This window comes from Janthinobacterium sp. SUN073 (assembly GCF_030397665.1).
Taxonomy (GTDB): Bacteria; Pseudomonadota; Gammaproteobacteria; order Burkholderiales; family Burkholderiaceae_D; genus Janthinobacterium.
In genome coordinates this window covers 284,442-329,728 of record NZ_JAPUBT010000007.1, presented here as the reverse complement: position 1 = coordinate 329,728, position 45,287 = coordinate 284,442, and the positions used below count along the sequence as shown (strand labels likewise).

36 protein-coding genes, 3 tRNA genes and 1 riboswitch (1 of these 40 only partly in view) are annotated in these 45,287 nt (G+C 62.3%); of the genes, 13 read left to right on the top strand and 26 right to left on the bottom strand.

What is annotated here, in order from left to right; genetic code table 11:
• The 8 genes from O0882_RS20130 to O0882_RS20095 form a co-directional block, all read right to left on the bottom strand.
• The coding region (locus O0882_RS20130) for a GTP-binding protein (RefSeq protein ID WP_017452634.1) at positions 1 to 120 on the bottom strand (120 nt) is incomplete at its 3' end.
• Between the two features lie 88 nt (positions 121 to 208).
• A tRNA-Thr gene (locus O0882_RS20125) sits at positions 209 to 283 on the bottom strand.
• Between the two features lie 43 nt (positions 284 to 326).
• A tRNA-Gly gene (locus O0882_RS20120) sits at positions 327 to 400 on the bottom strand.
• A gap of 59 nt (positions 401 to 459) precedes the next feature.
• Positions 460 to 544, bottom strand: a tRNA-Tyr gene (locus tag O0882_RS20115).
• A gap of 233 nt (positions 545 to 777) precedes the next feature.
• Positions 778 to 2,424 carry a tetratricopeptide repeat-containing response regulator gene (locus O0882_RS20110; RefSeq protein WP_289950836.1) on the bottom strand — a complete coding sequence of 549 codons (1,647 nt, stop codon included), beginning with the start codon at positions 2,422 to 2,424 and terminating at the stop codon, positions 778 to 780.
• A gap of 122 nt (positions 2,425 to 2,546) precedes the next feature.
• Positions 2,547 to 4,142, bottom strand: coding sequence for a DUF3369 domain-containing protein (locus O0882_RS20105; protein ID WP_289950834.1), 1,596 nt, complete (start codon positions 4,140 to 4,142; stop codon positions 2,547 to 2,549).
• Between the two features lie 63 nt (positions 4,143 to 4,205).
• A complete protein-coding gene (locus O0882_RS20100; RefSeq protein WP_289950832.1) occupies positions 4,206 to 5,282 on the bottom strand; it encodes a J domain-containing protein in 1,077 nt (358 codons plus the stop codon).
• 148 nt (positions 5,283 to 5,430) lie between these two features.
• Entirely contained in the window at positions 5,431 to 6,582 is a 1,152-nt protein-coding gene (locus O0882_RS20095) for an SAM-dependent methyltransferase (protein WP_289950831.1), read from the bottom strand.
• A gap of 74 nt (positions 6,583 to 6,656) precedes the next feature.
• On the opposite strand from O0882_RS20095, the gene O0882_RS20090 reads away from it, so the two are divergent.
• The 4 genes from O0882_RS20090 (at position 6,657) to pepF (ending at position 10,940) form a co-directional block, all read left to right on the top strand.
• Positions 6,657 to 7,445, top strand: coding sequence for an SDR family oxidoreductase (locus O0882_RS20090; RefSeq protein WP_289950830.1), 789 nt, complete (start codon positions 6,657 to 6,659; stop codon positions 7,443 to 7,445).
• A gap of 58 nt (positions 7,446 to 7,503) precedes the next feature.
• Positions 7,504 to 7,902, top strand: a complete 399-nt coding sequence (locus O0882_RS20085) for a dihydroneopterin aldolase (RefSeq protein WP_046682033.1) — start codon at positions 7,504 to 7,506, stop codon at positions 7,900 to 7,902.
• Positions 7,903 to 7,940: 38 nt separating this feature from the next.
• The gene (gene ttcA, locus O0882_RS20080; RefSeq protein ID WP_289950847.1) at positions 7,941 to 8,870 is read left to right on the top strand and encodes a tRNA 2-thiocytidine(32) synthetase TtcA; all 930 of its coding nucleotides are present in this window, start codon (positions 7,941 to 7,943) and stop codon (positions 8,868 to 8,870) included.
• 174 nt (positions 8,871 to 9,044) lie between these two features.
• Entirely contained in the window at positions 9,045 to 10,940 is a 1,896-nt protein-coding gene (gene pepF, locus O0882_RS20075; RefSeq protein WP_289950829.1) for an oligoendopeptidase F, read from the top strand.
• Between the two features lie 24 nt (positions 10,941 to 10,964).
• Here the strand turns inward: pepF and kefC are convergent, their stop codons facing one another.
• The 8 genes from kefC to hppD form a co-directional block, all read right to left on the bottom strand.
• A complete protein-coding gene (kefC, locus tag O0882_RS20070; RefSeq protein WP_289950828.1) occupies positions 10,965 to 12,788 on the bottom strand; it encodes a glutathione-regulated potassium-efflux system protein KefC in 1,824 nt (607 codons plus the stop codon).
• A 62-nt stretch (positions 12,789 to 12,850) separates the two neighbouring features.
• On the bottom strand, positions 12,851 to 13,423 hold the full coding sequence (locus O0882_RS20065) for a dual specificity protein phosphatase family protein (protein ID WP_354670280.1): 573 nt from the start codon (positions 13,421 to 13,423) through the stop codon (positions 12,851 to 12,853).
• 10 nt (positions 13,424 to 13,433) lie between these two features.
• Complete coding sequence (locus O0882_RS20060; protein WP_289950827.1) at positions 13,434 to 14,600, bottom strand: glycosyltransferase; 1,167 nt, start codon at positions 14,598 to 14,600, stop codon at positions 13,434 to 13,436.
• An 85-nt stretch (positions 14,601 to 14,685) separates the two neighbouring features.
• Positions 14,686 to 16,482, bottom strand: coding sequence for a M14 family metallopeptidase (locus tag O0882_RS20055; protein WP_289950826.1), 1,797 nt, complete (start codon positions 16,480 to 16,482; stop codon positions 14,686 to 14,688).
• Between the two features lie 122 nt (positions 16,483 to 16,604).
• On the bottom strand, positions 16,605 to 19,328 hold the full coding sequence (locus tag O0882_RS20050; RefSeq protein ID WP_289950825.1) for a TonB-dependent receptor: 2,724 nt from the start codon (positions 19,326 to 19,328) through the stop codon (positions 16,605 to 16,607).
• Positions 19,329 to 19,491: 163 nt separating this feature from the next.
• Positions 19,492 to 21,015, bottom strand: a complete 1,524-nt coding sequence (locus O0882_RS20045) for a S41 family peptidase (protein WP_289950824.1) — start codon at positions 21,013 to 21,015, stop codon at positions 19,492 to 19,494.
• A 123-nt stretch (positions 21,016 to 21,138) separates the two neighbouring features.
• Positions 21,139 to 24,735 (bottom strand): indolepyruvate ferredoxin oxidoreductase family protein, encoded by a 3,597-nt coding sequence (locus tag O0882_RS20040; RefSeq protein ID WP_289950823.1) that lies wholly within the window; start codon positions 24,733 to 24,735, stop codon positions 21,139 to 21,141.
• A gap of 196 nt (positions 24,736 to 24,931) precedes the next feature.
• On the bottom strand, positions 24,932 to 26,059 hold the full coding sequence (gene hppD, locus O0882_RS20035) for a 4-hydroxyphenylpyruvate dioxygenase (protein ID WP_071079812.1): 1,128 nt from the start codon (positions 26,057 to 26,059) through the stop codon (positions 24,932 to 24,934).
• A gap of 125 nt (positions 26,060 to 26,184) precedes the next feature.
• On the opposite strand from hppD, the gene O0882_RS20030 reads away from it, so the two are divergent.
• On the top strand, positions 26,185 to 26,709 hold the full coding sequence (locus O0882_RS20030; protein WP_070220829.1) for an Lrp/AsnC family transcriptional regulator: 525 nt from the start codon (positions 26,185 to 26,187) through the stop codon (positions 26,707 to 26,709).
• Here the strand turns inward: O0882_RS20030 and O0882_RS20025 are convergent.
• The 4 genes from O0882_RS20025 to O0882_RS20010 all read right to left on the bottom strand — a co-directional run bounded on the left by O0882_RS20025 (position 26,701) and on the right by O0882_RS20010 (position 31,319).
• On the bottom strand, positions 26,701 to 27,405 hold the full coding sequence (locus O0882_RS20025; protein WP_289950820.1) for a GNAT family N-acetyltransferase: 705 nt from the start codon (positions 27,403 to 27,405) through the stop codon (positions 26,701 to 26,703). The genes O0882_RS20030 and O0882_RS20025 overlap by 9 nt on opposite strands.
• An 86-nt stretch (positions 27,406 to 27,491) precedes the next feature.
• Positions 27,492 to 28,589 (bottom strand): multifunctional CCA tRNA nucleotidyl transferase/2'3'-cyclic phosphodiesterase/2'nucleotidase/phosphatase, encoded by a 1,098-nt coding sequence (locus tag O0882_RS20020; protein ID WP_289950818.1) that lies wholly within the window; start codon positions 28,587 to 28,589, stop codon positions 27,492 to 27,494.
• Between the two features lie 12 nt (positions 28,590 to 28,601).
• Positions 28,602 to 29,318, bottom strand: coding sequence for a glutathione S-transferase family protein (locus tag O0882_RS20015; RefSeq protein WP_289950816.1), 717 nt, complete (start codon positions 29,316 to 29,318; stop codon positions 28,602 to 28,604).
• Positions 29,319 to 29,330: 12 nt separating this feature from the next.
• On the bottom strand, positions 29,331 to 31,319 hold the full coding sequence (locus tag O0882_RS20010) for a lytic transglycosylase domain-containing protein (RefSeq protein WP_289950814.1): 1,989 nt from the start codon (positions 31,317 to 31,319) through the stop codon (positions 29,331 to 29,333).
• A gap of 104 nt (positions 31,320 to 31,423) precedes the next feature.
• Between O0882_RS20010 and O0882_RS20005 the strand changes: the two genes are divergently transcribed.
• Complete coding sequence (locus O0882_RS20005; RefSeq protein ID WP_289950812.1) at positions 31,424 to 31,963, top strand: 5-formyltetrahydrofolate cyclo-ligase; 540 nt, start codon at positions 31,424 to 31,426, stop codon at positions 31,961 to 31,963.
• Between the two features lie 10 nt (positions 31,964 to 31,973).
• On the opposite strand, the gene metF is transcribed toward O0882_RS20005, so the two are convergent.
• The 5 genes from metF to metK all read right to left on the bottom strand — a co-directional run bounded on the left by metF (position 31,974) and on the right by metK (position 36,777).
• On the bottom strand, positions 31,974 to 32,804 hold the full coding sequence (gene metF / locus O0882_RS20000; RefSeq protein WP_099760976.1) for a methylenetetrahydrofolate reductase [NAD(P)H]: 831 nt from the start codon (positions 32,802 to 32,804) through the stop codon (positions 31,974 to 31,976).
• Positions 32,791 to 33,147 carry a phage holin family protein gene (locus tag O0882_RS19995; RefSeq protein ID WP_034783534.1) on the bottom strand — a complete coding sequence of 119 codons (357 nt, stop codon included), beginning with the start codon at positions 33,145 to 33,147 and terminating at the stop codon, positions 32,791 to 32,793. The genes metF and O0882_RS19995 overlap by 14 nt, the downstream gene beginning before the upstream one ends.
• 195 nt (positions 33,148 to 33,342) lie before the next feature.
• The gene (ahcY, locus tag O0882_RS19990; protein ID WP_289950809.1) at positions 33,343 to 34,767 is read right to left on the bottom strand and encodes an adenosylhomocysteinase; all 1,425 of its coding nucleotides are present in this window, start codon (positions 34,765 to 34,767) and stop codon (positions 33,343 to 33,345) included.
• A gap of 24 nt (positions 34,768 to 34,791) precedes the next feature.
• Positions 34,792 to 34,859: riboswitch (S-adenosyl-L-homocysteine riboswitch) on the bottom strand.
• Positions 34,860 to 34,946: 87 nt separating this feature from the next.
• Positions 34,947 to 35,468 carry a hypothetical protein gene (locus O0882_RS19985; RefSeq protein WP_289950807.1) on the bottom strand — a complete coding sequence of 174 codons (522 nt, stop codon included), beginning with the start codon at positions 35,466 to 35,468 and terminating at the stop codon, positions 34,947 to 34,949.
• 142 nt (positions 35,469 to 35,610) lie between these two features.
• Entirely contained in the window at positions 35,611 to 36,777 is a 1,167-nt protein-coding gene (metK, locus tag O0882_RS19980; RefSeq protein WP_096233320.1) for a methionine adenosyltransferase, read from the bottom strand.
• 188 nt (positions 36,778 to 36,965) lie between these two features.
• Between metK and O0882_RS19975 the strand changes: the two genes are divergently transcribed.
• From O0882_RS19975 to dapF, 3 genes are read left to right on the top strand one after another with little or no spacing between them, the layout of a single operon-like run.
• Positions 36,966 to 37,835, top strand: coding sequence for a lysophospholipid acyltransferase family protein (locus O0882_RS19975; RefSeq protein ID WP_289950803.1), 870 nt, complete (start codon positions 36,966 to 36,968; stop codon positions 37,833 to 37,835).
• Positions 37,832 to 38,707, top strand: coding sequence for a lipid A biosynthesis acyltransferase (locus tag O0882_RS19970; RefSeq protein WP_289950802.1), 876 nt, complete (start codon positions 37,832 to 37,834; stop codon positions 38,705 to 38,707). The genes O0882_RS19975 and O0882_RS19970 overlap by 4 nt, the downstream gene beginning before the upstream one ends.
• A gap of 11 nt (positions 38,708 to 38,718) precedes the next feature.
• The gene (dapF, locus tag O0882_RS19965) at positions 38,719 to 39,582 is read left to right on the top strand and encodes a diaminopimelate epimerase (protein WP_289950800.1); all 864 of its coding nucleotides are present in this window, start codon (positions 38,719 to 38,721) and stop codon (positions 39,580 to 39,582) included.
• Between the two features lie 11 nt (positions 39,583 to 39,593).
• Here the strand turns inward: dapF and O0882_RS19960 are convergent, their stop codons facing one another.
• Positions 39,594 to 41,096, bottom strand: a complete 1,503-nt coding sequence (locus tag O0882_RS19960) for a hypothetical protein (protein WP_289950799.1) — start codon at positions 41,094 to 41,096, stop codon at positions 39,594 to 39,596.
• 415 nt (positions 41,097 to 41,511) lie between these two features.
• Between O0882_RS19960 and O0882_RS19955 the strand changes: the two genes are divergently transcribed.
• The 4 genes from O0882_RS19955 to O0882_RS19940 form a co-directional block, all read left to right on the top strand.
• On the top strand, positions 41,512 to 42,588 hold the full coding sequence (locus O0882_RS19955) for a porin (protein WP_289950797.1): 1,077 nt from the start codon (positions 41,512 to 41,514) through the stop codon (positions 42,586 to 42,588).
• Between the two features lie 179 nt (positions 42,589 to 42,767).
• Entirely contained in the window at positions 42,768 to 43,445 is a 678-nt protein-coding gene (locus O0882_RS19950) for a DUF484 family protein (RefSeq protein WP_099760984.1), read from the top strand.
• Positions 43,446 to 43,452: 7 nt separating this feature from the next.
• Complete coding sequence (locus O0882_RS19945; protein WP_289950794.1) at positions 43,453 to 44,400, top strand: tyrosine recombinase XerC; 948 nt, start codon at positions 43,453 to 43,455, stop codon at positions 44,398 to 44,400.
• 139 nt (positions 44,401 to 44,539) lie between these two features.
• A protein-coding gene (locus O0882_RS19940) for a GTP-binding protein (protein ID WP_289950792.1) crosses the window boundary here: on the top strand, positions 44,540 to 45,287 show its 5' portion. It continues 365 nt past the right edge of the window; 748 of the gene's 1,113 nt are visible here — the first part of the coding sequence; the start codon lies at positions 44,540 to 44,542; its stop codon lies off the right edge, out of view.

Below are 45,287 nucleotides of genomic sequence, written 5' to 3'. Positions count from 1 at the left end.
GAATTTCTTCGACAGAACCGTTGCGATTGCAGCGGTCAGCGTGGTTTTACCGTGGTCGACGTGGCCGATGGTGCCGACGTTGACGTGCGGCTTGGTCCGTTCGAATTTACCTTTTGCCATTTTGAACTCCTAATGATTTGATTAGATTGCTCAGGCACACGCCCGACGGTCTGGTTTGAATTGCTTCTGTGCTGCCTGCTGCGAATTCTGGTGCCCTTGACGTGGATCGAACACGTGGCCTCTCCCTTACCAAGGGAGTGCTCTACCACTGAGCTACAAGGGCTGTAATTTGTTGCATGCGATGCATCAAGCATCTGAACGGAAACTGGAGCGGGTGAAGGGAATCGAACCCTCGTCGTAAGCTTGGAAGGCTTCTGCTCTACCATTGAGCTACACCCGCGAGGTATCGTTCACTTATCTTCACTTACTTGCTACTACCCAGTTTTCCTTGCAAAAACTTGGTGGAGGGGGCTGGATTCGAACCAGCGTACTCATAGAGAACAGATTTACAGTCTGTCGCCTTTAACCACTCGGCCACCCCTCCGCGGGAACCGCAGAGTATGAAGCATCTACTCACAACTGTCAACCTTATTTACTGATGCCTGACTGCTGCATTTGCGTATAAAGAAGAAGTTGGCTGCTTCGGGGCGTGATTATAAGCTCCCGATTTGAGAATGTGCAAGGGTTGGCGTGAAAAAGTCGACTTTTTTTCGCATTTTTTTATCGCCCCTGGCTGCAAGCCGCATTTTCCCGTCATTCGCCTCGTATTTCTCCCTTTCACCGGGCGTCAGGCGGATGCATCCAGGAGTTGCCAAGGGGCTTATATTTACGCAACAACTGCTGATGCAAGCCCGATAGCACGGGCAATTTGGGGTTGCGTGGGTCCAGGCGGCGCACACCGGCAATAAACGTCAGCGCCTGCTGCCCCATGCGCTCATCCCAACCTTCGTGTTCCAGGCATTTCAGTACCGCCACGGCCGCATTGAAGACCACTTGCGGATTGTCGGGCAAGCGTGTGACGGCTTCGCCCATCAGATCGACGGCGCCGCGGAAATCGCCGTCTCCCGCCTTGGCGGCGCCCGCTGCCACCATATCGGCCACTTCCTGGCGGCTTTGCCGCGCCAGCGCCTTGGCCAGCTCCTCACGCCCCGCCAGTTCGAACACGGCCATGGCGCGCGTCATGGCCGCGCTGTCGGGCGCATTGCGCATGACTTCACGCATCACCTCGGCCGCGCCGTCTTCGCGCCCATGCGCCAGGCAGTGGCGCGCCAGCTCCGTTTTCAGCGTATTCGAGCTGCCCACGCTATGCCGGTTGGCGGCCAGGGCGGCGTCGAGCGATTGCTGCAAGCGTTCCTCGTTGCCCGTATGCGCATGCAGCATGGCGCTGCACAGGGCGCTGCACAGCTCCGCATTCTTTTGCCCTCCCATCGACTTGTCGAGGTCGCGGATCACGGCGCCCACCTGCAGCGGGTCGCCCTTGCGTACCAGGGTCTGCACCAGGCGCACATGGTCTTCCGGGTCACGGAACTCCGAATACTTGGCCTTGCTGACCACCAGCTTCAGGGCTTTTTCCGCCATCTCGATATCGTCGGCCGCCAGGGCCGCCTCGCCCAGCCGGCGCAAGCGGCGCACGGCATGCGGCGACAGGGCCACCGCCTCGCTCAGGGCCGCCTGCGCCAGTTCCGGCTTGCCTTGCGCCAAGTGCGTGCGCGCCAGCCAGTCATACGCGTCGAGAAAACGCTTATTGTTTTCCAGCAACCCTTCCAAGGTGCCCTGTGCCGCTGCGTACTCGCCCAGCAGAAATTGCGTCTTGGCCTGCCCCAGGCGCGCCCAGCCGATGGACTTGGCTTGGTACAGGGCTGCGTAGATCGGCTCGGCGTCGGCCGCCTCGCCCAGCAGCAAATGCAATTCCGCGCGCAGGCGCAGGAAATCGGTGGCGTAACGGGGATACAGGCTGGCGCCCTCGGCGCAGGCGGCAATCGCCGCGCGCTCATTGCCCACGTCGATCAGTGCATACACGGGCACGAAGGCATTGCGCTTGTCCAGCGCGCGACCGATGCGCTCAAGCATGTTCTCAGCGGTGAAGGGCTTGAGGATGTAATCGGTGGGCAGCAGCTCGACGGCGCTGACTACCTTGGCAAAGCTGCCTTCGCCCGTGACCATGAAGAACATGGTCGACGCATGCATCAATTTGTGATGGCGCAAGTCTTCCAGCATCTGCTGGCCATCCTGCCCGCCGTCGAGGTCATATTCGCACAGGATCAAATCATACGATTTGCTGCCCAGCATGCGGATCGCCTGGCCCGAGCTGGCCGCGTCATCGATCTTCGCCAGGCCGCACAGGTTGAGCATATTGTGCAAGCTGGCGCGCATGCCCGGATGCGGCTCGATGATCAGTGCGCTGAGGCCCTTGAGTTCTTTCATGTCGTAATGTCCGAAAACTCCGCGGCGCGCCACACTGGTGCGTGGCGCCGGCCAGCATGAGGCAGCCGAGTATATGACGGCGCCGCGCGCAAGGGAATGGTGTGCTGCCGAAAAACGCCAACTCAGGCAGTGGCGCGCTCCGGATGCCACAGTTGCGGCTCGTTGTCGATCAGGTCCAGCAGCGCCGTCACCACCTCCGGATCGAACTGGCTGCCGCTGCGCTGTTCGATGTACTCGCGCACTTGCGGATACGGCCACGGCTCCTTGTAGGGCCGCTCATGCAGCAAGGCGTCAAAAACATCGACCACGGCAACGATGCGCGCGGCCAAGGGAATGTCGCGTCCCTTCAGGCCATTCGGATAGCCGGCGCCATCGAAATGTTCATGGTGGCCGCCGGCGATCTGCGCGCCATATGTGAGGTAGCTGACGCCGTCGACCATGTTGGCGGCCCGCTCGAGGATGGTGCGCCCGACGCTGGCATGCAGCTGCATCTGTGTGCGCTCCTCGTCCGTATGCTTGCCCGGCTTGAGCAGCACGGCGTCCGGCGTGGCCACCTTGCCCACGTCGTGCAGGATGCTGGCCAGGCCGATCATGTCGAGCAGCTGCGGCGTGAGCTCGTCGGCATACACGCCGCGCTGCTGCATGCGGCGGGTGATGGCGTCGGACAATTGCTGCACCCGCCGCACATGGCCGCCCGTGTCGCTGTCACGGAACTCGGCCAGGTCGGCCAGCGCCACCACGGTCGCTTCCTGCGCCTTGCGCAGCTGGCCGAACATGTACAGGTTGTCGAAGGCGGCGGCGATGCGCTGGCAAAATACTTCCAGCAAGTCACGCTGGATCTGCGCCAGCGGCCAGGGCGGCGTGACGGAGATGGCCAGCTCGCGGTTGCCTTCCGTGTGGATGAACAGCACATTGGCCGGATGCTCGAACTGGCTGCGCTTTTCCGCAAACGCCTTGGCGATGGTGGCGGTGAGCGCATGTTCGGCCGGCATGGCTTCCGACTCGGCCAGCATGGCATAGGTGCCCGTGGCGGCGACCACCTCGGGCCGCCCGGCGCCGCCCTGCATCAGACACAGCACGCCGTCGGCACCCACGTCGAGGATGGCGCTGACCTGGTTCAGCACGCCGGAGGCGAATTCGCGCAGCGAATGGATCTGGTACAGATTGGTGGCGCCGGCGAGGATCTTGCCCAGGCCAATGCGGCTGCGCTCGAGCATCATCAGGCTCTCGTAGGCACGCAAAGCCGAGATGACGGTGGTAAACAGCTTCTGCGTCGTCAGTTCCGTCTTGGCCTTGTAATCGTTGATGTCGTATTCGATGATGACGCGCTGCTCGGGCGCCTGGCCCGGCTGGCCCGTGCGCAGCACGACGCGCACGATGGAGTTGTTCAGGTCGGCGCGGATGCGCTTGGCGAGGATCAGGCCTGCATCATCCGTTTCCATCACCACGTCGAGCAGCACCAGCGCGATATCGGGCGTATCACGCAAGATGTCATACGCTTCGCGGCCGCTGTAGGCGGAGAACAGTTCCAGTTCGCGCCCCTTGAAACTGACATTGCGCAGCGCCAGCCGCGTGACCGCATGCACATCGACATCATCATCGACGATCAGGACACGCCACAGGCGCTGGTCAGGCGCGGCCAGCCCGGCAGGACTGGCCACCGGCTCATCTTCGTCGAGCAGCCAGTTATCATCTGCATCGGCTGTGAGGTCGGTCATGAATACTCCTAATGGATAAGGTCGATGTGGACGCTGCGTTGACGCATATCAAGCATAATCAGATTAGATGCCGCTTACAACAGGATTCTTCACGCCATCCTCGCCAACGGCCGGCGCCGGCGCCGATGCGCCGCCACGCGTGCTGCCACCACAATTGTCCTGGCCCGGCCCGACCGCCTGGTAGCGCACTTCATACTTGCCAGCGCTGAGCTGTTCCACCAGCAGTTTGTCGTTCGCGAGGATGTACAGATAGCGCACGTTCGAGCGCCGCTCCGTGTCATACAGTTTGACGAACATGGGCGCGGCATTGTGGCTGTTGTCGATGCTGATGGCCAGCTCTTCGCCTTTGTTACCGATCAGGAACCCATCGACATAGCCGGAATGCGTCGGCCAGGGCTCGCCATTCGGCGCCACCAGCGCTGCGGACTCGGCCTTGCCTGTGCCATCGCAGGCGGGCTGGATGGCTTTCAGGCTCAGCTGGGAAACGGCCAGCACGCGGATCTCGGGCGTCTTCGCTTCCTGGGGTTCCGGTGCATATGGCTTGCCCACCGCCCAGCTGTCGACTGCCACTGCTTCGCCTTTCGATGACGGCGGCGCGGCGCTGGCCGCTGGCGCATGGGGCTGGGCGCCATCATGGGACAGCCCGCTCCAGGCCGATGCCAGCGCGACCGGCACGGGCTGGGAGGTATCGAGCATCAGCAAGGCGCCCAACCAGCCCAGCAACAGGCAGACAAGCAGGCTCAGCCACCAGCGCCAGTTGCGCCAGACGGGCTGCAGGCCGCGTCGCGGCTTGCCCCTGGATGGCGGCACATCCTGCGCCCAGGCGTGCTCATGCGACTGGGCATGGCCTTTCGCGCGGCCATCGCGGCCCTTGCCTTCTTCGTGATGGGTGCTTTCCAGCCATTCGATTTCCCACTCCTCGGCAGCGATCCACTCGTCGTGTTCCCTGCGGCGTTGCGGATCGGACAAGGTGCCATAGGCGCTGTTGAGGATCGCCATGATGCGGGCGGCCTTTTCGTCGCCGGGATTCTTGTCCGGGTGGTATTTCTGGCTGAGGGCTTTGTACGCGGCACGTATGACTTCCTGCGGCGCCAGGCGCGCCACCTTCAGGTTGTCATAGTGTGTATGTATCTTTCCCATCGTTCTATCTTGAAATCGGTGCGCGGCGACGGGTTCTTGCAGGATGGAACCGTGCTGTGTCGGTCATCATAAACGATATGACAAGATAATAACCACCGGCGGACAGGAAATTACAGGGCGACACTCCCCTGTCTTGATATTGCCGCGATTACAAGCGATGACTGCGGTCAGCGGACAACAGGACTTCCGGCAACGCCACGCGGTGCCCCACCGCCAGCACCTTGAACAATTCCCCCATCTCGGCCGGCGAGACCAGCTTGTGCACGGCGCTGGCCTGCGGCAAGTACGTTTTGACCTGCTCAGGATCGGTGCGCAGCAGCAAGTCGCCGATGCCAGCGCCCAGCAGGAAGGACGCCTGGTTCATGTACGCGAGCACATCGAGGCCGGCGTCCTGCGCCGCCACCGCCATGGCCGTGAAGTCGACGTGGGCCGTGATGTCTTGCAAGCCGGGCAGATAAAACGGTTCCGCATGGGCGTGGTGGCGGTAATGGCACATCAGGGTGCCCGTGGCCCGCAAGTCCAGATAATACTCGTGCGCCGGGAAACCATAGTCGAACAGCACGGCCGCGCCGCCCTTCCCATTGGTCAGCATGCGCGCCAGCGAACGCATGAAGCCGCAGGCGACGCCGTGGATTTCGCTGACATAGCCGACCGGCAAGGCATCGGCCTCGGGCACCTGGGCGGCGATCTGCGCGGCCACGTCGGCGCCGGCCGGGCGTTCGACAAACACGAACTGGCCATCGGCGATGCTGACATCGAGTTCGCACCAGCCGGCGGGGGTCTTGCTGATCAGGTTGACGGGCATGGCGTCCAGCACTTCATTGCCGAACACGGCGCCTTCGAAACTGTCGGGAAAACCGTCGAACCACACCACTTGCGGGAAGGCGGCCAGCGCCAGCTCCTGGCGCGCGCGCAATTCGCCGGATAACTCGACGATCGCATACTGTTCCACATGGATGCCGGCGCTGGCCGCTTCCGTCAGGATGTCGCAGGCCAGCTTGCCCGTGCCGGCGCCGAATTCGAGGATGCGCGGGGCCGTTTGCGCCATAATAGCGGCTGCCACATGGGCCAGGGTGGCGCCGAACAGGGACGAAATCTCTGGCGCGGTTGTAAAATCGCCATCTTTGCCCAGCTTGGCGGCGCCGCCGCTGTAATAGCCCAGGTCAGGCGCATACAGCGCCAGCTCCATGAAGCGGGCAAAGGGAATGGCGCCGTCATTGCGCGCGATTTCGGCGGCAATCTGGTGCTGCAAGGCATGGGACGCGGCCAGCGCGTCGCTATCGGGTACGGGAAGAGACATACCCGCATTGTAGCGAATCGACGGCGCATGCCGCCAGTGTGGCATCCACCGAATATCTCAACCATAGCAAAGACATGACAGAAGCAACGACAACGCCATTCGACAGCACTCCCCGCGTCGCCCTCGTCACGGGCGCCGCGCGCCGCATCGGCCGCGCCATCGCGCTGGGCCTGGCGCGCGACGGCTGGGATATCGCCGTCCATTACCGCCACTCGCGCGAGGAAGCCCTCAGCCTGGTGGCGGAAATCACGGCGCTGGGCCGCCGCGCGCAAGCATTCCCCTGCGACCTGGCGCAGGAAGACGCCGTGCGCCAGCTATTGCCGCAGGCACAGGCGGCGCTGGGGCCGGTTACTTGCGTGGTCAACAACGCATCGTTGTTTGAATACGACAATGCGGGCGATTTTTCCGTCGCCGCGCTCGACGCCCACATGCACGCCAACCTGGCCGCCCCCATCCTGCTGGCGCAAGCGCTGTACCAGGCCACCCCGGCAGGCGAACAAGCCGTGGTCATCAACTTGCTCGATCAAAAACTGTACAATCTCAATCCTGATTTTTTGTCGTACACCCTGTCCAAGGCGGCGCTGCTGTCGGCGACCACCATGCTGGCCCAGGCGCTGGCGCCGAAAGTGCGCGTGGTGGGCATCGCCCCCGGCATCACCATGGTCTCCGGCGAGCAGACGGAAGCGAACTTTGCCAAGGCGCATGAAAACACGCCGCTGGGCCGCTCCAGCACGCCCGAGGATGTGGCCGACAGCGTCTGTTACGTGGCCGGCGCGCGCGCGCTGACGGGCACGACCCTGCTGGTCGATGGCGGCCAGCATTTGATCGGCTTGCCGCGCGACGTCATGTTTTTAACCAAATAATCAGCAGTCCTACCCAATAAAAACATTAGCATTCCAGCATCCCCTAAAAGGTAAAACTATGTCGTCCGCCCTGTCTCACCCTCGCCTGGCCGATTGCCGCCGCCTGTTCCTGCGCAATTACGAAGTCCTCATCAACATCGGTGTCTATGACTTCGAGAAAAAGGGCGAGCAGCGCGTCCTCATCAACGTCGACCTGTACATTCCCCTGGCTCTGTCGACGCCCAAGGATGACCAACTGGAAGAGGTGGTCGACTACGACTTCATGCGCGAAACCATCGCCAAACGTATGGCGCAAGGCCACGTGCAGCTGCAGGAAAGCCTGGTCGACGACGTGCTCGCCGCCATGCTGGCGCACCCGCGCGTGCGCGCCGCGCGCGTATCGAGCATGAAGCCGGACGTGTATCCCGACTGCGAAGGCGTGGGCGTGGAAGTATTCAAGATCAAGGATGAAGCATGAACAACATGAGCAATGCCGCAGTGATGGAAACGACGACCATGGCCGTGGAATTCCCGGCCAATGTGGAAGCGCAGAAACTGGCGCGCAAGAAGGCGGAAAAGATCGCCCTGGAAAACAACAAGCTGCACAAGCGCTTGTGCCGCCTGGTGGGGCAAGCCATCGGCGACTTCAATATGATCGAAGACGGCGACAAGGTGATGGTCTGCCTGTCCGGCGGCAAGGATAGCTACGCGCTGCTGGACATCCTGATGACCTTGCGCGAACGCGCGCCGATTCATTTTGATATCGTCGCCGTCAACCTCGACCAGAAGCAGCCGAACTTCCCACCGGAAATCCTGCCCGCCTACCTGACGGAACTGGGCGTGGCCTTCCACATCGAAAACCAGGATACCTACAGCATCGTCAAGCGTTTGATCCCGGAAGGCAAGACCACCTGCTCGCTGTGCTCGCGCCTGCGCCGCGGCATCCTGTACCGCGTGGCCGATGAGCTGGGCGCCAACAAGATCGCCCTCGGCCACCATCGCGATGACATCCTGGAAACGTTCTTCCTGAATATGTTCTTCGGTGGAAAATTAAAGGGCATGCCGGCCAAGCTGCAATCGGACGACGGCAAGCACATCGTCATCCGCCCGATGGCGTACGTGAAGGAAGAAGACACGCAGCGCTATGCGGAAGTCAAGGGCTTCCCCATCATCCCATGCGACCTGTGCGGTTCGCAGGAAAACCTGCAGCGCAAGCAGATCAAGGGTTTGATGCGCGAATGGGACAAGAAATTCCCCGGCCGCGTGGAAAGCATCTTCTCGGCGCTGTCGAACGTGGCGCCATCGCACCTGATGGACCCGAAACTGTTCGGCTTCAAGGACTTGAAGGCCGATGGCGTGGCCAGCCCCATGGGCGACATCGCCTTCGATGAAGAGCCGTGCTCGACGCCGACCACGTTCGGTACGATCCCGCTGCAGGCGCTGTAAGCCGCTGTTACAAGCTTGTTTCGCCGCCACCGCCCAGGTGGCGGCATCCCTCCTCTTTCCCCCTGCGTCCATTTGCTGTACCGTAGTCAGCTCTGCCGGTACGCGATGTGTCACGCGCGCATTCCTGCCCGGCGGTCTGCACGCATTCTTCCGACAACCTCACTGGAATGAACCATGACGCCATCCGCGCTCAAGCGCCCCCTGCTGTTCTCCCTGCTGGCCCTCGGCCTCGCCACCGCCTCCGCCGCTCCTGCTCCTGCTCCTGCTCCCGCGCCCACCGACCGCCAGGCCGACCGCTGGGATCTGACGGCGCTGTATCAAAACGACGCCGCGTTCGACGCCGATGCGAAACAGCTGGCGGCCCAGCTGCAGCAACTGGGCGCCTGCAAGGGGCAATTGAAAGCCTCGCCGGCCCGCCTGAAAAGCTGCCTGGACCTGGTCGCCGATGCGCGCAAGCGCGTCAACACGCTCTATACCTATGCGGCGCAGTACTACGACCAGGACACGGGCGACAGCAAGGGCAACCAGCTGAACCAGCGCGCCGCCCTGCTGGGCAACGACTTCACCCAAGCAACGACCTTCTTGCAGCCGGAAATCCTCACCCTGGGCGCCAAGCGCATTGATGCCATGCTGGCCAAGGACCAGGGTTTGCAGCTGTACCGTTTTCAATTGAGCAACATGCTGCGCAGCGCGCCGCACACGCTCGACGCGGCCGGCGAACAGCTGGTGGCGCAATTCGGCCTGGCGACGAGCTCGGCCGCCAGCATCTACCGCACCCTGGCCAATGCGGAAATCCCGTGGCCGACCGTCAAATTATCGGATGGCACGCAAGTGCGGCTGGACCAGGCGGCCTATACCAAATACCGCGGCGACGACCAGCGCGCCGACCGCAAGCTGGTGTTCGATGCCTTCTTCGGCAAATGGAAAGAGTATGAACGCACGTTCGGCGAAACCCTGTACGGCCAGCTGAAAACGGATGCCGCGTATGCGAAGGTGCGCCATTACGCCGATTCGCAGAGCGCCGCGCTGGACGCCGACAATTTGCCGCCGGCCGTCTACCAGACCCTGATCGAGCAAACCAACGCCAACCTGCCCACCCTGCACCGCTACTTCAAGCTGCGCGCGCGCATGCTGGGCGTGAAAGACCTGGCGTATTACGACGTCTATGCGCCGTTGCTGAAAAGCGAGCGCAGCTTCCCGCTGGCCGACGGCAAGCGGATGATGCTGGACTCCGTCGCGCCGCTGGGCCCAGACTACGTGAAAGCCCTCACGTCGGCCGTGGAGGCGCGCTGGATGGATGTCTACCCGCGTCCGCGCAAGGTGGCGGGCGCCTACATGAATGGCGACGCGTATGACGTCCACCCTTTCGTGCTGCTCAACTACACGGACAATTACGAAGCCGTCAGCACCCTGACACACGAATGGGGCCACGCCATGCACTCGGTGCTGGCCAACAAGGCACAGCCATCGATCTATGCGCCGTACAGCATTTTTGTGGCGGAAATCGCCTCGACGACGAACGAAGCGCTGCTGCTCGACGCGCGCCTGAAACAGGCCAGGGACGACGACGAACGCCTGCTGTACCTGGGCGCGGCGCTGGAAAACCTGCGCGGCACCTTCTTCCGCCAGGCCATGTTTGCCGAATTCGAGGCGGCCATCCACGGCAAGGTGGATAAAGGAGAGTCGCTGACGGGCGAGCAGATGACGGCCATCTATGCCGGCATCCTCAAGCGTTACCACGGCGAAGCGCAGGGCGTCATGAAGATCGATCCCGCCTACGCGCTGGAATGGGCCTACGTGCCGCATTTTTATCACGGCTTCTATGTGTTCCAGTACGCCACCTCGATCGCGGCGGCGCAGGATTTCGCGCAGCGCATCCTCGACAAGGAACCGGGCGCCCTGGGCGCCTACCTGAAAATGCTCAGTTCCGGCGGCTCGGCCTACCCGTATGAGCTGGTGAAGGCGGCCGGCGTCGACCTGGCCTCGCCGAAACCGTACCAGGCGCTGGTGGCGCGCATGAACGGCATCATGGACCAGATCGAGACGATTGAAGCGAAGCGGGGGAAGTAAAACCCAACGTCTGAACGGCTGGGGTCAGACCCGAGGGTCTGACCCCGGAGTTTCCACTTCCGCCGCCGCAAACGCCGCCGCATCGCTCTCGAACATGTCTTCCAGCTCTTCGCGCGCCTGGCGCGTGAGGGACATGACTTTTTGCTGGTCCTGGAAGTGCGGCGCCACTTCCAGCAGGGTCTTGAGGTTATGCGCGCGGAAGATGCCGGCCGCGCGCTGCGCCCGTTCCGCGCTGAATCCCACCTGGCGCAAGGTCTGCTCGCCCAGCAGCAAAGCCGCGGCGAAAGTCTCGCGCTCGATGATGGTCACGCCGCGCTTCATCAATTCATAGTAATGCGTGACGTTGCGTGCACGCGCCAGTATCGTCAGCTGTGGCAGGCGCAGGCGCACGGCATCGACCAGCGCCAGGCTGTCGTCCACATTGTCGATGGCGATCACCAGCGCCTTCGCCTTCTCGATACCGGCCGCCACCAATAAATCCACGCGCGTGGCGTCGCCATAAAACACTTTAAAGCCGAACTTGCGCAGCAGCTCGATCTGGTCCGGGTCGTGGTCAAGCACCGTCACGCCAATCTTGTTCGCCGCCAGCAGGCGGCCGATGATCTGGCCGAAACGGCCGAAACCGGCGATGACGATGGGATTGTCCTGCGCCTCGATATGGTCATCGGGACGGCGCTTCTTGTCGCCTTGCAGGCGCGGCGCGACGAACTTGTCGTGCGCCAGCAGCAGCAAGGGCGTGGCCACCATCGACAGGGTCACCACCACGACCAGCAGCGCGGCCGTCTGCGGCGCAAACACGTGTGCGGCTTCGGCGGCGGCAAACACGACGAAGGCGAATTCGCCCCCTTGTGACAGCAGCAGCGCAAAGAACAGCTGCTGGCCGCGGGGAATGTCGACAAACTTCGACAACCCGTACAGCAAGGCGATCTTGACCGCCAGCAGACCGGCCACCAGGGCCAGGATCAGCAAGGGTTGGGCACGCAGCACGCCGAAATCGACGGACATGCCCACGGCGATGAAGAACAGGCCCAGCAGCAAACCCTTGAACGGTTCCAGGTCGGAAATGAGTTCATGGCGGTATTCGGAATCGGCCAGCAGCACGCCCGCCATGAAGGTGCCCAGCGCCATCGACAGGCCCACCGATTCCATCAGCACGCAAATGGCGATCACCAGCAGCAGGGCAAACGCCGTGAAGATTTCGCGCAAGTCCGTTTTGGCGATGAAGCGCAGGATGGGGTTGACGAGAAAGCGCCCGCCGATCACCAGCGCCGCCAGCACGGCGGCCAGCTTGGCCACGCGCAGCCAGCCCGGCTCACCACTGTGCGTGACCAGGCCGCCCAGCAGCGGCACCAGCGCGATCATGGGAATGGCGGCGATATCCTGGAACAGCAAAATGGAAAAGCCGGCGGAACCGGCCGGGGTGCTCATCAATTTTCGTTCACCCAGGGTGGCCAGCACGATGGCCGTCGACGACAGCGACAGCCCCAGCGCGCCCACCAGCGCCGTGCGCCAGTCCACGCCAAAGGCCATGGCCACGGCGCACAGTCCCGCGCTGACGACGCCCACCTGCGCCCCGCCCCAGCCGAAAATGGGCCGGCGCAGCAGCCACAATCGTTTGGGTTCGAGCTCCAGGCCGATCAGGAACAGCAGCAGCACCACGCCGAATTCGGAAAAGCTGAGGATCACCTCGACATTCTTGATCAGGCCCAGACCCCAGGGACCGATGACGACGCCGGCCACCAGGTAGCCCAGCACGGCGCCCATGCCCAGGCGCTTGGCCAGCGGCACCATGATGATGGCCGCCACCAGGTAAAACAGTATGTTGATGAGAAAGCTGTGGTGTTCCATGCGGATTCCGGAAAAACGTGATTGGAATCGCAATCATGCCTGAAGTGGCGCGCCGGCGGGGGTCAAGGCTGCGGAGCGTCGATGCGCGCGCGCAGTTCGTCGAGATTCACGCGCGACAGATAGCGTTCGATGTTTTTCCACACGGCGTGGTAGCCGTAACCGCCATTTTTCAGCTCATCGATCGCCTTCTCGCGCGGCCAGCCCTGGTACAGCATGCGGTACATGGCGGCCATCATGCCCGTGCGGTCGGCGCCGTGCAGGCAGTGCAGCAGCACGGGCCCATCCTGCCCGGCGGCGCGGATGGCACGCATGGTCGCTATCACATGCCGGTCGCCGATGGCCCAGGTATTGATGGGAATGCGCACGGCGCGGATGCCGCTGCCATCGAGCACCTGCGTATCGGAGTGGAAGGAGCGCAGGCTGATCACCGTCTTCACGCCCAGCGCCTGCAGCTGGGCCACGTCGGCACTGTCCAGCATGGCGCTGCGGTACAGGCCCGGCGTGACCTGGTGCAGGTTCGACACCTGCGGCAGCGGCGTCGCCCAGTCCGCAGGGCGTGGCGACGATGATTGTGCCCCGGCCGGCGCGGCGGCCAGCCCCAGGGCGAGGGTCAGTAGTACTGCATGCAACATCATGGCTTCCTTGTTATCGCAGAACGGCGCCAGCGCGACCGTCGTCCAGCACCTGCGCCAGCACGTCCAAAGCGGCGCGCGGGCGGCCCAGCGCCAGCGCCTTTGCGCGCATCGCTTGCAACTGTTCAGGGTGCTCAAGCAACAGGCGCACCCGGTATTCCAGGGTCACGCCATCGAACGCTTTCAATGCCACGCCCTGCTCCAGCAGATAGTCGGCGTTGCGCTCTTCCTGGCCGGGAATCGGCGCGTTGACGATCATGGGCAAGCCCAGCGCCAGGCATTCGGAAGTGGTCAGCCCGCCCGGCTTGGTGATCACCAGGTCGGCGCACGCCATCAGGCGCTCTACTTCGCGGGTAAATCCTTGCGCCAGCAGGCGGCCCGGGTACTGGCCGGCCAGATCCTGCAGCGCCGCCAGCGCGGCGGCGTTTTTCCCCGCCAGCACGATCAACTGGAAGTCGCCGTCCAGCGCCAGCAGGCGCGCGGCGACGGTATCGAGGCTGCCCAGCCCTGCCCCGCCACCCATCAGCAGGATCGTCGTGCGCTGCGGATCGAGGCCGAATGCCTGCGCGCACTGCACGCGCTCGGGCACCTGCGCAAACGCGGGCATGATGGGGATGCCCGTCACGTGGATGCGCTCGGCGGGGATGCCTTCGTGGCGCATGCGGAACGCCACCTCGTCGGTGGCGGCAAAATAACCGCGCATCCGTTCGTGCACCCACATGCGGTGCAAGTCGAAATCGGTGACCTGCACCCAGATGGGGCAGGCCAGCTGTTCCTTGCGCAGCGCGCGCGATAGCAGCTCGGCCGGCAGGAAATGCGTGCAGATGATGGCGTCGGGCTGGAAGGCGGCGATCTGCGCCATCAGGGCACGCGTGTTGAGGCGCTCGATGCCACGGCGCAAACGCTGCATCGAGCTGTCGCGCGGCGCATCGTGGCTGGCGTGATACAGATAGCCCCACAGCGCGGGCGCCTTGTTGACCAGCTTGATGTAAAAATCCGTGTACAGCTTGCGGAACGCGGGCGTGACGAAATCCATCACATCGAGGTGGCTGGCGATGGCGGCACTCCCCCCGCCGTCATCCTGCGTGGCATACGCCTCGATGGCTTGCGCCGCGCGCAGGTGGCCAGCGCCGGCCGAGACGCTCAACAGGAGAATTCTTTTCTGTTTTTTTTCTGTCATGGGAAACCGATACATGGAACAGGTGGGCGCTGACGCGGAGGATAGAAAGAATAGCATTTCCGCGTCACGCTCATCATGAGCCTTGTCAATCCATGAAACTGACGGGCGCCACGTCGACGCGCATGACCGGATACAGGTTCAAGCGCTCATCCCACGAGGCGTGGCGGCGGGCGAAAAACTCCAGGCGCGCATGCGGATTCCTGGCAAACTCGGGTTCGTCGGCCAGCTTCTGCCGGAACTGCGCCGCCAGCGCCGGGTCGGCCGCCAGTTGCGCGCGTGCCACATCCTCGGCCACATAGTCCTCCATGTATTCCTTGCGCTCGAACGCCGTATTGAAGCTGCCCCAGGCCAGCAGCGAGTCCGGCGCGCGCGGCTCGAGCAGCGCCATCACCAGGCGCGCCTTCGGCTGGTTGACGGGCACGTACAGCGCGCCCGCATCGACCAGGCGTTCTTCCTTCTGCCATTCGCCCTGTACCGCCAGCGTCTGGCGTCCCTCGAACGACTGCGCGCCAAACTTCACCTGCGTGGCGCGGAAGACTTCCACATTCTGCCTGGCGAAGATGCTGCGCATTTCCTGGTAGGCGATGCCGTGCTGGCGCAACTTGGCGCCCACCATGGCCGCCTGCGCGCGTGGCACCAGGTAACCGGCCTTCGGCGTGGCCACCTGCAGGTCGGGCACGATCTCGTCGCGCAACGGCACGTTCCAGATTTGCGGCGTCTTTTCGTCATAGCGCGTCATCAGCGCGCCCGACACCTCGGACGGCGTGCGCGTATAGGCATAGCCGCGAAACGCGATCATGCGGCTTTTCTCAGTGGTTTTATACGTGAGCGGCAAGGTGCTGCCGGCCAGCTGCGTCGCGCGCAGGTCCGCTTCCATGGCGCTCTGCCGCCATGCGGCGCCGTGCTGCGCCATCTGCGACAGCAGGGAAATGATGGTATTGCGCGTGATGCGCACGCGGGTCGGGTAGTCCTTCCACGAGTGGGTTTCCACCAGCACGCCGAAACGGTTACGCAACATGAAATAACCGTGCGAAAAGCGCGGGTTCGGCGTCGAATCGACAAAACCCGACTGCGGATTGTCTTCTTCGGCAAACGACATGTAGAACGGCTTCGGATCGGAACCCTGCTTTGCCAGGTCGGCCAGCACGCCGTCGCGCAGCGCCGTTCCCGCCGCACGCAAGGCCGCATCGCCCGCATGCACGGGTTCGACCTGGATCGAGATATCGGGTTCGAACTGCGCGCCGTCCGTCACGTGCAGGTCGACATACGCCAGCGGATCCCAGGCATTGACCAGCGCCAGCATGTGCTGCATCTCGGGCGTATCGGCCTTCATGTATTCGCGGTTCAGATTGTAGTTTTGCGCCGTGCTGCGCCAGCCCATTTCCTGCGGCCCGCGCTGGTTTGGGCGGTTCCAGTTACCGAAGCGCTCATGGCCGTCGACATTGAACACGGGCACGAACAGCAGCACCTGCTTGTCCAGCGCGCCGGCGGCCGCCTTGCCTTCCAATACTTCGCGCAGGGCCAGGAAGCCCGCATCCTTGCCGTCGATTTCGCCCGCATGGATGCCGCCCTGTACCAGCAGCACCGGCAGCTTGCGCAGCCTGGCCGCCTCCGGCGTCAGCGCGCCCGTGCTGGAAACGGCCAGCGCCAGCATGGGGCGGTTTTCCGGCGTGCGGCCAAATTCAAAGCAGCGCACCTGTTTCGGATACTGGTCTTCGAAGCGCCGGCACAAGGCTTCCACTTCCTCGTAGCGGCCCGTATTCCTGAAACCCGAGTACTCGGCCGCCGTCTTCAGGGAAAACAGCCGCATATCGCGTGCGGCGTGCGCGTTGACGGCAAACAGGGAAAACACGGCGGCGGACAGCAGGACACGGCGTAGCATCGGACTAGCTCCATCAAGAGGGACAAGCGGGCAATTATAGAGGCGCGGTCAGCTAAAAACGCAGCGAAAAATAAAAAAGCCGGAACAGCGTCAGCTGCTCCGGCCTTGCTCTGGCAAGTAAATTACGAACCGAAATGGTAGTTGAATTCTACCCAACCCTGGCGTCCTTGCGGGCTATAGCTGCCCACCGGGTAGTACGGCCAGCCGCCGCTGTCGTCGCGCTTGATCTTGTCGAACACGTTGTTGACGATCAGCGACAAAGTGGCGCGGTCGTTGATGCGGTACACGGTACTGATGTTGGCCAGCGCCGTCGGCGTCAGGTAGCCGGTACCGCCGCCGTTCGGGATCTTGCTATAGCGGCTGACCAGCAAGGTGTTCGACCAGTCGCCCGCAGCCCAGTTGACGCTCAGGTTCAGCTTGTCGCGCCAATCCGAATTGTTCAGCGATTTGAGCTCGTCGATCTCTTCGTCGCCGGCAAATTGCTGCGATTTATTGCTCAGCACCTTGGCGTAATTGGCCTTGAAGGCAAAGCGGCCATAGTCCGCCGTGCGCAGCAAATACTTGACGCTGATGTCGATACCGCTGCTGCTCTGCTTGGCCGCGTTGATCGGATTGACGGTGATGGTCTTGATCTCGCCGGCGCGGTTCAGGGCATTGGCCGCGAAACGCTCGACGCGGCCCAGGGTATCGGCGCAGGTAGGCGAATTGATGTCGAGCTTGCCCAGGCGGCAATCGGCTTCGTCGCGCAGGATCCTGTCGGCACTCAGGTTCGTCACCAGGTCGTCGATCTTGATGTTCCAGTAATCGACGGAGACGTCGAAATTCGAACTTGGCGACCAGACGGCGCCCACGCCGAACGACTTGCCCTTTTCCGACCGCAGATCCTTGCTGCCGTTCTGCACATAGTCGGCGCCAGGTGATTTATTCGCGTAGTCGCAGTCCTCGATGGCCTGTCCGGCAGCGCCGCAGCGGTAGTAATCGGTGGTGCTCGAGTAGTAACCGGTGCCGCGCGCCTTGTAGATGTAGTTCATGTCCGGCGCGCGGAAGCTGGTGGCGTAATTGGCGCGGAACAGCAGCTCCGGCGCGGGACGCAGTTCCAGGCCGCCGTTGTAGGTGAACTTGCCATCGCTGCGGCCGGCAAAGCTGTAGCGGTCGTAACGGCCGGCCAGGGTACCGGTCAGCTTTTCATGCAACGGCAGGTTCACTTCCGCGCCCAGCGCATAGCGGGTACGCGTGCCGGCCGTGATATCGGATTTGGTGGCGACGTTGAAATAACCGTCGTTCAGGCGCGCATCGGGCACATTGCTGAAGCCCTGCTTGCCCACTTCGGCGATGGTGGCGATCTTTGCCACGCCAGCGGGCAGCTGGAACAGGTCGCCATTCGTGGCCAGGCTCAGGGTGTTCGTCCAGGCCTTGTCGTCGCTGTCGGAATTGCCCGTGATGCTGTCGAATTCGGCCGCCGTCACGCGGCGCGACAAGCGGCCCGGATCCGGTGCGTAGATCGGCACGCCGGCTGCGTCGGTGCCCAGTTTCGGGCCCAGGAAGAAGCTGTCGATATTGGCCAGCGCGCGCGGCGTGTGGCTTTCGCTCTTGTACACCGAGGCGTTGTAGTTCGCTTCATACTGCCAGGATGATGTGCCGGGAATGCGGCCCTTGGCGCCCAGCGAGATGGCGGTGGCCAGGTCGTCCCACTTGCGGTTGTAGCGCTCCACGCCGCCCATTTCCTCAGGCGAGATATAACGCGTCCACGCTTCGTAGCGGTTCGTATTCTGATTGCGGAAATAGCTGCTGCCCGTCGACGACGACGTCCATGTCGGGCCGCGCGTATTGTTCTCGGTCGAGTTCTTGCCGATCAGGAAATCGGCGAACAGGGTCGTTTCCGGCGACAGCTCATAGTTGGCGCTGCCGAACACGTTCTGGCTGCGGTTCTTCGTTTGCGTGGTCCAGTAGGTGGGGCCCACTTTCGGGCTGGCGCAATAGCTGCCGTTCTTCGCCTTGTACTTGACGACGCTGCCGCCGAACAGGTCGCCGAACTGCTTGCAGGTGTCGCCCAAATCCACGTAAGTGCCGGAGGTGCCTGCTTGCACCACGCGGCGCGACGCGATATTCGTCGGCGTGCCCGAGCGGGTGGCCATGAAGTCACGCTGCAGGCTAGACAGCGGATCGCGCTGGCTCAGCTCCACGCTGAACAAGGTATGCAGCTTGTCGAAATTGCCGCCGCCCGTCAGCTGCACGCGCTGGTTGCCGGCGCCGCCACGCGTGGTGCCGCCCGCCTTGACGTTGATATCGAAACCTTCCGTCTGCTTTTTCAGGATCACGTTGACCACGCCGGCGATCGCGTCCGAGCCATAGATGGCCGAGGCGCCGCCGTTGAGGATCTCGATACGGTCGACGATGCTCGACGGGATATTCGCCAGGTTGGTGAAGTTGACCGTGCCTTCATAGGCGACGGGGAAGTCGGCCAGGCGGCGGCCGTTCAACAGGATCAGGGTATGGTTCGGCCCCAAGCCGCGCAGGCTGATGGTATTGGCCGACGGCGTGAAGGTGTTGCCGAAGTCCTCGCCTTGCGTAAAGCCGCTGTTCTGTACCTGGTTGGTCAGCGCATCGAAGACGTTCTTGTACCCTTGCTTGGTGATTTCATCGCCCGTCAGGATGGTGACGGACGATGGTCCCTCCAGACTGGCGCGGGGAATGCGCGAACCGGTGACCACGACGGCTGGCGGGGTGGCCGCTGGCTGCTGATCCGCTGCGGGCGCTTGCGTCTGTGCGTGCGCCTGCCACGCGGAACCGCCCAGGATGGCCAGTACGGCTACGGTGAGCGGTGGTAACTTGAATTGTATAGGCATCTTTGGGCTTCTCAAGGTTAGGGAGAAGGTGAAAGATATCAAGATGCCAGCAATTACAGAACGAATGGATTCATCTTTCCATATATCAAAATTGTTATATGGAAAGATTCATGAGCAGGAAAACGCCAGGCACTATCGCAAGATCATGGCAGAAGCAAACGCTTTAATGGCGAATGATGGCAATTTCCTTGTAGGCCGGCCGCAGCAGACGCATGGCCGTGTCGGCCGGACTCTGCATCGAACTCAACAGCCTGGTCGCGCCTGTGGCCGGCGTGCAGCTGCCGCTGCTGCGGTAGCGCAGCGCCGCCGCCAGCATGCCTTCCGCCGCGTCGCCCAGCTGGTGCTGATAATCATCCGTCACGTCGCAGGTCGGTGCCATGCCATCGGCAAAGTCGCCAAAGCCCTTGGCGTTGACGCCTTGGAACTGCACCGCGAAATAGGTGGTGCCGCAATTCGGTGCAGGGTAAAAACCGTAGGGTTTGCCGCACGTCGTGCCGCCGATCAGGTTGACTTGCACATTCACGCCGCGCAAGCCGTTGATGATGGCTTCGCTGGCCGAGCAGGTATTGCCCGTTGTCAGCAAGGTCACCCGCGTCAGCCCCAGCGAGGGCAAGGGCGTGCCCTTGGGGAGGGGATTCGGGCCGGGAAAACCCTGGCTTTGCGCATGGAATGGCACGGGCGCTTTCGGCCGGGTCTTGTCATTGAAGAGCACCTGCTCGAAGGTCTTGCCGGTGGTGACTTGCGGGCCGGCAATCATGTAAGCGAGTTCGCTGGCGACATCCAGATAGCCGCCGCCGTTGTAGCGCACGTCGAGCACCAGGTCGCTGATGCCGGCCGCCTGGAAGCGGCGCATGCTCTCGACCAGTTGGCGCTCGGCGACATTATTGTGGGTGTTGAAGGTCAGATAGCCCACCTTGCCCGTGGGCGTGTCGATGATGCGCTCGTTCTGCACGGCGCTGGTGCTGACCTCGACCGCCTGCAGGGTGGCGTTTCGCACCGTTCCGTCACGGCTGAAACTGAGCGCATGTGTGCCTTGCGCCTCGGGGAACAGGCCCGTGTTGATGATCTTCACGCTGGCCGCGTCCGCGGCATTGACGAAATCAACGCCATCGATGGTTTGCAGCAGGTCGCCGCGCTGCAAGCCCGCCAGGGCCGCCGGCGAACCTGGTTCGACGATCGAGATCACCGCCTTGCGCGGTGGCGTGTTACGCGTCAGCGCCAGCAGCATGCCGTAGCCCAGTTCGATGCCATTCTGCGCCTTCTCCCACTCTGCCGTTGGAGTCGTGAAATGGAACTGGTCCTTGGGCTTGCCGGACGCCGTCGTGGCCGTTGTTTTCAACACGTCGAAATACGCGATGGGCGTGGTGAAGCTTTGCGGCTGGTACGAGGTCGGCACTTCGCGGTACCACAGATACGTTTCATCGATCCAGCTGCGCACCCACGTCAGTTCATCGAGCAAGGTGCCCGGCTTGTCGATGCTGCTGCCGCTGCGCGGTGCCTCGCAGCGGTTCGCCACCGTCGATGCAGCGACCAGCGCCGCAGGATCCGTCGGCGTGACGGGCGGGACGATGGCCGCGCTGTCGCTGCCGCCACCTCCACCGCCGCAGGCACTCAACAGCAGCGCAATGGAAAGGACAACAGGACGAGCGAGGGGCACAGGCAGGGAAGAAAAGCGCAGGGAACGCATGATAAACTTTCCGAAAAGAAATTATCGAAAAATTATAATGCGTTTTGCAAGCAAGCGTTGTTTTCTTTGACACAGAAAAATGGCGCCCGCAGGCGCCATTGTTACAACGTCATACTAAAACCATCACGCCACGCTGGCCGCCACAGGCGCTGCCACGACGGGCGGCAGCGGCGTCGGCGCGTTGAAGGCGATCAGCAAACTGGCTTCCTTCTCTTTCGCCGCCTTCAAATGACGCTCCTTCACGTGACCATAGCCGCGGATGTCTTCCGGGATGCTGGCAATGGCCACGGCTTGCGCCAGCTTGGCCGTCGTCAGTTTCGGCAGCAAGCCGCCCACCGTCGCGCGGTATTCAAGAATCAGCGCGCGCTCCGTCTTGCGCTCGGCCGTATGGCCGAACACGTCGAAGGCCGTGCCGCGCAAGCCCTTGAACTTGGCCAGCACGCCAAACGCCTTCAGCATCCACGGGCCATATTCCTTCTTGATCAAATGGCCCTGGGCATCCGTTTTCGCCATGATCGGCGGCGCCAGGTGGAACTTGAGCTTGATGTCGCCCTCGAACATGGCGGCGATCTTCGCCTGGAAGGCGCCGTCCGTGTACAGGCGCGCCACTTCGTACTCGTCCTTGTAAGCCATCAGCTTGTAGAAGTAGCGGGCCACGGCTTCCGTCAGGCGCAGATGCGGACCATTCAGGGCGCTTTCGGCGGCGCGCACCTGTCCGACGAAGTCCAGGTATTGCTGCGCATACGCGCGATCCTGGTAGGCCGTCAGCAAGGCGACTCTTTTTTCGATGATGTCGTCGAGCGTGTCGATGCGCTTGAATTCCACCACTTTCGCTGGCGTCGTCATGCGCACCAGGCTGGCCGTATCGTGGGCGCCCGCGCGGCCCCAGTTGAAGGCGGCCTTGTTGAACGCCACCGAGACGTTGTTCAAGTCGATGGCCTTCATGATCGACGCCTCAGTCAACGGCACCTTGCCCTTTTGCCAGGCATAACCGAGCATGAACATATTCGTCGCGATGGAGTCGCCCATCAGCGCCGTGGCGATCTGGCCCGCATCGATGAAATCGACGTAATCCGTGCCGCAGGCCTTTTCGATTTCCATGCGCGCGGAAGCACCGGGGAATTGCCAGTCCGGGTTTTTCACAAACGCGGCCGTCGACGAGCTGGTCGAGTTGATCATGGCCCAGCTGCGGCCCTCTCCCATGCGCGACAGGGCGTCGCGGCTGGCCGTGACGATCAAATCGCAACCGATCACGAGGTCGGCCGCACCGGTGCCGACGCGCGTCGAGTGGATGTCTTCCTGGCGGTCTGCCAGGCGCACGTGCGACATCACGGGGCCGCCCTTTTGCGCCAGGCCGCTCATGTCGAGCACGGAACAGCCCTTGCCTTCCACGTGCGCCGCCATGGCCAGGATCTGGCCGACAGTGACCACGCCCGTGCCGCCGATGCCGGTGACCAGAATGCCGAACGGCTCGGCCGTCGAAGGAATGCTTGGCGTCGGCAAGGCTGGCGCGGCTGGTGCGTCCTTGTCGGCGGCAGCGGCTTTTTTCGGCTTTTTCAAGCCGCCGCCTTCCACCGTCACGAAGCTGGGGCAGAAACCCGTCGTGCACGAGAAATCCTTGTTGCAGGACGACTGGTTGATCTGGCGCTTGCGCCCCAGTTCCGTTTCCAGCGGTTCCACCGACAGGCAGTTCGATTGCACGGAGCAGTCGCCGCAGCCTTCGCAGACGGCTTCGTTGATGACGGCGCGCTTGGCCGGGTCCGGGTATTCATTGCGTTTCCGGCGGCGGCGTTTTTCCGAGGCACAGGTCTGGTCGTAGATCATGGCCGACACGCCCGGCATGTCGCGCAATTCGCGCTGCACGTCCATCAGTTCCGAACGGTGGCGCACGGTCACGCCTTCGGCCCAGGCGTAATCGGACGGGTATTTTTCCGGCTCATCGGTGACGACGATGATGGGACCGACGCCTTCGGCGGCGATCTGGCGCGAAATGATGGCCGGAGATAATGGGCCATCGAATTCCTGGCCGCCCGTCATGGCCACCGCATCGTTGAACAGAATTTTGTAGGTGATATTCACCTTGGCAGAGACGGCGGCGCGGATGGCCAGGATGCCCGAGTGGAAATACGTGCCGTCACCGAGGTTGGTAAACACGTGCTTTTCATTCGTGAACGGCGCCTGCCCCACCCAGGTGACGCCTTCCGCGCCCATGTGGGTAAACGTCGACGTTTCGCGGTCCATCCACAGCACCATGTAGTGACAGCCGATGCCGGCCAGCGCGCGCGAACCTTCCGGCACCTTGGTCGAGGTATTGTGCGGACAGCCGGAACAGAAGAACGGCGTGCGGTCTTTCTGCGGATCGGGTTTCACGCTGATCGCTTTCAGCACATTCTCTTTGGCTTCCAGGTAGGCGATGCGCTCCTTCACGCGCTGCTCGACGGGGTGGCCGGCGTAGTAGCGCGAAATGCGGCTGGCGATCGCGCGCGCGATCATGGCCGGGTTCAGTTCATACGTGGCCGGCAGCAGCCAGTCGCCGTGACCGGTGCCCTTCTGGTTGCTCCATTCGCCCGTGTCGTCGAACTTGCCGACCACGCGCGGACGCTCGCCATCCTTGAGGTTATACAGTTCTTCCTTCAGCGCGTATTCGAGGATCTGGCGCTTTTCTTCCACCACCAGGATCTCGTCGAGACCCTTGGCAAATTCGTGCACACCATCCGCTTCCAGCGGCCAGGTCATGCCGATCTTGTACAGGCGGATGCCGATGTCGGATGCCGTCTGCTCGTCGATACCGAGATCGGCCAGCGCCTGGCGCGTGTCCAGATACGATTTGCCGGCCGTGATGATGCCGATGCGCGCCTTCGGGCTGTCCCAGATGATTTTATTGAGCTTGTTGGCACGCGCATACGCCAGCGCCGCATACCATTTGTAGCTGTTCATGCGTACTTCTTGTTCCAGCACCGTGTCGGGCCAGCGGATGTTCAGGCCGCCCGCAGGCAGCTCGAAATCCGTCGGCAGCACGATCTGCACGCGGTCCGGGTCGAAATCGACGGCGGCGCCCGACTCGATGATGTCGGTCACGCATTTCATCGACACCCATAGCCCCGTGTAGCGGCTCATGGCCCAGGCGTGCAAGCCGTAGTCGATGTATTCCTGCACCGACGACGGGTACAGCACGGGAATGCCGCAAGCGTTCAGGATATGGTCGGACTGGTGCGCCGTGGACGAGGACTTGGCCGCATGGTCGTCGCCGGCCAGCACCAGCACGCCGCCATGCTTGGCGGAACCGGCGTTATTCGCGTGTTTGAACACATCGCCGCAGCGGTCGACGCCGGGGCCCTTGCCGTACCACATGCCGAACACGCCGTCGTATTTCGCGTCTTCGAACAGATTCGTTTGCTGCGTGCCCCAGACGGCCGTGGCGGCCAGGTCTTCATTCAGGCCGGGATGGAATTTGACGTGGTGCTCGTCGAGATATTTCTTGGCCTTGATCGCCGTCATGTCGACCGACGTCACGGGCGAACCGCGGTAACCGGTGATGTAGCCGGCCGTATTCAAGCCAGCCTTCAAATCGCGCTCGCGCTGCAGCATGGGCAGGCGGATCAGCGCTTGCGTGCCCGTCATGAAGGCGCGGCCACGCTCCAGCGTGTATTTGTCGTTCAGGGAAATTTCAGACGCGGGCGCGCCCGGCTCAAGACTCGAGCCCTTGATTGGTGCATTCATTACTTGTCTCCATTATTCTCTGTGCTACGCGTGCAAAGTCGGTTGAACTCACACGTACCGGCTGGGCTTTATGAGCGCGCCGGTGCGGAAAAATGACTTGTTTGTCGTAGACTACCACAGGAATGCGCACAGTTCTTTTGCTGCACTGCACTCCCGGGCGGGCACTTCTTTTACTACTTTTTGTTACAGCAGCGATTTATGCCGCGTTCGTATCTTTCAGCACGCCGCGCTTGATCTGGTCCAGCTCGATCGATTCGAACAGGGCGCGGAAATTACCTTCGCCGAAGCCCTGGTCGCCCTTGCGCTGGATGATCTCGAAGAAGATCGGGCCGATCACCGTCTGCGTGAAGATTTGCAGCAGCAGTTCGCGTTCCGTTTCCGTGCTGTGGCCATCGATCAGGATGCGCAGGCGGCGCAGCTCTTCCAGCTGCTCGCCATGGTTCGGCAGGCGGCGGTTGACCAGTTCATAGTACGTTTCAATCGTGTCCTGGAAATCGATACCCGTATCACGCATGCCTTGCACGGAGGCGTAGATATTGTCCGTGCCCAGCGCGATGTGCTGGATGCCTTCGCCGTGGTACTGGTCCAGGTATTCGGCGATCTGCGACTTGTCGTCCGACGATTCGTTGATCGGGATGCGGATCTTGCCGCAGGGCGAGGTCATGGCCTTCGACTTGAGGCCCGTCAGCTTGCCTTCGATGTCGAAATAGCGCACTTCGCGGAAGTTGAACAGGCTTTCATAGAAGCTCGCCCATTCCTTCATGCGGCCACGGTGCACATTGTGCGTCAGGTGGTCGATATACGTCAGGCCATGGCCGACGGGGTTGGCGACGGCGCCGGGAATGGCGACGAAATCGACGTCATAGATGCTGATGTCGCCGATACCGCCCGGTGCAGCGGCGCCTTCCTTGTCGGCGCCCTTGCCGCGCCAGCGGTCGACGAAGTACAGCAGGGAATCGCCCACGCCCTTGATGGCGGGGATATTCAACTCCATCGGACCCGTTTTATTGTCGAAACCCCAGGCGCCCAGTTCCAGCGCGCGGCGGTACACAAAAGCCGCATCATCGACGCGGATGGCGATGGCGCACACGGACGGGCCGTGATGGCGGGCAAAACGCTGCGCGAACGAATCTTGTTCGGCATTGATGATGAAATTGATGTCGCCCTGGCGATACAGGGTCACATCCTTGTGGCGGTGGCGCGCGATGGCCGTGAAGCCCATGTTCTCGAACAGCTTGCCCAATGCTTTTGGGTCTGGTGCTGCATACTCGACGAACTCGAAACCATCGGTACCCATCGGGTTATCCCAAGGCTGAAATTGCATGATGTCTCCTCCAAGAAGTAGCGCACAGTATAGGCGTGGGTCACGGGCATTAAATGCCAAAGATCTCCCGAACAATCATGATTTGCGCAATAATATTGCGTGAAACGCGAACCACCGGAGGGAGCATGAGCAAAATTACGCTGGATAAAACGGACCGCAAGATCCTTGCCGTCCTGCAGGCCGATGGCCGCCTGTCGAATCAGGACGTGGCCGAACAGGTCAGCCTGTCGCCGTCGCCATGCTTGCGCCGCGTCAAACGGCTGGAAGAAGCGGGCGTCATCCGCCAGTACGTGGCCCTGCTGGACCCGGAAAAGATCGGCCTGGGCTTGCTCGCCTATGTGAATGTGCGGCTGGAAAAGCACAGCGACGCCACCGCGCACAGCACGGCGCGCGTGCTGGCGCCCAACCTGGTGACGAATACCTCGCCGCGCGCCGACTTCGCCGTGGCCGTGGCGCATTGGCCGGAAGTGGTGGCCTGCTATGCGATGACGGGCGAAATGGATTATTTATTACGCGTGCACGTGGAAGACATGGAGCACTTTTCGCGCTTCATGATGGCGACCCTGCTGCGTCACCCGGCCGTGCTGGACGTCAAATCGAGCTTTGCCTTGCAGCGCATCAAGGATACGACGGCCCTGCCCTTATTGTAATGGTGGCTCGGGCTTCTTCTTGCGCCCCGGCAAGCGATCCCACAGTTTGAATGCGGCGCGCGCGTTGGCCTTGAACGTGTAGTCGAACATGGCGAACTGCTCCTGCACGGCTTCCTGCAGCATGCTCGTCGGGTTCGGCGGCAATAGTTTCAAATAGGCATCAGCTTCGCCATAGTCGCGCTGAATTTCCATGCCCGCCTTCTTGGCGATATGCATCATCGTCTTGTTGGACGACAAACAATGCATGTACAGGGTATCGACATCGTTGTTGCGGCAGTGTATCGCCGCCCGCTCGAACAGTTTCGAACCGACGCCCATGCCGCGCATGGATTTCGACACGGACACGCCAAACTCGGCCACTTGCTCCTTATCCGTCACGACACTTTTCGCCGGCGACTTGTCCTTCGGCGCGAACGCCAGATGCCCCACGCCCACCAGCTTGAACAGGCTGTTGTAGACGCCATAAATCATGTCGCGCGAGAAATCCATCTTCTGCACGTACTGGGCGACGAGTTCATCGGGCAAGGTGCTGCCAAAGCGCAGCAAACGGTCGCTTTTCTCCAGCGACAGAAAATGCTTCATCATGCGGCGCCGGTCGCGCTCATGCAACTGTTTGACGAGTACGGTCGGGCGCCCGCCGCCGCTACGACTGAGCCAGCGGCGAAACGGATTTTGAAACAGCTTGGGTAAGGTCACGACGACTCCTGGGGCGGTGCTGCGGCACGTCAGGCCGATATTGTGCAGTGCAACATTATGGCGCCATTGTAGCCTATTCGCGCCATTCAAGCCTGGGCCAGGAATGCTTGCACGGCGGCCACCCGCGCCGCATGGATGACTTCGGGAATGCGTTTCGGCTCCGTACAACCTTGCGCCAGCGCACCCGCGTTGACGGCGCGCGCGGCGTCCAGCCCGCCCTGCAGCCGCGCCGCCGGCGCAAAGTCGCCGGTGACCAGCCCATGGCACGCCACCGCTTGCAGCAGTTGCACAAAGCGCTGCGGTTTACGCAAGCCATCGCAGCGTTCGCACAAGCTCATCACGGCTTCGGCGTGCAAGTCCAGGGCGCCATTGATCTGGTCCAGCTCGCGCGCCGCCATGACGGCCAGCTCGCGGCACTCGTTGGGCACGCGCAGGCGCTCGCTCAGTTGCTCGATGGCATCCTTGCTCACATGCAGCATCAAGGCGGCGAAGCGCACGGGCAATTCATGTCCTTGCGCGGCCGCATGGTCGATGACCTGCAGCAGGCGCTCGCTGAGCGTGATTTCTGGCACGATGCGCTGCAGGGCGCCGCACTCGTGCAGCACCGTCAGCATGCGCGACGGGTGGCTTTCCATCAGCCCCTTGGCCAGTTCCTGCCACACGCGCTCGGCCACCAGGGCGTCGACTTCGCCGTCCAGCACCATCTGGCGCATCAGGTCCAGGGTGGCGGGCGCGACAGTGAACGTATGAAAACGGGCGGCAAAACGGGCCAGGCGCAAGATGCGCACGGGGTCTTCGCCGAACGCGTCGGAGACGTGGCGGAAGATTTTGTTCTCGATATCCTGAATACCGCCGAACGGGTCGGTCAACGTACCGTCCTCGGCTTGCGCGATGGCGTTGATGGTGAGATCACGGCGCACCAGGTCGTCTTCCAGGGTGACGTCGGGCGCCGTGTGGAAGACAAAGCCCCGGTAGCCGGGGGCCGTCTTGCGCTCCGTGCGGGCCAGCGCGTATTCTTCCTGCGTCTTCGGGTGCAGGAAAACAGGAAAATCCTTGCCGACGGGCCGGAAGCCCTGGCGCAGCATGTCCTCGGGCGTGGCGCCCACGACGACGTGGTCGTGGTCTTTCACGGGCAAGCCCAGCAGTTGGTCGCGCACCGCGCCACCGACCGTGTAAATCTTCATGGTGAACTTCTCTTATTCAGGTAATTCCGCGTCGTGCTTGGGCGCCGTTTCCGTTTCCGCCAGCGCTGCCGTGATCCAGCAGGCCACGGCCGGGTGCGCCTGCACGCGCTCGCAATACGCGTTCAGCGCCGGCGCCAGACTCACGCCATACGTGCGGAAGCGCATGACGACGGGGGCGAAATACGCGTCGGCGATGGAAAACTCGCCAAACAGGAATTGGTGGTGGCCAAAGCGCGACAAACACTCTTCCCAGATTTCGCTGATGCGGCCGATATCCGCCTGCGCGGCGGCCGTGCGGCCACGGCCCGGCAACTTGGCCTTGATATTCATCGACATGTCCGTGCGCAAGCCCGTGAAACCGGAATGCATTTCCGCGCAGACACAGCGCGCCATGGCGCGCGCGGCCACGTCTTGCGGCCACAGGTGTTTATCGGGAAACTGCTCGGCCAGGTATTCGCAGATGGCCAGGCTGTCCCAGATCGTGATCTCGCCCGCCAGCAGCACGGGCACGCGGCCGCAGGCCGAATACTCGGCGATTTTCGTCGCCGTGTCGCTCTGGTCGAGCAGCACGCGCACTTCCTGGAACGGGATGCCGAAGGCCGTCATGGCCACCCATGGGCGCATCGACCAGGACGAATAATTCTTGTTGCCGATGATGAGGGTCAGGCCCGGCTCGCGCGCGGCGGCCAGGGTTTGCGTCAGGCTGGGATCAAGGATGGTCGTTTGCATGGTTGGCTAGCTTTAGTTGGATGATGGCAAATCGGCAGAAACGGCGCTATTCTTCGGTCCCACGGTGCCCAGGCGCGCCTTCAGCGACTGCGGGCGCTTCTCGAACAAGGCCGCATAATACGTGGCGTTGGCCATCACGTTTTTCACGTAGCCGCGCGTTTCCGTGTACGGAATGATCTCCGCGAAGACGGCGCCTTCCAGCGGGCGCGTCATGGTGGCGCGCCAGATGCGCAAGCGTCCCGGCCCCGCGTTGTAGGCGGCGCTGGCCAGCACTTGCGAACCATCGAGGCCACCGAGCACCATGTTCAGGTAATTCGTGCCCAGCAAGACGTTGGTGCGCACATCGCTCAAGGTTTCCGTGACGAAATCGGTGAGGCCGATCTTCTTGGCGACATAACGGGCCGTCGATGGCATCACCTGCATCAGGCCCGAAGCGCCCACATGCGATTGCGCATCCATGATGAAGCGCGATTCCTGGCGGATCAAGCCATACACCCAGGCTTTATCCAGACCCAGGGTTTGCGTGGCCGGATGCATGACGTCGTCGTGCGGCGTCGGGTAGCGCTGCGTATAGTCCACTTCCAGGCGCGTGCGGTCGGACGTATTGACCATGCGGTCGAGCACATTGTTCTGGCGCGCAAATTCCGCGGCCGCCAGATGCTGGCGATCCGTCATCGAACGCAATTCCCAGTTCCACTCGCGCGTGCCTTCGAAGCGCAAGCGCATGTTGAAAAATTTCAGCGCCCGCTGCAAGCCCGGATTGGCGGCCATGGCGGCGATTTCTGTCGGGCTGACGGGCTGGCCCGGCGGCGGCAACACCAGATGGTTGCCCAGCTCTTCGTTGGCCAGCAAGCCGTAGAAATTCGACTGGTCAGCAATCGTTCGATACAGGGTGTCGGCCTGCGCATTCGGGCGGCCCGGCGTTTCCGCCTGCTGCGCGCGCGCCAGCCAGTAGACCCAGGTGGGGTCCGTGCGCAGGGAGGCCGGCATGGCCTGGATGGACGACTTCACCACAGGCCAGTTGCCTTCGCGCAAGGCAATGCGCGTTTTCCACTGCATCTGCTCCTGGGTCAACGGTGCGCCATTGGATCTTTGCCAATATTCAAACGCTTCCGGCGCCAGCGCATACGATGCCTGCAGGGCCAGGTTGGCCCAGCCGATGGCCTGTTCCTGCGCGGTCAGCTGCGCGCTGGCTTTTTGCAAGGCCACCACGCCCAGTTTCAGGGTGCTTTTCGCCATGCGCCCGATGGCCACCAGGTACATCTCGTGGTCGGCGCGGCTGGGGCCTGGGCCCTTGGCCAGCATCAGCGCCGGCAAATCGATGGCTTGCGCCATCTTCGCGTCGGATGCGCCCAGCAGCAGCGCGATGCGGCGCGCCGGGCCGGTGGCATTCGTCTGGCCCGCCAGGCGGATCTGCGCCCACAGGTCATTCGTGTCGAACTGGCCATTTTGCGCCAGCACGGCGATCAGGCTGCCGCACGCTTCGCCATAGCCGGGCGGCGAGACCAGCAGATTGCGCGCCTCGGGCGCCACGTTCTGGCCTTTGGCCGCGCGCGACATCAGCGCATAGCACTTGAGCTGGGTATCGTCGTCGAGGGCGAATTGCGGGTATTGCTCGTCGAACACGACCCAGTCGCGCTTGCGGCCCAGCTCCAGCAGCCAGTCGTTGCGGAAACGGTCGGCGATGGCGCTGCCCTTGTAGCGGTTCAGGTAATCGCGAAATTGCGCCTCGGTCAGCAGTTTGATGCGCGGTTTCAGCCGATAATAGTCAACATACGATGGAATCTGGTAATTCGTCAGGCGCCCCGCATAAAAGTCGGCTTTTTCGGCGTCATCCTTGCGCGCGGCGTCGCGCAGCAGCAGGAAGGCATCGTCCTCGCTGCGCGTGTCGGGTGCGGCAGGAGAGACGGTGGCGGACACCTGGGCCAGGGCGGCCAGGGGAGACAAGGCCGATGCAACACACAGCATCGTGCCGGCAATCCATTTCAGTGGGGAAATCAATGTACGACTCTCAATCTTAACTTGATGGTGATATGAATAGCGACCCTAGAATAACATGCGATCCGGCTACACGGCCACCCATTGCGCCACAGGACAAAGCCGGCTTGCGCAAGGCCCTGCTGGCGGCCCGCCGCGCCCTGCCCGACGCCACGCGTGCGGGGTGGGATGCGGCCATCGCGCAGCGCCTGCTGGACTGGTGCGCACAGGAAAAAGTCGAGGAGCTGGGCGTGTACTGGCCCCTGCACGGTGAGCCGGACTTGCACGATGCATATGCACAGCTGGCCGCGCGCGGCGTGCAATTAAGTTTGCCCGTGGTGCTGGAAAAGCATGCGCCGCTGGCATTTTCCGACTGGACGCCCGGTGAAGCGATGGTCAAAGATGGCATGGGCGTGGCCGTGCCGGCCCAATTGCGCCTGCGCCCGGCGCCCGCCACCCTGCTGGTGCCTTGCCTGGGGTTTAATGAGCAACGTTTCCGGCTCGGCTATGGCGGCGGCTATTACGACCGCACGCTGGCGCAAACGCCCCGTCCGCGCACCCTGGGCATCGCCTATGCCTGCCTGGCGGTACACTTTCCCAACGGCGAATACGACATCGCCCTCGATCACATCATGACCGAGGGCGATCTTTACTGTCAGGCGCTGTAACCCCGAGGGATTACTTGACCAGCCGCTGCCACAGTGCGGTAGTGGGCGCCGCCTGGTTCATGCTATAAAAATGCAAGCCTGGCGCGCCGCCTTCCAGCAAGCGCTCGCACAAGCCCGTCACCACGTCCAGGCCAAAGGCCTTGATGGACGCGCTGTCGTCGCCGAAGCTGGCCAGTTTCAGACGCACCCAGCGCGGAATTTCCGCGCCGCACATGTCCGAAAAGCGCATCAATTGCGTGTAGTTCGTGATCGGCATGATGCCGGCCACGATGGGCACGTTGATGCCCATCTTCTGCGTCTGCTCGACAAACTGGAAATACGCGTCGGCATTGTAGAAGTACTGGGTGATGGCCGCATCGGCACCGGCCTGCACCTTGCGCGCGAACGCCTGCAGGTCGTCTTGCGGCGAACGGGCTTGCGGATGCACTTCCGGATAGGCGGCCACTTCGATATGAAAATGATCGCCCGTCTCGGCGCGGATGAATTCCACCAGCTCGTTGGCGTAGCGGAACTCGCCCGAGGCACCGTAGCCGCTGGGCAAGTCACCGCGCAAGGCCACGATGCGGCTCACGCCGGCCGCCTTGAAGTCGGCCAGCACGGCGCGGATCGATGCGCGCGAACCGCCCACGCAAGAAAGATGGGGCGCGGCTTGTTCGCCGGCCGCCAGGATCTCGCGCACGGTATCCAGCGTGCCCTGCTGCGTGGTGCCACCGGCGCCGAACGTCACCGAGAAATACTTCGGCTGCAATTCAGATAACTTGATACGCGTGGCGCGCAGCTTTTCCGCCCCTTCCGGGGTTTTCGGCGGGAAAAACTCAATACTGAAATTATGCTTTTCCATCGTCATTACTCAAAAGTAAGGTCGACAAGGCCCAGGAAATGATGCTGTACAGAATGGCACCACCCACGGCAGACCAGAAACTGGCGACATGGAAACCATCGATCACCTGCGCCACCAGCCAGAACAGGAAGCCGTTGATGATCAAAATGAACAGGCCCAGCGACAAGAATGTCACGGGCAAGGTCAGCAAGATCAGCAATGGGCGGATCAGCGCATTGACCAGCCCCAGCACGGCAGCGGCCAGCAGCGCGGTCCAGCCGCTGCTCATCGTCACCGAGTGCATCAGGTAGGGGACGGCAAACAGGGCTGCCGCATTGATAAACCAAATCAGTAGCAAGCGCATTTCTCTAGCCTGTCAAAAAAGATATTGAGACAGCACAGTAACGGCTGTCTCTAACGATACACCGATCAGTCTTGTTGCCTCAGGAACCGTAGCGAGCGGATGCGCGGCGTGGCCGAGAAGCGCAGCTGTGCTTTAGCACAGTGAGCATCGCCGGCCGCGCCCCGCGCCGCGCAGTAGGTTCATGAGGCAACCATCTTAATAGCGGTAGTGCTCGGGTTTATAAGGACCTTCCGTGCGCACGCCGATGTAGTCGGCTTGCTCTTGCGTCAGTTCCGTCAGCTGCGCATTCAACTTTTTGAGTTGCAAACGGGCGACTTTTTCGTCCAGGTGTTTTGGCAAGGTGTACACGCCGACCGGGTAGTTGGCCGTGTTCGCGTACAGCTCGATCTGGGCGATCGTCTGGTTGGCGAACGACGAGCTCATCACGTACGACGGGTGGCCCGTGCCGCAACCGAGGTTGACCAGGCGGCCTTCGGCCAGCAGGATGATGCGGCGGCCCGACGGGAAGATGATGTGGTCGACTTGCGGCTTGATGTTTTCCCACTCGTATTGCTTCAACGAAGCAACGTCGATTTCATTGTCAAAGTGACCAATGTTGCAGACGATGGCCTGGTCTTTCATGCGCGTCAGGTGATCGTGCGTGAGGATGTGATAGTTGCCCGTACAGGTAACGAAGATGTCGCCGTGTTCGCAGGCGTAATCCATGGTCACCACGCGGTAGCCTTCCATCGCCGCCTGCAGTGCGCAGATCGGATCGACTTCCGTCACCCATACTTGCGCCGACAGGGCGCGCATGGCTTGGGCCGAACCTTTACCGACGTCACCGTAACCGGCGATGACGGCCACTTTACCGGCGATCATCACGTCGGTGGCGCGCTTGATGCCATCGACCAGGGACTCGCGGCAGCCATACAGGTTGTCGAACTTCGATTTCGTGACGGAATCGTTGACGTTGATCGCAGGGAAGGCCAGCTTGCCTTCCTTGTGCATTTGATACAAGCGGTGTACGCCGGTCGTCGTTTCTTCCGTCACGCCGAGGATTTCTGGCAGACGCTTCGAATACCAGGTCGGATCGGCCAGCAAGTGCTGCTTGATCGAGTTGAACATGCAGATTTCTTCTTCCGAACCGGGATTGGCCAGCACCGACAGGTCGGTTTCCGCGCGCACGCCCAGGTGCAGCAGCAGGGTAGCATCGCCGCCATCGTCGAGGATCATGTTCGAGTAGACAGCCTTGCCGTCCACGTTCGGCCATTCGAAGATGCGGTGCGTGTATTCCCAGTAGTCGTCCAGCGACTCGCCCTTGACGGCGAAGACAGGCGTGCCGGCGGCAGCGATGGCGGCGGCAGCGTGATCTTGCGTCGAGTAAATGTTGCACGATGCCCAACGCACTTGCGCGCCCAGTGCTTCCAGGGTCTGGATCAGCACGGCGGTCTGGATGGTCATGTGGATGGAACCGGTGATGCGCGCGCCTTTCAGGGGCTGCGCTGCCGCGAATTCTTCGCGGATGGCCATCAGGCCAGGCATTTCCGTTTCAGCAATCTTGATTTCTTTATTGCCCCATGCGGCCAAAGTGATATCGGCGATGGTGTAGTCGTGTTGCGATTTGAGTACGGCGTTCATCACGCCCTCCTTTCAGTTGAAAAAGGTACGTGAGCGCAGTTGCAGGATATTCCGAGCCTGGCGAATTTCTTCGTCGCAACGCTCCTCGGACGCTGCATCATAACATTGGCCATGCGCCGGCGGCAACCATTAGTCAAGCGGGCCGGCCGCCTGACAGGTCCGCGACGCGCGCTGGCGCGCTATGGTTTCTGCGGCGGCCAGTTCTTGCCCTGGCTGAGACAGCTGGCGCGCGCATCGGCATCGAGGCGCCGCGTTATTTCATCGGCCAGGTCACGCAGGATGGGGATCATGTCCTTATCGGCCTTGCTGCCGTCGGTCGGATAATTCGCGGCGCGCATGGCCCATTTGCAGGTGATCACGGGATCGGGCTTGATATTCGCGCGCCAGGCATCGGGATCCGTGGCGAGAAAACCACTGTCCGCATAGATGGTGAGCACATGCAAGGCCTGGCGTACCGACATTTGCCCCATCAACTCGGTAAGTTCGGGCCGCATCTGGACCGGCGTTGCCAGCGAGCCCTCGGGGAAAATAAATTTGCCGCCCGCCGCCAGGATCAGCACGGCATGGCCATCGCCAGCCTCCGCCTTGTCCAGCCATTGCCCCACCGTCAGCGTGGCCGGTGCCGCCACCGCCAAGGCAGCGGACAGGCCGAATGTGGCAAACAGAGCAACAAACAAGGAAGATGCGCGCAACAAGGTCATGGAATTCCCCAATTGGTTTATTTGCAATGAATTGTAACGTATCCCTACGGCAACGCCGTTCCGTACGCACCGTCGCGTGCGCCCATGAAAAAAGCGCCCGCGGCCAAGATGGCCGGGGCGCTTCTCATGCAAGCAGGCTAGATTACTTCAGGCCGGCGGCGTCGCGCAGGAGGGCGACCTTGTCCGTGCGTTCCCACGTGAATTCCGGCTCTTCGCGGCCGAAGTGGCCGTAGGCGGCGCTCTTTTGATAGATCGGGCGCAGCAGGTCGAGCATTTGCACGATGCCTTTTGGACGCAAATCGAAGTGCGCCAGCACCAGCTTGGCGATTTCCGCGTCAGGAATCACGCCCGTGCCTTCCGTGTAGACGGTGATGTTGATCGGCTTGGCCACGCCGATGGCGTAGCTGACCTGCACCTGGCATTGGCGCGCCAGGCCGGCCGCGACGATGTTTTTCGCCACGTAACGGGCCGCGTAGGCTGCCGAACGGTCGACTTTCGATGGGTCCTTGCCCGAGAACGCGCCGCCGCCGTGCGGGGCTGCGCCACCGTAGGTGTCGACGATGATCTTGCGCCCGGTCAAGCCGCAATCGCCTTGCGGACCGCCAATGACGAAACGGCCCGTCGGGTTGACGAGGAATTTGGTCTCCGTCAGCCATTCGCGCGGCAGGATCGGCTTGATGATCTCTTCGATGACGGCTTCTTCGATCTGCTTGTGCGAAATTTCCGGCGCATGCTGGGTCGACAGCACGACCGTGTGCACGCCGACGGGGCGGCCATCGACGTAGCGCAGGGTCACTTGCGATTTCGCATCCGGACGCAGCCATGGCAAGCGGCCATCCTTGCGCAACTGCGACTGGCGCTCGACCAGGCGGTGCGCGTAGTGGATGGCGGCGGGCATCAGCTCGGCCGTTTCATCGCAGGCGTAACCGAACATCAGGCCCTGATCGCCAGCGCCTTGATCCAGGTCAATACCCGCACCTTCATCGACGCCTTGCGCGATGTCGGGCGACTGCTTGTCGTAAGCCACCAGCACGGCGCAACCCTTGTAGTCGATGCCGTATTCCGTGTTGTCGTAACCGATGCGTTTGATGGTTTCGCGCGCAACTTGAATATAATCCACATTGGCGTAAGTGGTAATCTCGCCAGCCAGCACCACCAGGCCCGTGTTGCACAAGGTTTCGGCGGCCACGCGGGCGGTCGGATCCTGGGCCAGGATGGCGTCAAGGATGGCGTCGGAAATTTGATCGGCAACCTTGTCGGGATGGCCTTCCGAGACGGATTCGGAAGTGAAGAGATAGTCGTTTGACATTGCAAGCTCCTGTTTACTATGTGAATGTTCTGTCGCAGTAAAGAGGATATTGCCTGCGACGCTTTAGCGATATTTATATTCCGCTTCGCAAGTTGTCTATTAACTCAGCGGGTACTGCATACGTGGTATTTTACGCTTCTTAAAAAATTTTGGCACAGCAACACGCCATTCCTGGAAACAGCTTATTCATGTTAGTCCCAATTTTCCGCTTTTTATCCCTCTTTCCCCTGCCCGTCCTGCATGGCCTGGGCGCTGTGCTCGGCTGGGTGATTTACGCCATTTCCCCGTCTTACCGGCGCCGCATGCGCGAGAACATGCAGGGTGCGGGGTTTTCGCAACACTTGCACACGGCCGTGGCCGAAGCGGGCAAGAGCGTGCTGGAATTGCCCTTCATCTGGTGCGCCCCAGCCGAGCGTGTAGCGCGCCATGCCACGGTGGAAAACTGGGACCTGGTGGAAAAAGCGTTGCAACACGGCCGCGGCATCGTCTTCCTGACGCCGCACCTGGGCTGCTTTGAAATCGTCGCCCAGCAAATCGCCCTGCGCACGCCGCTCACCGTGATGTACCGCCCTCCCAAGCGCGCCGCCCTGAAACCGCTGATCGAAGGGGCGCGCGCGCGCGAAAACCTGATGCTGGCGCCGGCCAATATGTCGGGCGTGCGCATCTTTGCCAAATGCCTGAAAAAAGGCCAGCCCATTGGCCTGCTGCCGGACCAGGTGCCGCAAGAGGGCGAAGGCGTGTGGGCCGATTTCTTCGGCCGCCCCGCCTACACCATGACCCTGCCGGCCAAGCTGGCGCAGATGGGCGGCGCCGAAGTCATCATCACCTACGCCGAACGCCTGCCGGGCGGGCGCGGCTATATCGTGCATTTCGTGCCATTTACCGAATCGCTGGACAGCACTTCGGCCCAGCAGGCACGCACCATCAATGCGGCCATGGAACAACTGATCGCGCGCAGCCCGGCGCAATACCTGTGGAGCTACAACCGCTACAAGGTGCCACGCGGCGCGCCGCCGCCCACGCCGGCCAGCCCCGATGCCGCCAGGGAGCAGGCATGAGACTGCTGATCGCCTTCATGTGGCTGCTGCACTGGTTACCCCTGCCCATCCTGGGCCGCTTCGGCGTCGGCGTTGGCAGCGTGTTGTTTCTTGTCATGCGCAAGCGGCGCGCGATCGCCCTGACGAACTTGCGCCTGTGCATGCCGCAATTGTCGGAAGCGCAACGCGTGGCGCTGGCGCGCCAGCATTTCCAGGCCTATTCGCGCAGCGTGTGGGAGCGCAGCATCCTGTGGTGGTCGTCGGAAGAACGCCTGAACCGCCTGATCAAAAAGGTGCCCGCCTTTCCGGGCCAGCAGATCGCGGCCAAGCCCACCATCCTGCTGTGCCCGCACTTCGTCTGCCTCGACGTGGCCGGCGCCGCCACGGCGATGGAAATTTCCGCTTCGTCGATGTATGTGCAGCAAAAGAACGCCGCCTTCGACCAGGCCCTGCGCGCCGGCCGTTCGCGCTTCAAGCCGCCCAAGCTGTTTACGCGCCAGGACGGCATCAAGACGATTCTGCGCGCGCTGCGCGACGGCTTGCCGTATTTCATGCTGCCGGACATGGATTTCGGCGAAAAGGATGCGGAATTCGTGCCCTTCTTCGGCGTGCCCGCCGCCACCCTGACGGCCACGGCGCGCCTGGCGCTGGCCGCCAAGGCGCAAGTGATTCCCGTCATCGCCACCTTTTTGCCCAATTATCAGGGCTGGCAAGTGACGTATTACCCGGCCTGGGACGACTATCCGGGCGACGACATCACGGCCGCCACGCGCCGCATGAACGAATTCATCGAAGAGCGCGTGCGCGAAGCGCCAGCCGAATACTTCTGGACGCATAAACGCTTCAAGACGCGTCCGCAAGGCGAAGCCTCGTTCTATAACCAGCACAAGTGATACGGCAAAACATGAAACTCCACTTTACCAAGATGCATGGCGCCGGCAATGACTTTATCGTCATCGATGCCATCAATCAAGATATCGACTTCACGCCGGCCCAGTGGCAGCGCCTGGCCGACCGCCGTTTCGGTATCGGCGCCGACCAGATCCTCGTGGTGGAAAAGCCGCGTCTGCCCGGCTGCGACTTCCGCTACCGTATCTATAACAACGATGGCGGCGAAGTCGAGCAATGCGGCAACGGCGCACGCGCCTTCGTCAAGTTCGTCAGCGAAAAAGGCTTATCCGACAAGGCGAGCATCCGCGTGGAAACCATGGCCGGCATCATTGCGCCGCGCCTGGAGGCGGATGGCAGCATCACGGTCGACATGGGCGCGCCTGTGCTGGAACCGGCACTGGTACCGTTCGATGCGGCTGGCCTCACCGGTGTAGCGGAAGGCAGCGACACCTTGTGGCCGCTGGACCTGGCGCTGCCGGGCCACAGCACCCCCGTGCTGGTGTCCGTCGTCTCGATGGGCAACCCGCATGCCGTGCAGGTGGTCGACGATGTCGATGCGCAAGACCTGGAACAATCGGGCCCGCTGATCGAGCACCATCCGCGCTTTCCCCGCCGGGTCAACGCCGGCTACCTGCAGATCATCGACCGCCATCACGTGAAACTGCGCGTGTATGAACGGGGCGCGGGCGAAACCTTGGCTTGCGGCACGGGCGCCTGCGCCGCCGCCGTAGCCGGCATCCTGCGTGGCCGGCTCGATTCCCCGGTGCGCATCAGCGCGCGCGGGGGCGAACTGTCGATCGCCTGGCAAGGCCCGGGCCAGCCTGTCCTGATGACGGGCCCGGCCGTGACCGTATTCGAAGGCACGATCGAGCTGTAAGCAAATAAACGTCAGGCCGCCAGGAACTGCTGTTCCTGCGCGACACCGAGTTCGGCCAGGTAGCACTTCAGACGGTACAGGCGTTGCCGGTAATTGCCTTCCGGCCCCGTCACGCCGCAATCGACGCGTTCGAACAGGCGCACCACCTGATCGAGCAGCTGGCGCTCCTGCGCCGTGCGGATCAATGCCAGGCGCCGCTTGCCGCGCCCATGCGTGGCACTGATATCGATCAGCAGGCAATGTCCCTGGTCGGCCGCATGCAGATCGAGCAGCAAGGCCTCGGCACGCGACAGGTGAAAGCAGCGCGCCAGCGCCAGCCGCGCCGCCAGCAAAGGGTGGCTCAGGCCCAGCTGGCGCAGTTGTCCATCGGCGTGCAGGGCGGCACACTGGCCCCAGTCGCCGGACTCGCCGTCTGGCGCGATCTTCGCCAGCGCCGCCTCCGCTTCACTACTGCCTTGCGCCTGCGCCTGCAGCAGCCAATAGGCGGCCCGCACATCGTTGTTGACACCGTCGCGGCGATTGCGCCAGGCATGCATGCCGCACTCGAGCTGGGCCGGGCCATGTCCCAGGTCGGCGGCACGCTCCAGGCAGGAATGGGCTTCGACCACATTGCGCTGGGAAAATTCCGGTTTTGTATAGATGCGCGACAGCACGAACCAGGCTTCGGCCAGGCCCTGCTCGCCCGCCTGCGTCAGCCAGCGCACGGCCCGCTTGAAATTGGCCGCGCCGTTGCGCGTGGCCAGCCGCTGTCCATGCGCATCCATGCGCGCATAGCCGAGTCCCAGCTCCAGCTGCGCCGTGCGGTCGCCGCCATGCGCGGCCAACTCGCAACATTGCCACCCCTCGGCATCGCCGCCTGGCGCCAGTGCCTGGGCGCAACGCGACAGCAACTGCACCTGCTGCGGGTCCAGCGCGATCGTGCGCGCCCCGGCGGCGGCCTGGCGCTGCAACAGCTCGCGCGCCAGCGGCAAGCCTTGCGACAGGAAGCCGGCATGGTTGCCCTGGCTCCAGGCCTGCTCCAGCCAGGCGTACAGCGGCGTATCGCCATCGAAGGCGTGCTTGCCAGCGACGCCGGTATCGGGCACGCAGGCTGCGGACGTTCCTTCTTGCATGGATAACAACCATTGCGCATCGGGCAAGCCGGCATGCACGGCGGCGTCCAGCGCCACGCGTGCCTTGGCGCGCAAGGTTTCACAACTGCTGGCGGCGTTGCCCAGCACCAGTTGCGCCAGCACCAGGCCCGCCTGCACCAGGCCCGCATCGAACGCCTGCGCGTAATACGGAATCAGCGTCCTGGCTGCCGGTTGCGCCACTTCGAACGGCACGTGCGTACCGATCAGCAAGCATGCTTCCTGGCTATCCTCCTGGGCCGCCCGCGCCAGCCAATGCAAGGCGGTCGGCAAGCTCTGCGGCACACCCTGCCCGAACAGATACAGCCGTCCCAACGCCAGCTGGCAAGCCACATCGCCCGCGCGCGCGCCCTTGATCAATCCTAATGTTTCGCGATTTGCCATCGATTCTCGATATTGAGTCAATGATTCTAATAATAGTGCGCCGTCTCCGGACCCATCAGCGCAGGCCGTCCCTTAGTGTAACGTCCTTGTGTCATAAATCCGCCACAGCCGGCTTAAGAACTTGATTCAACGCAACAATGTCCTGGCCAGGACACGCCAATATGGCAAGGTGCCGCCACCGTGGCGATGGGAGAACGCCGGCCATCGGCGCAGGATCGGCAAAAACGGCGCGTTACAAAAATACAACAGGGCCATGGATTTATACCGCTTTTCACCAATCTTTTCACGCATATTTGACCAATCCCGCACGTCTTGCGCGCCAACGAATTAAGGTTCATTCATCGAAACGCGGTAATTGGCGCATTTCAATCTGCTCGGATCTCGGACGGAACTCACTTTTAATAGGGAATAAGACATGAAAAAATCACTCGTTGCCCTCGCACTCTTCGGCGCCTTTGCCGCAACCGCACAAGCGCAGTCGTCCGTCCAAATCTACGGCACGGTCGATGCTGGCCTGGGCAAATTGACTGGTGAAACCACCAAAGTCACCAAGCGCGACAACAACAAGCTGGGTTTCAAGGGCACGGAAGATCTGGGCAATGGCCTGAAAGCTATTTTCCAACTGGAAATTCGCTATGAAACCGATACGGGTACGCTGGAAAGCAACTCCCGTCCGCTGTTCCAGGGTCAAAGCCGCGTCGGCCTGCAAGGCAACTTCGGTACCGTACGCCTGGGCCGTGGCCTGACCGCCTTCCAGGAATCGAGCACCGCGTTCGAACCATGGTCGGGTATGCCTACGCCAGCCGGTTTCCAGACCGACATCACGGTCGCCGGTTACAGCAGCGATCCGCTGAGCGCAGATGGCAACTCGAAAAACCGCTTCTCGAACGCCGTGTTCTATAACTCGCCAGTCATCAGCGGCTTCCAGTTCAACGCCACCGTGGCCGCCAAGGAAGCCAATAACAATGCCGTCGTTCCAGCGCGTGCGCCGATCAACGCATTCACATTTGCCTCGGGTAACTACGCCGTGGCAGCAAACGTTGCACCAGCGTCGAATCCGTACTCGATGTCGGCTACCTATACCAACGAACAGTTCGCCGCTATGGCCGCTTACGAGCGTAATGGCCTGCAAGCCAAGCTGTGGTCGGTTGCCGCATCGTTCAATCCGAGCAAGGAATTGAAACTGATGGCGTCGTACCAGCATCAGGATGATGGCAACTTCAAGATCATCAATACAGATACCAAGGCATGGTTGATTGGCGCCAATTACGACGTCGGCCCTGGCAAGATCCGCGCTGGCTATGGCCAGAAAACACCAGATGGCGTCGTCAAGACCAAGCAAGCATCGCTGGGCTATGACTACAATCTGTCGAAACGCACCTACCTGTACGCGGATATTTCGAACAAGAAAGCAGCCGTTGTTAACAGCATCAACTACACCGTTGCGAAAAGCGTCAACTACATCGGTCTGGGCGTACACCACAATTTCTAATGCCCCGCACGTCACCCGCCACGGGTGATTGCTGAGCAAGAAATGCAAGGCGGCATGGGTAACCATGCCGCTTTTTTCATGCGCGCGCGGAAAATGCATAGGCGCCCAGCCCTTTGCGCCTATGCCGGCGCACTCTCGGTTAGAATGAAGCGTTTATCCTTCACTGACAGACATTCTCAATGACCGCCACACTCGATTCCAGCACCGTCGCCCAGTACCTGAGCGAGCATCCGACTTTCTTCGCAGAGCATACCGCGCTGCTCGGCGAGGTCAAGCTGAGCAGCCCGCTGACGGGACGCACCATCTCGCTGCAGGAGCGACAGATGGAAGTGATGCGTGACAAATACAAGGCGCTGGAGCTGCGCATGTCCAAGCTGAGCCGCCTGGCCGAGGAAAATGGCGACATCGCCAGCAAGTTCCACGGCTGGAACCAGGCCATGCTGCAAGTGCGCAGCGATGCGGCCATGCCGCGCGTGCTGGTCGATGCCCTGCAAAGCAATTTCGACGTGCCCTATGTCAGCCTGCGCCTGTGGCAAGTACTGCCGGAACACGCCAATGGCTGGTTCACGGAAGATGTCACGGCCGACGTGCGCATGTTCGCCAACAGCCTGCAAGCGCCGTACTGCGGCAGCAACCGCGATTTCGAAGCCGTGCACTGGTTGCAGGCGGATAAAATCGAATCGACCGTCATGATCGCCCTGCGCGCCCCGAACACCACGGGTACCTTCGGCTTGCTGGTGCTCGGTTCGCCCGACAGCGAACGCTTTACCTCCAGCATGGGCACGGACTTCCTCGTGCACATCGGCGCTACGGCCAGCGCCGCCCTGGCCGCACTGCGCGCCGGCTCGCCTGCCTGAGAACGCCGTGGGCGAAGCGCGCGGCAAGGCCGAATGGCTGACCAGCTACCTGGCGCAGCTGGCCACGCAGCGCAAGCTCTCGCCCCACACGCTGGATGCCTATGGGCGCGACTTGCGCGCCTTGCTGGAACTGAGCGGCAATACGCCCTGGACGGCGCTGGCGCACAACGAAATACGCCGCTACACGGCCAAGCTGCACAGTGGCGGCCTGGACCCGCGCTCGATCGCCCGCAAGCTGTCGTCGTGGCGGGGCTTTTTCAACTGGCTCAGCGGCGAGACCCAGCTCGACGCCAATCCCGTCGACGGCATCCGCGCCCCCAAGCGGGCCAAGACCTTACCCAAAGCCCTGTCGGTGGACGATGCCGTGCGCCTCGTGGCGCCCGCGCAACACCAGCAGGGCGCCGCCGAACCGGAGCAACTGTGCAACCGCGCCATGTTCGAGCTGCTGTATTCGAGCGGCTTGCGCGTCTCCGAACTGACCAGCCTGGACACCCATTACTGCAAGGCCGACGGCGGCCAGCCCGCCTCGCTGGGCTGGCTCGACATGGCCAGCTTCGAAGTCATCGTCACGGGTAAAGGCAGCAAGATGCGCAAGGTGCCCGTTGGCAAGGCCGCCCTCGTGGCGCTGGCCAGCTGGCTGGCCGTGCGTCCGCCTGCAAAGGATGGCAGCGCTGCCTTGTTTTTAAGCACGCGCGGCACGCGCATTTCGCCGCGCGTGCTGCAACTGCGCCTGAAGGCGCACGCGCTGGCCACCGAGATTCCCGCGAACGTGCACCCGCACGTGCTGCGCCACTCGTTCGCCTCGCACGTGCTGCAATCGTCGGGCGACTTGCGCGCCGTCCAGGAAATGCTGGGCCATTCCAGCATCACCTCGACCCAGGTCTACACGGCCCTCGATTTCCAGCATCTGGCGCACGTCTACGACCAGGCGCACCCGCGCGCCAAGCTCAAGTAGGCAGTCGCAGTCGTGGGCCAGCCTGATCCATATCAAGCGGATGGGCGCGCATTTGCAAGCATTTGCAAAATTCCGGCATAATCGTCCGCATTCTTCCGCTTGCGCGGTGGCACCATCGATTACAGCATAGGCATCCTTCATGGCACTGATTCCAACCACCATCCTCACCGGTTTCCTGGGCGCCGGCAAAACCACCTTGCTCAACCGCATACTGCAAGAAGACCATGGCATGCGCATCGCCGTGATCGAAAACGAGTTTGGCCAGGAAAACATCGACAATGAAATCCTGGTGCAGGATAGCAACGAGCACATCATCGAGATGAACAACGGCTGCATCTGCTGCACCGTGCGCGGCGATCTGATCGTGGGCTTGACGGAACTGGCGCGCAAGCGCGACGCCGGCCTGCTGGCATTCGACCGCGTCGTCATCGAAACGACGGGCCTGGCCAATCCCGGCCCCGTGGCGCAAACCTTCTTTGTCGACGAAGAAGTGGGCAGCCACTACATGCTCGACGCCATCATCACGGTGGTCGATGCCCGCCATGCGATGAAGCAACTCGACGATTACGAGGAAGCCCAGCGGCAAGTGGGCTTTGCCGACAAGCTGCTGCTGTCAAAAACCGATCTCGTCAGTGAAGACGACGTGGCCACGCTGACGCGCCGCCTGAAGCGCATCAATCCCCGCGCGCCCATCGCCAAGGTCGATTTCGGCCGCGCACCGCTGGCCGAAGTGCTCGACATCCGCGGTTTCAACCTGAACGAAAAGCTGGAACTGGACCCGGATTTCCTGGCCACCGAAACGGCGCACGTGCATGATCACGACAATGCGCACGACAAAGCGCACGACCATGCGCATAAGCACGCAGATGAGCACGGCCACGAGCACA

What these genes read in the sequence shown, in the direction of transcription:
- O0882_RS20110 (WP_289950836.1), bottom strand. Translation starts at nt 2,424, where the DNA reads ATGAAAGAACTCAAGGGCCTCAGCGCACTGATCATCGAGCCGCATCCG.
- O0882_RS20105 (WP_289950834.1), bottom strand. Translation starts at nt 4,142, where the DNA reads ATGACCGACCTCACAGCCGATGCAGATGATAACTGGCTGCTCGACGAA.
- O0882_RS20100 (WP_289950832.1), bottom strand. Translation starts at nt 5,282, where the DNA reads ATGGGAAAGATACATACACACTATGACAACCTGAAGGTGGCGCGCCTG.
- O0882_RS20095 (WP_289950831.1), bottom strand. Translation starts at nt 6,582, where the DNA reads ATGTCTCTTCCCGTACCCGATAGCGACGCGCTGGCCGCGTCCCATGCC.
- O0882_RS20090 (WP_289950830.1), top strand. Translation starts at nt 6,657, where the DNA reads ATGACAGAAGCAACGACAACGCCATTCGACAGCACTCCCCGCGTCGCC.
- O0882_RS20085 (WP_046682033.1), top strand. Translation starts at nt 7,504, where the DNA reads ATGTCGTCCGCCCTGTCTCACCCTCGCCTGGCCGATTGCCGCCGCCTG.
- ttcA (WP_289950847.1), top strand. Translation starts at nt 7,941, where the DNA reads ATGGCCGTGGAATTCCCGGCCAATGTGGAAGCGCAGAAACTGGCGCGC.
- pepF (WP_289950829.1), top strand. Translation starts at nt 9,045, where the DNA reads ATGACGCCATCCGCGCTCAAGCGCCCCCTGCTGTTCTCCCTGCTGGCC.
- kefC (WP_289950828.1), bottom strand. Translation starts at nt 12,788, where the DNA reads ATGGAACACCACAGCTTTCTCATCAACATACTGTTTTACCTGGTGGCG.
- O0882_RS20065 (WP_354670280.1), bottom strand. Translation starts at nt 13,423, where the DNA reads ATGATGTTGCATGCAGTACTACTGACCCTCGCCCTGGGGCTGGCCGCC.
- O0882_RS20060 (WP_289950827.1), bottom strand. Translation starts at nt 14,600, where the DNA reads ATGACAGAAAAAAAACAGAAAAGAATTCTCCTGTTGAGCGTCTCGGCC.
- O0882_RS20055 (WP_289950826.1), bottom strand. Translation starts at nt 16,482, where the DNA reads ATGCTACGCCGTGTCCTGCTGTCCGCCGCCGTGTTTTCCCTGTTTGCC.
- O0882_RS20050 (WP_289950825.1), bottom strand. Translation starts at nt 19,328, where the DNA reads ATGCCTATACAATTCAAGTTACCACCGCTCACCGTAGCCGTACTGGCC.
- O0882_RS20045 (WP_289950824.1), bottom strand. Translation starts at nt 21,015, where the DNA reads ATGCGTTCCCTGCGCTTTTCTTCCCTGCCTGTGCCCCTCGCTCGTCCT.
- O0882_RS20040 (WP_289950823.1), bottom strand. Translation starts at nt 24,735, where the DNA reads ATGAATGCACCAATCAAGGGCTCGAGTCTTGAGCCGGGCGCGCCCGCG.
- hppD (WP_071079812.1), bottom strand. Translation starts at nt 26,059, where the DNA reads ATGCAATTTCAGCCTTGGGATAACCCGATGGGTACCGATGGTTTCGAG.
- O0882_RS20030 (WP_070220829.1), top strand. Translation starts at nt 26,185, where the DNA reads ATGAGCAAAATTACGCTGGATAAAACGGACCGCAAGATCCTTGCCGTC.
- O0882_RS20020 (WP_289950818.1), bottom strand. Translation starts at nt 28,589, where the DNA reads ATGAAGATTTACACGGTCGGTGGCGCGGTGCGCGACCAACTGCTGGGC.
- O0882_RS20015 (WP_289950816.1), bottom strand. Translation starts at nt 29,318, where the DNA reads ATGCAAACGACCATCCTTGATCCCAGCCTGACGCAAACCCTGGCCGCC.
- metF (WP_099760976.1), bottom strand. Translation starts at nt 32,804, where the DNA reads ATGGAAAAGCATAATTTCAGTATTGAGTTTTTCCCGCCGAAAACCCCG.
- O0882_RS19995 (WP_034783534.1), bottom strand. Translation starts at nt 33,147, where the DNA reads ATGCGCTTGCTACTGATTTGGTTTATCAATGCGGCAGCCCTGTTTGCC.
- ahcY (WP_289950809.1), bottom strand. Translation starts at nt 34,767, where the DNA reads ATGAACGCCGTACTCAAATCGCAACACGACTACACCATCGCCGATATC.
- O0882_RS19985 (WP_289950807.1), bottom strand. Translation starts at nt 35,468, where the DNA reads ATGACCTTGTTGCGCGCATCTTCCTTGTTTGTTGCTCTGTTTGCCACA.
- metK (WP_096233320.1), bottom strand. Translation starts at nt 36,777, where the DNA reads ATGTCAAACGACTATCTCTTCACTTCCGAATCCGTCTCGGAAGGCCAT.
- O0882_RS19975 (WP_289950803.1), top strand. Translation starts at nt 36,966, where the DNA reads ATGTTAGTCCCAATTTTCCGCTTTTTATCCCTCTTTCCCCTGCCCGTC.
- O0882_RS19970 (WP_289950802.1), top strand. Translation starts at nt 37,832, where the DNA reads ATGAGACTGCTGATCGCCTTCATGTGGCTGCTGCACTGGTTACCCCTG.
- dapF (WP_289950800.1), top strand. Translation starts at nt 38,719, where the DNA reads ATGAAACTCCACTTTACCAAGATGCATGGCGCCGGCAATGACTTTATC.
- O0882_RS19960 (WP_289950799.1), bottom strand. Translation starts at nt 41,096, where the DNA reads ATGGCAAATCGCGAAACATTAGGATTGATCAAGGGCGCGCGCGCGGGC.
- O0882_RS19955 (WP_289950797.1), top strand. Translation starts at nt 41,512, where the DNA reads ATGAAAAAATCACTCGTTGCCCTCGCACTCTTCGGCGCCTTTGCCGCA.
- O0882_RS19950 (WP_099760984.1), top strand. Translation starts at nt 42,768, where the DNA reads ATGACCGCCACACTCGATTCCAGCACCGTCGCCCAGTACCTGAGCGAG.